This window comes from Curtobacterium sp. MCBA15_012, assembly GCF_001864935.2.
Classification (GTDB): Bacteria; Actinomycetota; Actinomycetes; order Actinomycetales; family Microbacteriaceae; genus Curtobacterium.
In genome coordinates, this window is sequence record NZ_CP126267.1 from 1,434,043 (window position 1) to 1,491,713 (window position 57,671).

The window sequence follows — 57,671 nt, forward strand, 5'->3', positions numbered from 1 at the left end:
GACCGAGGGGCAGACCGCCGCCGACGTCCTGGCGACCTACGACGAGGGCGAGCTGCGCCGCATCTTCCAGCGCTACGGCGAGGAGAAGCTCGCCGGGCGGTACGCCAAGGCGATCGTCGCCCGTCGAGCCGAGCGGCCGTTCGAGATGTCCGGTGACCTCGTCCAGGTCCTGCACGACGCCACCCCGGTGGCCGTGCAGCGCCAGGGACACCCGGCCAAGCGCGTCTTCCAGGCGCTCCGCATCGAGGTGAACGCCGAACTGGCCGTGCTCGAGCGGGCGATCCCGGCGGCGCTCGACACGATCGCGGTCGGTGGTCGGATCGTCGTCGAGTCGTACCAGTCGCTCGAGGACCGCCTGGTGAAGCGAGCGCTCGTCGCCCGCACCACCTCGAGCGCGCCGGCCGACCTGCCGGTCGAGCTCCCCGAGCACGCCCCCACCTTCTCCCTGGTCGTCAAGGGCGCGGAACTGGCCGACGAGGCCGAACGCGCCGCCAACCCCCGTGCCATCCCCGTGCGCCTGCGTGCGGCCGAGCGGATCCGGAAGTGACATGAGCACGAACCTCGCACTCGTCGACCCTGTCGTCGCCCCGTCGCGTGCCCCGCGCCCGTCCCGCCACGACCGGCCGGAACTGGTCGAGGTCGCGCCCACGAAGGCCCAGCGCCGGGCACGGCCGCGCATCGCGTACGCCGTGGTCGCGGTGGCGTCGCTCGGCATCCTGCTGCTCGCGCAGCTCGGCATCAGCATGGTGCTCAGCCAGGGCGCCTACACGCTGTCCTCGCTCGGCGCCGAGCAGACGAAGCTCTCGCGGACGCAGCAGTCGCTGTCCGAGGACCTCCGGGTGCTCGACTCGCCGCAGAACCTCGCCCGCAACGCGCAGGCCCTCGGGATGATCGCGAACTCCACGCCGGTGTACCTCGACCCGAAGACCGGGCAGGTCTACGGCACGCCGACCCCGGCCGCCCCCGACGAGGCGACCGCGAGCACGGCGAACCAGGTGCCGAACGCACTGCTCGACCCGGTGCCGCTCGCCGCGGGCAAGGGCGACACCGCCACGAGCAAGGAGAACGGCGACGCCGCACCGGCGCCGACCGACGCCGCGACGACGGGCACCACGGGCTCCGCCGCCGGGACCGCCTCCGGCGCCGGCGCCTCGAGCGGTGCCGCTGGGAAGACCGCAGGCGCCAGCGCGTCGGGCGGGGCATCGTCCGCGCCCGACGTAGAGTCCGACCCGAACCAGCTCCAGGCGCCCTCGACGCGGTGACCTGCGGCCCGGGACGCGCCGTGACGTGGACCCCGGGCACCCTGACGCACCACACGGGAAGGACCGCACCGCGTGACCAAGACGATCCGCAGCCGACGACTGCGCTACAGCGTCGTGATGATCGCCGTCATCGCCCTCGTGGCGGTCTTCGTGATCCGGCTGGTCGACATCCAGGTGGTCCAGGCCGCCGACCTCAACGAGCAGTCGAAGGCCAAGCGCAGCATCCCGGTGACCATCTACGGCACCCGTGGCGAGATCGTCGACCGCAACGGCGTCGAGCTGGCCGACAGCGTGAACCGCTACAACATCACGACCGCGCCGCGGCTCGTCAAGGACTTCCGGGGGACCCTCGGCGGCACCCGCGTCAAGGACGTCACGGTCGACGAGGCCCTGCGCGCGATCGCGAAGGCGTCCGGCGGCGACGTCGCGACCATGCAGAAGAACGTCGCGGCCGACCCGCGGTCCGACTTCGCCTACCTGGTCAAGGGGCTCGACGTGAAGCGGTACGAGGCGGTGCGCGAGCTCGAGGTGCCCTGGGTCTACCCGGAGCAGCAGTCGGCCCGCATCTACCCGACCGGCGCCACGGCCGGTGCCCTGACCGGGTTCATGGGGACCGACGGCGCCCAGGCCGGGCTCGAGTACTCCTACAACGCGTGCCTCGCGGGGCGCAACGGCTCCGAGACCTACGAGCGCGGTGAGGACGGCGTCCAGCTGCCCGGCAGCACCGTGACGAAGACGCAGGCCAAGGACGGCGGCACGCTGCAGACCACGATCGACAGTGACCTGCAGTACATGGCCCAGCAGACGATCGCGTCCGCCGCCAAGGACCTGCAGGCCGAGTCGGCGACCGCGACCGTCACGAGCGTGAAGACCGGCGAGCTGCTCGCCGTCGCCGACTACCCGACGGTGGACCCGAACGACGTCGACGCGACCAAGGACACGGGGGCGTACGGCTCCCGCGCGCTGACCGCCACGTACGAGCCGGGATCGACCATCAAGGCCGCGATCGCCGCGGCGCTCATCAACGAGGGCAAGTCGAGCCCGACCGACCGTGCGGTCGTCCCCTACTCGCGTTCGTTCCCGTGGGGCGGCAAGATCCAGGACTCGGAGTTCCACCCCACCGAGAACCTGACGCTCACCGGCATCCTGCAGAACTCGTCGAACGTCGGCATCACCGAGCTCGGTGAGCGCCTGTCGCAGCAGCAGCGCTACGAGTACATGAAGAAGTTCGGGTTGTTCGAGCCCGAGTCGGCCATCCAGTACCCGGGCCAGCCGTCCATGCAGTACGGCGCGAGCCCGGACTGGAGCAGCCAGACGAACATCAACTCGATGTTCGGCCAGGGCATCTCGACGACCGCGGTCCAGGTGGCGAGCGTGTTCCAGACGCTCGCGAACAACGGGGTCCGGATCCCGCTGCACATGGTCAAGGGCTGCCAGACGGCCGACGGCAAGACCATCGACGCGCCCGACGTGCAGGGCCAGCAGGTCGTCTCGCCCGCGGCCGCGAACCAGACCGTCAAGATGCTGCAGAGCGTCGTCACGGGCGGCACGCTCGTCGGCATGAAGCCGATCTCGGGCTACAACGTGGCCGCGAAGACCGGTACGGCCGAGGTCGCCGAGGGCTCGAAGGGCTACGGCGGTCAGCGCATCACGTCGGTGGCCGGAATGGCACCCGCCGAGGACCCCCAGTATGTTGTCACGGTGACGTTCACGAAGCCGCAGACCAACAAGTGGTCCAGCGGAGCGGCTCCGGCGTTCCGAACTCTCATGTCCCAGGTGCTCGAGAAGTACCGAGTAGCCCCCTCCACGGCCGAGGCGCAGCTGTACCCGTCCACGTGGTGAGGAAGAAGGAGCACTTGTCCGCACGGATCCCCCCGGTCCTCCGACCCGAACACCCGACCCCGAGGAGCGTGGCCGAACTCGCGAACGCGTTCGGCATGCGCGTCGTCGGCACGGTCGACGCCGTCGAGGCGACGGGCGTCACCCTGAGCGCCGCTGAGGTGCAGCCGGGTGACCTGTTCGTCGGTGTGCACGGTGCGAACCGGCACGGCGCGCAGTTCGCCGCCGAGGCCGCCGAGCGCGGTGCCGTCGCCGTCCTGACCGACGCCGAGGGCGTGGCACTGGCCGAGCCCGCGGGCCTGCCGGTGCTCGTGGTCGAGGACCCCCGTGCCGCACTCGGCGACGTCTCGGCCTGGGTCTACCGCACCCACCCGGACGAGGCCACCGACCTGCCGCAGCTGTTCGCCACGACCGGCACGAACGGCAAGACGAGCACGTCGTACATCCTCGAGGGCATCCTCAAGCAGCTCGGCCTCGTGTCCGGCCTGAGCTCGACCGCGGAGCGTCACATCGGGTCGCTCAGCGTGACGAGCCGGCTGACCACGCCCGAGGCGAGCGAGATGCACGCCCTGCTCGCCCGGATGCGCGAGTCCGAGGTCCGCGCGGTCGCCGTCGAGGTGAGCGCGCAGGCCCTCAGCCGGCACCGCGTCGACGGCATCGTCTTCGACGTCGCCGGGTTCACCAACCTGTCGCACGACCACCTCGACGACTACGCCGACATGGAGGAGTACTACCAGGCGAAGCTCCCGCTGTTCCAGCCCGAGCACGCCCGTCGCGGCGTCGTCTCGCTGGACACCGACTGGGGCCACCGCGTGGTGCAGGACTCCCGCATCCCGGTCACCACGATCACGGTGCACCCGGACGTCGAGGCCGAGTGGCACGTCGACATCGTCTCGGCGCAGGCCGCGTACACCGAGTTCCGCCTGACCGGACCCGAGGGCCGCGCGCTCACCACGCGGGTGCCGCTCATCGGCTGGCACATGGCCGCCAACGCGGCGCTCGCGATCGTCATGCTGGTCGAGGGCGGCTTCGAGCTCGGGGCGATCGCCCAGGCGCTCGAGTCGGGCCACCGCCGCTACCCGGACGAGACCGAGGACGGCCCCCGCGTCAGCGCGATCGAGTGCTACCTGCCGGGCCGCACCGAGCGCGTCTCGGGTGAGCACGGCCCGAGCGTGTACGTCGACTTCGGGCACTCGCCCGACGCCTTCGAGAACACCCTCGCGGCCGTCCGGCAGTTCACCCCCGGCCGGGTCCTCATGCTGTTCGGCGCCGACGGCGACCGCGACACGACGAAGCGCGCCGCCATGGCCCTCGTCGCCGCAGCCGGGTCGGACATCCTGGTCGTCACCGACCACCACCCGCGCTTCGAGGACGCCGCGAGCATCCGCAAGACCCTGGTCGACGCCGCACGCGAGGCGTTCCCCGACCACGAGACCTACGAGGTCAGCCCGCCCGAGGCCGCGATCCGCAAGGCCGTGAGCCTGCTCGGCGAGGGCGACTCGATCCTGTGGGCCGGACCCGGCCACCAGGACTACCGCGACATCCAGGGCGTCCGCACGCCGTACTCCGCCCGCGACGAGGCCCGCCAGGCGCTCCGCGAGGCCGGCTGGGAGCCGAACAGCGGCCCCACGGAGGAGATCCGATGATCGCCCTGACCCTCGCCGAGATCGCCGCCGCGATCGGCGGCGAGCTCGTCAGCGGTGCCCCGGAGCAGGTCGTCGACGGCAGCGTCGAGACCGACTCCCGCCTGGTCGGACCGGGCAGCGTGTTCTTCGCGCTGCTCGGCGAGGAGACCGACGGCCACCGCTTCGTCCCCGCCGCCGCGACCGCCGGTGCCGCCCTCGTCGTCACCGAGCGTGCCGTCGAGCTGCCCGAGGGCTCCGACACCGCCCAGGTCGTCGTGGCCGACGGCTACGCCGCCCTCGCCGCGCTCGCGCACGAGGTCGTCGCCCGCGTGCGCGCCTCGAGCGCCGACCGGACCGACGAGCACGGCGCCCCGGCACCGCTCCGCGTGGTCGGGATCACCGGTTCGAACGGCAAGACGAGCACGAAGAACATGCTCCGCACGATCCTCGCCACCCAGGGTGAGACGGTCGCGCCGCAGGGGTCGTTCAACAACCACGTCGGCGCGCCGATCTCGATGCTCGGGATCACGCACGACACGCGCTTCCTCGTGGTCGAGATGGGCGCGAGCGGCAAGGGCCACATCGCGAAGCTCGTGTCGATCGCCGAGCCCGACGTCGGCGTCGTCCTCAAGGTCGGACTCGCGCACGCCGGTGAGTTCGGCGGCATCGAGGCGACCCAGCGCGCCAAGTCCGAGATGGTCACCGACCTGCCGGCCACCGCGACGGCCCTGCTCAACGTCGACGACGACCGTGTCGCGTCCATGCGCGCGGTCACCGACGCCCGTGTGGTCGGCTTCGGCACGTCCGCCGGGGCGGACTACCGCATCGGCGGCATCGAGACGGACCGCAGCGGCACCCGCTTCACGCTCACCGCGCCTCCCGTCCCGTCGGAGGCCGCGGCAGACCACGCGGCGGACACGGCGCCGGTCCCCGAGACCGTCGACGTCCGCCTCGCCATCCTGGGCGAGCACCACGCGATGAACGCGTCCGCCGCCCTGACCGTCGCGCACCTGTGGGGCGTGCCGCTCGCCGAGGGTGCTGCGGCGCTCGCGTCGATGACGCGCGCCGAGCGCTGGCGCATGGAGCTGCTCCAGGGCGGCCCCGAGGGCGTGACCGTCATCAACGACGCCTACAACGCGTCGCCCGACTCGACGGCGGCTGCACTGCGGACCCTCGCGCAGGTCGTGCGACCGGGGGAGCGCTCCGTCGCCGTGCTCGGCGAGATGGCCGAGCTCGGCGAGTTCTCCGTGGAGGAGCACGACCGCATCGGTCGGCTCGTCGTGCGGCTCGGCATCGGCCAGCTCGTGGTCGTCGGCCGCGGCGCGCTGCCCATCCACCAGGCCGCCACCCTCGAGGGATCGTGGGACGGCGAGTCCGTGTACGCCGAGGACGTCGACGAGGCCGTCCGCACCCTGCAGGACATGCTGCGTCCCGGTGACGTCGTCCTGGTCAAGTCCTCGAAGTCCGCGGAACTGCGATTCCTCGGCGACCGCCTCGGAGGTGTCACCGAATGATCGCGCTCCTGATCGCCGGCGCCGTGTCGCTGGTGTTCACACTGCTGCTCACGCCGTTGTTCATCAAGCTGTTCCACCGTCTCGGGTGGGGGCAGTTCATCCGTGACGACGGCCCGCAGTCGCACCACACCAAGCGGGGCACCGCCACCATGGGCGGCATCGTCCTGATCCTCGGCGCGGTGCTCGGCTACTTCGTCGGGCACCTCGTCGGCCGTGACTCGGTCACGCTCTCCGGGCTGCTCGTGCTGTTCCTCATGGTCGGCCTCGGGTTCGTCGGGTTCATCGACGACTTCCTCAAGGTCCGCCGCCAGCGCAGCCTCGGGCTCGGTGGCTGGGCGAAGGTCCTCGGGCAGGTGATCGTCGGCGTCGTGTTCGCGACGATCGCGCTCGTGGTCCCGACCGGCAACGGCAAGCCCCCGGCGTCCACGATGATCTCCGCGATCCGGGACGTCCCGTGGCTCGACTTCATGGCGCTCGGCACCGTGATCGGCACGATCCTGTTCCTCGCGTGGATCGTCCTGCTGACCGTGTCGACCTCGAACGGCGTCAACGTCGCCGACGGGCTCGACGGCCTGGCGACCGGGTCGAGCATCCTCGCGATCGGGTCCTACGTCATCATCGGGTTCTGGCAGTCGAACCAGATCTGCGGCGGCATCCGGCTCGACGAGTCGACGCGCGCCGCCTGCTACAGCACCTCGGACCCGCTCGACCTCGCGGTCGTCGCGGCGGCCGTGTGCGGAGGCCTGATCGGCTTCCTCTGGTACAACACCTCGCCCGCGCAGATCTTCCTCGGTGACACCGGCTCGCTCGGCCTCGGCGGTGCCCTTGCCGGGCTCGCGATCCTCAGCCGCACCGAGCTCCTGCTCGTCCTCATCGGCGGTCTGTTCTTCATCGTCACCGGATCGGTCATCCTGCAGCGCGCGTACTTCAAGATCACGCACGGCAAGCGCATCTTCCGGATGAGCCCCCTGCACCACCACTTCGAGCTCAAGGGCTGGGCCGAGGTCACCGTCGTCGTCCGCTTCTGGATCATCGCGGGGCTGTGCGTCGCGGCCGGGGTCGGACTCTTCTACCTGGAATGGATCGCACGAGTTGGTTGACGCCCGTACGGAAGGTCTCGACAGCTGGTACGCCGAGGGGTGGAAGGGCCTGCAGGTCGCGGTCCTCGGGCTCGGTGCCACGGGCTTCTCGGTCGCGGACACGCTCGTCGAACTCGGCAGTGCCGTGACGGTCTACGCGCCGGACGGTCCCGCCGACACGGTCGAGCTGCTCGACGTGATCGGGGCGCGCTTCGAGCGCACCCCGCTCGACGCCGTGCCCACCGCGCTCGAGCAGCAGGCGCCGGACCTGGTCGTCGTCTCGCCGGGCCTGCCGCCGCACAACGCCACCGTCCGGTGGGCCGTCGAGCACAGCACGGTCTGGGGCGACGTCGAGCTCGCCTGGCGCGTGCGCGACAAGGTCGTCCGCGGTCCGATCGCCGCGCCGTGGGTCACCATCACGGGCACGAACGGCAAGACCACGACGACGCAGCTCACGACCGCGATGTTCCAGGCCGCCGGGCTGCGCGCGGTCGCGTGCGGGAACATCGGGGTGCCGGTGCTCGACGTCGTGCGCGACCCCGAGGGCTTCGACGTCCTGGTGGTCGAGCTGTCGAGCCACCAGCTGCACTACATGCCGACGACGGGTGACGGCGCGGTCGTCCCGCTCGCGAGCGCCTGCCTGAACATCGCCGACGACCACCTCGAGTGGCACGGCTCCGCCGAGGCCTACCGCGCGGCGAAGGCCAAGGTCTACGAGCGCTCCGTGATGGCGTGCGTCTACAACACCGCGGACGCCGCGACCCGTCGCATGGTCGAGGAGGCCGACGTGGTCGAGGGCTGCCGTGCGGTCGGCTTCACGCCCGGGGTCCCCGCAGCCGGCGACGTGGGCATCGTCGACGACGTGCTCTGCGACCGGGCCTTCACCGAGGACCGGCGGAACAGCGCGCTCGAGCTGGCGACCGTCGCCGACCTCGAGGCCGCCGGGCTCGCGAGCCCGCACATGACCATGAACGTGCTCGCCGCGGCGGCCCTGGCCCGCGCGGCCTCGGTCGAGCCGGCGCACATCCGGTCCGCGGTGCAGGGTTTCCACGCCGACCACCACCGCACCGAGCACGTCGCGACCGCGGACGGCGTCACGTGGGTCGACGACTCGAAGGCGACGAACCCGCACGCGGCCACCGCGTCGCTCGCGTCGTTCGACACCGTCGTGTGGGTCGTCGGCGGTCTGTTCAAGGGCGTCGACGTCGACGGGCTCGTCGAGCGCTTCGGCCCCGACGTCCGTGCGGTCGTCGTGATCGGCACCGACCGGACCCCCGTGCTCGAGGCATTCGCGCGACACGCGCCCGCGGTCCCGGTCCTGCAGGTCCAGGCGACGGACACTGATCAGGTCATGCCCGAGGCGGTCCGGCATGCCGCATCGGTCGCGCGACCGGGCGACACGGTCCTCCTCGCCCCGGCTGCGGCGTCGTTCGACCAGTTCGAGTCGTACGCCGACCGAGGGCGCCGATTCGCGGCGGCGGTCCACGAACACCTGGGAGGCACAGCCGATGGCGACCACGGATCTCCCGAACGGGCGTAGCGGCCGGCAGACGACGACGCCGGGCACGACCGGTCGGCCGACGGGTGCGTCCCGGCCCGCTGCCGCGGCCCGGTCCACGGGTGCCGGCTCCTCCCGGCGCCCGAACGGCGCGGTCGTCGCGGTCAAGAACGTCTTCGTCGCCGAGTCGAGCACCTTCTACACGATCCTCGGCATCACGCTCTTCCTGGTCGTCTTCGGCGTCGTGATGGTGCTGTCCTCGTCGAGCGTCGAGCAGTACGCCAAGACGCACGACTTCTTCGGGGCGGCCTCGCGCCAGGGCCTGTACGCGGTGCTCGGCGTCCCGCTCATGCTCGTCGCCAGCAGGGTCTCGGCCCGGTTGTGGCGGAAGTGGGCGATGCGCATCCTCGGCGCCGCGCTCGCCCTGCAGCTGCTCGTGTACACGCCCCTCGGCATCGAGGTGCAGGGCAACCGGAACTGGGTGGGCTTCGGCTCGTTCACCGCGCAGCCCTCCGAGGCGATCAAGCTCGCGCTGGCCCTCGGCATCGGCGCGATCATGTACGTCAAGCGCGACAAGCTCGAGGACTGGAAGGAGATCTTCGTCCCGGTCGGCATCGCCACGGTGCTGCCACTCGGCATGGTCCTGCTCGGCGGCGACCAGGGCACGGCGATGATCATGCTCATCCTGGTGCTCGGCGGCCTCTACATCGGCGGCGCCCGTGCGCGGCACCTGCTCGTGATCCTCGGCTCGATCGCGGTCGTGCTGCCGTTCGTCACGATGGCGTCGGCCTCGCGCCAGACCCGCATCAGCGCGTGGCTCTCCGGCTGCACCGACTCGAACCAGTACCAGGACCTGTGCTGGCAGCCCGTCCACGGCATGTGGGCGCTCGCCTCCGGTGGCGTCTTCGGCGTCGGGCTCGGCAACTCGAAGGCGAAGTGGTCCTGGCTGCCCGAGGCGGACAACGACTACATCTTCGCGATCATCGGCGAGGAACTCGGGCTCGTCGGCGCGGTCGTCGTGCTGGCCCTGTTCGTGGTGCTCGCGGTGAGCATGGTCAAGGTCATCCGCCAGTCGAACGACCCCTTCGTCCGGACGGTGACGGGTGCGATCGTCGCGTGGATCATCGGCCAGGCGCTCGTCAACATCGCCGTCGTGCTCGGGCTGCTCCCCGTGCTCGGCGTGCCACTCCCACTCATCTCGGCCGGTGGGTCGGCGCTCATCATGACGCTCGTCGCCATCGGCGTCGTGCTGTCGTTCGCGCGGGACCTGTCCGGCAAGGGCCGTGGCACCGGGGCGAGCGGCACCGACCGCTCCCTGCCGTCGAACGGCTTCGCACCACAGAACGGAACGCTCCGGTGAGCACCTACCTCTTCGCCGGCGGCGGCACCGCCGGGCACGTCAACCCGCTGCTCGCCGTGGCCGACCGCCTGACCGAGCGCGACCCGGACGCCCGCGTGCTCGTGCTCGGGACCGCCGAGGGCCTCGAGTCGCGGCTCGTCCCGATGCGCGGCTACGAGCTGCTCACGATCCCGCGCCTGCCGTTCCCGCGGAAGCCGAACGCCGCGGCGCTGCGCTTCCCGGGCCGGTTCGCCGCGGCCGTGCGGCAGACCGAGCGCTACATCCGCGAGCACGGGGTCGACGTGGTCCTCGGTGTCGGCGGGTACGCGGCCGCCCCCGCGTACGTCGCGGCCAAGCGCACCGGCACCCCGATCGTCGTGCACGAGCAGAACGCCAAGCCCGGCCTGGCGAACCGCCTCGCGGCCTTCCTGACGTCGCACGTCGGGCTCACCTTCTCGAACACCCGGCTCCGGCACGGCCGGGTCGTCGGCATGCCGCTCCGCCGCGAGATCGAGTCGCTGGACCGACGGGCGCGGCGCGACGAGGGCCTCGCCGAGTTCGGCCTCGACCCGGCCCGCCCGGTCCTGCTCGTCACGGGCGGGTCCTCCGGGGCGCGGAGCATCAACCAGACGGTCAACCGGTCGGCGGCGACGATCGTCGGCGCCGGGTGGCAGGTGCTGCACGTCGTCGGTGGGAAGTCGGACATCGGGCCGAGCGACCTCGACGGCTACCACGTGCTGCCGTACTGCGACCGGATGGACCTGGCGTACGCCGCGGCGGACTTCGTCGTCTCGCGCGCCGGTGCCGGGATGGTGTGCGAGCTCACCGCGGTCGGCCTGCCGAGCGTCCTGGTGCCGTACCCGGTCGGCAACGGCGAGCAGCGGCACAACGCGGCCGACGTCGTCGGGGCCGGGGGAGCGGTGCTCGTCGCGGACGGGGAATTCGACGAGGACTGGGTGACGTTCCAGCTGCTCGGCATCCTGCAGGACCGCGCACGCATCGCCGACATGGCGGTCCGCGCGGGCAGCGTCGGACACCGCGACGGTGCCGACCGGATGACCGACCTCGTCCGGGACGCCGAGCGCGCCCCGAGCACCACCAGCACCACGGAGGAACGATGACCATCAAGCCGGACCTGACCCAGCCGATCCCGGACGACCTCGGCACGGTCCACTTCGTGGGCATCGGTGGCTCCGGCATGAGCGGCATCGCACGCATGTTCCTGGCCGCCGGGCACCGCGTGACGGGCAGCGACTCCCGCGAGACCGCGACGACGGCCACGATGCGCGACCTCGGCGCCGAGGTGCACATCGGCCACGACGCGGCGAACGTCGGCGCTGCCGACACGATCGTCGTCACGAGTGCGCTCTGGCCGGACAACCCCGAGCTGCTCGAGGCGCAGCGTCGCGGCCTGCCGGTGCTGCACCGGTCGCAGGCCCTCGCCGCGCTGATCGCCGAGCACCGCCTCGTCGCCGTCGCGGGTGCGCACGGCAAGACCACCTCGACGGGGATGATCGTGACCGCGCTCGTCGAGCTCGGCCTCGACCCGAGCTTCGTCAACGGCGGGGTCATCCAGTCGCTCGGCACGAGCTCCGCCCCGGGCAGCAGCGACCTGTTCGTGGTCGAGGCCGACGAGTCGGACGGCTCCTTCCTGCTCTACGACGTCGCGGTCGCACTCATCACGAACGTCGACGCGGACCACCTCGACCACTACGGCAGCGAGGAGGCCTTCATCGAGGCCTTCGTCACCTTCGCGGGCAAGGCGCGCGAGCGCATCGTCGTGTCGAGCGACGACGCGGGCGCGAAGCGGGTCACCGAGGGTGTCCGAGCGCTCGAGCACGCCCCCGAGGTCGTCACGTTCGGCGAGGCCGCCGACGCCGACGTCCGGATCGAGCGCATCGTCGAGGCCGCGAGCGTGGAGGTGGACCTCCGTGCCGACGGCTGGAGCCACCACCTGACGCTCCGCGTGCCGGGTCGGCACAACGCCGTGAACGCGGTCGGCGCCTTCGCGGTGCTCACCGGACTCGGGGTGGCCCCGGCCGACGCGATCCGCGGCATCGAGGCGTTCGGCGGGACCGAGCGGCGCTTCGAGCTGCACGGTGTCGAGCGCGGCGTGTCCGTGTACGACGACTACGCGCACCACCCGACCGAGGTCGCCGCGGCCCTCCGTGCCGCGCGCAACGTCGTGGGCGACGGCCGGATCATCGCGATCCACCAGCCGCACCTGTACTCCCGCACCCGCCTGATGGCCGGCGACTTCGCGAAGGTCTACGAGGAGCTCGCCGACCACACGGTCGTGCTCGACGTGTACGGCGCCCGCGAGGACCCGGAGCCCGGCGTCACCGGTGCCCTCGTGCAGGAGCGCTTCGCCGACCAGTCGCGCGTCGAGTTCCTGCCCGACTGGGACGAGGCGGCGGCCCGTGCCGCCGCGGTCGCCCGTGACGGCGACATCATCATGACGCTCAGCTGCGGCGACGTGTACCGGATCATCCCCCAGGTGCTCGAGGCGCTCGGCAAGTGAAGCGTCCCGAGGGCTTCGACGAGCGTCCGGACCACCCGGACGCCCCGGCCGACGGTGCCGACGCGCCGCGGCAGCGTCGTGGTCCCCGGATCCCGCGGCGTGCGTCCCGCGCGGTGCCGGCGGACGGCCGGGAGGCGCAGCCCGCTCCCGCGCCGTCGGCCGCGGTCCCCGAGACGGCGGGTCGACCGCCCGGTGCCGCACCCGACGCCGGGCACGACGAGCAGGCGTCGGCCGACGGCGGGTCGGTGCGGGACCGCGCCGGTGCCGCCGCGGGCGTCGCCGGCCGCCGGCTCGGCGCCGGGCTGTCCTCGGTCGCCGAACGACTCCGTGGGTACGCTCCCGACGAGGAGCACCGTCCCGCCGGGTCCGGCCGTGCCGAGCACGCCGACGACGACCGGGGCGACGGGGGACGCGACCACGTCGCGACCGTCACCGACGTGCTCGACGCGCACCGCGCCTCCCGGCCGTCCGACGACCACGAGGACCACGCGACCCCGATCGGTGCCGGTGTCCGTGCCGCCGAGACGGCGCGCGAGGCGCGCGTCGCGAAGCGTCGGCGCCGGCTGCTCGAGCGCAACGAGGTGCGCCGGTTCACCCGGCGCTCCCGGCACCGCCGCGCCGCCTGGACCACGGCGGCCGCGGTCGTCGTGGTCTTCGGCGCCTCGTTGCTCGTCGCGGTCTACTCGCCGCTGATGGCGTTGCAGACCATCGAGATCAAGGGGACGAACCGCGTCGACGAGACCGCGCTGCGCCAGGCGCTGTCCGCGCAGCTCGGCACGCCGCTCGCCCGCCTCGACCTCGGCGAGGTCAAGCGCGAGGTGGCCGGGTTCCCGCTCATCGAGAGCTACGTGACCGAGGAGGTCCCGCCGCACACGCTCGTGGTGACGGTGACCGAGCGCACGCCCGTCGTCGCGGTGCAGTCCGGCAGCGCGTTCGACCTGGTGGACCCGGCCGGCATCGTCGTGCAGTCGTCGCCCTCGCGGCCGGACGGGGTGCCGCTCGCCGACGTGTCGCGCGCGAAGCTCGGGTCGCCGGTGTTCCGCACGATGACCGAGGTGGTGCTCGCGCTGCCGTCGGCGGTGCGGTCGCAGGTGACCGACCTGCGCGCCTCGACGGCCGACGACGTGACGCTCACGCTGCGCGACGGGTCGAACGTCGTGTGGGGGAGCCCGGAGGACTCCGAGGCGAAGGCGGCGCTGCTCGCCGCGCTCGTCAAGGACCACGAGGGCCGCGCCCCGGGGACGCCGGTCGAGTACGACGTGTCCGCGCCGGACAACGGGATCGTCCGCGCGAAGCAGTGAGCCGGGCGACGGGATCGTCCGCGCGGAGCAGTGAGCCGGGTGACGGGATCGTCCGCGCGGAGCAGTGAGCCGGGCCGCACGGCCCGGGTGGCGGGGCGTGCGGCGGACCGACCGCGGATGGCTTGTCCGGGTGCCGGAATTGCGGAACCCGAATGACGACACGCGGCGTGGCGGGGCGACAGGGCTCCCGGGGCACCCGTAGCGTCGTCGGAGCACCACATCTACCAGCAAGACCCCTGAACTTCAAGTAGAGGTTGAGGGTTTCGACCGGAGGCCCGACTGACGTGACCACGAACCACAACTACCTCGCCGTCATCAAGGTCGTCGGCGTCGGCGGCGGCGGCGTGAACGCCGTGAACCGCATGATCGAGCTCGGCCTCCGCGGCGTCGAGTTCATCGCGATCAACACCGACGCCCAGGCGCTCCTGCTCAGCGACGCCGACGTGAAGCTCGACGTGGGTCGTGAGATCACGCGCGGCCTCGGTGCCGGCGCGGACCCCGAGGTCGGCCGTCGTGCCGCCGAGGACCACGCCGAGGAGATCGAGGAAGCCCTCGCGGGCGCCGACATGGTCTTCGTCACCGCAGGCGAGGGCGGCGGCACCGGTACGGGTGGTGCGCCGGTCGTCGCACGCATCGCGAAGTCGATCGGCGCGCTCACCATCGGCGTCGTCACGAAGCCGTTCAGCTTCGAGGGCAAGCGTCGCCAGTCCCAGGCCGAGAACGGCGTCGCCGGACTCAAGGACGAGGTCGACACGCTCATCGTCGTCCCGAACGACCGCCTGCTCGAGATCTCCGACCGCGGCATCTCCATGGTCGAGGCCTTCGCGACCGCCGACCAGGTGCTGCTCGCCGGCGTGCAGGGCATCACCGACCTCATCACGACCCCGGGTCTGATCAACCTCGACTTCGCCGACGTCAAGTCGGTCATGCAGGGTGCCGGTTCCGCGCTCATGGGCATCGGTTCGTCCCGCGGGGCCGACCGGGCGATCAAGGCCGCCGAGCTCGCCGTGGCCTCGCCGCTGCTCGAGGCCTCGATCGACGGTGCGCACGGTGTGCTGCTCTCGATCCAGGGTGGGTCGAACCTCGGCATCTTCGAGATCAACGACGCCGCGCGCCTGGTGCAGGAAGCGGTCCACCCCGAGGCGAACATCATCTTCGGTGCCGTCATCGACGACACCCTCGGCGACGAGGTCCGCGTGACCGTCATCGCCGCCGGCTTCGACGGCGGCGAGCCGAGCGCACAGCAGAAGGAGCGTCGCTCGAGCTGGGTCGACCCCGAGGGCGGCTCGTCCGCTCCCGCGTCCAGCGGTGCGACCGGTTCGATCGAGGACACCGCGACCAGCACGCCGTCGTGGGCCTCGCAGCAGCACGAGGCGCCGGCGCAGCGCGCCGCCGACCCGGCCTTCGACGGCGACGACGAGCTCGACGTCCCCGACTTCCTCAAGTAAGGAACGATGGCAGCCGACACGCGCCTCCCGTCCGCCTCGTCACCCGACGACGGACGGGAGGCGCGTGCTGCGTCCGGTGGTGACGACGCGCTCGCGACGCGGCTCGCGACGGTGCGCGGCAGCATCGCCGACGCGGCACGCGTCGCTGGACGCAGCGTCGACGAGCTGACGCTCGTCGTCGTCACGAAGTACCACCCGGCGTCGCTCGTCCGCGAACTGGCGGCACTCGGCGTCACCGACGTGGGGGAGAACCGCCACCAGGAGGCGCAGGCGAAGGCCGCGGAGCTCGCCGACCTCGGGCTGACCTGGCACTTCGTCGGCCAGCTCCAGTCGAAGAAGGCGCGGCAGGTCCGCCGCTACGCCGACGTCGTGCACTCGCTCGACCGGGACTCCGTCGTCGACGCCTTCGCGCCCACCGAGGCCGAGCCCGACCCGCGCGTCGTCGAGGGCTTCGTGCAGGTGAACCTCACCGACGACCCGGGCCGTGGCGGCGTGCAGCCCGACGCCGTCGAGGCCATGGTCGAGCGGGTGCTCGCGACCGGGACCGTCCGCCTGCGCGGTGTGATGGCGGTCGCGCCGCTCGAGGGGTCGCCCCGCGCCGCGTTCGCCCGGCTGCGGACGATCTCGGAGCGGGTGGCGTCGCTGGCGCCCGGCGCGACCGACATCTCCGCGGGGATGAGCGGTGACCACGCCGAGGCGATCGCCGAGGGCGCGACACACCTGCGGATCGGGACCGCAATCACGGGAAACCGACCGGTCGCGCCCTAGCCTCGTGGCAGGGCACCCACGAGCAAGCACGACCGGAGGAACCATGGCCAACCCGCTCAAGAAGACGATGGTCTACCTCGGCCTCGCCGACGAGGAACTGTACGAGGACGAGCGGCAGGAAGCTCCCGCGCAGCAGCGGCAGCACGCCGCTCCCGCCCCCGCCGCAGCCCCGTCGGTGGCGCCCGTGCAGGAGACCCCGGCACCCGCGGCCGCTCCGGCAGCGGCACCCGCGGAGCCCAAGACGCACACCCACCAGCGCGGCGCCCAGGTCACCCCGCTCCGCCGCTCGCACACGACCGCACAGAAGGCGACCCCGGTCCAGGAAATGAACGAGATCCTCACCGTCCACCCGCGCGAGTACAAGGACGCCCAGTCCATCGCCGAGAGCTTCCGCGACGGGATCCCCGTCATCATCAACCTCTCGCAGATGACCGAGACCGACGCCCGTCGCATGATCGACTTCGCGTCGGGGCTGTCCCTCGGGCTGTACGGCAAGATCGAGCGCGTGACCAACAAGGTCTTCCTGCTGTCGCCCGCCCACGTCGCGGTGAGCGGCGAGCCGGCTGAGGTAGAGTCCGACATCGAGGCGTCCTTCTTCGCCCAGTCCTGAGCCGGCCCCCGGTTCACCCGCCCCCGTGCGGCCGTCGGTCTGACGGGCGCACCCGAGCCGAGCGAGCCCCATCGTGTCACTGGTCTTCGGGATCCTGTCCTTCGCCCTCCTCCTCTACTTCTTCGTGATGTGGGGCCGGTTCGCGCTCGACATCGTGCAGGCGTACAACCGGTCGTGGCGTCCCCGGGGCGGCGTGCTCGTGCTCTCGGAGTTCGTGTACACCGTGACCGACCCGCCGATCCGGGCCGTGCGCAAGCTCCTCCCGCCGTTGCGGATGGGGCCGGTCGCACTCGACTTCGGGTGGACCATCGTCATGCTCGTCGTGATCATCCTCCGGGTGATCGTCGGCACGCTCGCCCGGTCGTTCTGACCGGATCGGTCCCGACACGCGCCACGCCGGGGCCCGGACACCGTTCCGGGCACGGTGTCGGTGTACGGTGGTCGGGATCGAGGCCCGCTCCGGCAGGCCTCCGCACCACTCGGCACGGCTGGTAGGTTCGGTCGTGACGCAAGTGGTTCCACACGTTCAGCAGTTCTATCGAGGTGACGGCAATGGCTTTGACGCCGGAAGACGTAGTCAACAAGCGGTTCCAGCCGACGAAGTTCCGTGAGGGCTACGACCAGGACGAGGTCGACGACTTCCTGGACGAGGTCGTCGTCGAGCTCCGTCGTCTGACGGCCGAGAACGACGAGCTGCGCCAGCGCCTGCAGTCGGCCGAGTCCGCGCCGAAGCTGGCGAAGGACGAGCAGTCGGCACCGGCCTCCGCTCCGGAGCCCGAGCCCACCCCGGCCCCCGTCGCCGCAGCACCGGAGCCCGCTCCGGTCGCCGCCGCCGCGCCGGCCTCGTCGACGGTCCCCGCCGACGAGGACACCGAGGGCACCACGAACCTCCTCACGCTCGCTCGTCGTCTGCACGAGGAGCACGTCCGCGAGGGCGTCGAGAAGCGTGACGCGCTCATCGCCGAGGGCACCGCGCAGGCCGCCCGCCTGGTCTCCGAGGCCGAGGCGAAGCAGCGCCAGATCATCGCGGACACCGAGAACACCAACCGCCAGCGCGTGCAGGTGCTCGAGCAGGAGCAGCGCCAGCTCGAGGGCAAGATCGACGAGCTCCGCACGTTCGAGCGCGACTACCGTGCGCAGCTCAAGAGCTACATCCAGGGGCAGCTCGCCGAGCTCGACGGTTCGGGCTCCGAGCAGTCCGGCCTCACCCCCGCGCCGGCATCGGCGCAGGGCTTCGGCAACTGACGTTGGTCCGACCAGCACCATCGGCGAAGGTCAGTGTCCGCGCTATCGCGGCACTGGCCTTCGCCGCTGTCGTCGTGGTGGCGCTCGACCAGGGCGTGAAGGCCCTCGTCGTCGCGAACCTGCCGTACGGCCAGCCCGTCGCCGTCCTCGGTGACGCCCTGCAGTTCTTCTACGTGCGGAACCCCGGCGCCGCGTTCTCGTTCGCGGTCAACATGACGTGGGTGTTCTCGATCGTGTCGACGGCCGTGGTCGTGGCGATCATCGTCTTCGCGCGGCGCATCCGGTCGATGTGGTGGGCGCTCGTCCTGGGCATGCTGCTCGGCGGCGCGCTCGGCAACCTGCTCGACCGGCTCTTCCGTGAGCCCGGCTTCGGTCGCGGGCACGTGGTCGACTTCATCTCCACGCCGTGGATGATGCCGGCGATCTACAACATCGCGGACGCGTTCATCTGCGTCAGCATGGTCGTGTTCGTGCTGCTCGTCGTGTTCGGGGTCAACCTCGACGGGACGCGCACGCCGTCGGCGAAGCAGCAGCGCGCCGACGCCGCGGCCGCCGCCTCGTCGTCCGACGACGACGTCGAGCGCGTCGCGCACCGCGTCGCGGACGACGGGACCGCCGCCCGTGACGCAGCCGTCCCGACGACCGCGGCCGACGCTGCGGACGCGGGTCGCGCCTCCCGGCCGGCCGACCGCGCCACGGACCCGCGCGGGCCGCACGACCTCCGCGACGCGCTCGGACACGACGCGACGTGAGCGTCGAGTCCCGGTCCCTGCCCGTGCCGGACGGGCTCGCGGGCGAGCGCGTCGACGCCGCCCTCGCGAAGCTGCTCGGCTTCAGCCGGTCGTTCGCGGCCGACGTCGTCGCCGCGGGCGGCGTCAGCGTCGACGGCGTGACGGTCGGCAAGTCCGACCGGCTGCACGCCGACTCCTGGCTCGAGGTGTCGTGGTCGCCCAAGGAGCCGCCGCGGATCGTCCCGGTCGAGGTGCCGGGCATGACGATCGTCCACGACGACGAGGACATCGTCGTCGTCGACAAGCCAGTCGGTGTCGCCGCGCACCCGTCGCCCGGGTGGGACGGCCCGACCGTCCCCGGGGGGCTCGCCGCCGCGGGCTTCACGATCGCGACCTCCGGCGCCGCCGAGCGCGCGGGCATCGTGCACCGGCTCGACGTCGGGACGTCCGGGCTCATGGTCGTCGCGAAGACCGAGACCGCGTACACGCACCTGAAGCGGGCGTTCAAGGAGCGGACCGTCGAGAAGGTCTACCACGCGCTCGCGCAGGGGCACCCCGACCCGAGCTCCGGCACGATCGACGCGCCCATCGGACGGCACCCGTCGAGCGACTGGAAGTTCGCGGTCACCGCGGACGGCAAGCCGAGCGTGACGCACTACGAGACCCTCGAGGCGTTCCGAGCCGCGTCGCTGCTCGAGGTGCACCTGGAGACCGGGCGCACCCACCAGATCCGCGTGCACATGGCCGCCACCCGTCACCCGCTCGTCGGGGACACCACGTACGGCGCCGACCCGGTGCTCGCCGGGGAGCTCGGGCTGACGCGGCAGTGGCTCGACGCGGTCCGGCTCGGCTTCGCGCACCCGCGCACGGGGGAGTGGGTGTCGTTCGAGGCGTCCTACCCCGAGGACCTGCAGGTCGCGCTCGACCGGATCCGAGCCGCGTCCGCCTGACGGCGACCGCCGCCGGGCCACGCGCCGCCGGGCGGGCGGCGCCGGGCGGGCGGCGCGTGGCAGCGTGGCGGCGCCGCCCTGGCCGAGCGGGCCCGATCCGTCCCACTCGGTGCGTCCGCCCGACGGTCCGCACCCGCTCGGCGAACACCGCGCGGCGTGTCCTGCGCGTTCGTTCGGTGCCGAGCCAGTCCACGCCCGGACGGGAGGCGCGTTGCGGCGCCGCCACGCGCCTCCCGTCCGGCACCGGGTCGCGTCCACCGTCGGCCCCCGAGCGGGCACGTTCCGTCTCGATCGGCGCCATCAGGCGACGTGTACCGCCCGCTCCGCGGAACGCGCTCGGCATGTCCTGTCCGCTCGGCAGGGCCGGCCCGCTCGGCGAGCCGAGCGGGCCTTCTCCGTCACGGTGGCCGGCATCGGGCGACGCGAACCGCCCGATCGGCGCAACGCCCGTGGCGTGTCCTGCCCGCTCGCGGGGCGGGCAGCGCCGGACGCCGGTCGGCGCTCGCGTCGGACACGCGCGGGAACGTCTGCGGTCACGTCGAACACGCGCGGGAACGTCGCCGGTCGCGGTTAGGCTGGTCCCGCCCCGCAGCAGACCGTCGAACCGGAGGTACCGTGTCGGACACCGACTCCTTCGTCCACCTGCACGTGCACAGCGAGTACTCGATGCTCGACGGCGCCGCGCGACTCACCGACCTCGTCGCCGAGACCGCCGCGCAGGGGATGCCGGCGGTGGCCGTCACCGACCACGGCAACATGTTCGGCGCGTTCGAGTTCTGGAAGGCCGCGAAGGCCGGCGGCGTCAAGCCGATCATCGGGACCGAGGCGTACATCACGCCGCGCACGCACCGCACCGACAAGACGCGTGTGCGCTGGGGCGACGGCGGGGGCGACGACGTCTCTGGCGCGGGTGCGTACACGCACATGACGATGTTCGCCGAGAACACCGCGGGCATGCACAACCTGTTCCGGCTGTCGTCCCGCGCCTCGATCGAGGGCTACTACTTCAAGCCCCGCATGGACATCGAGCTCCTCGACCAGTACCACGACGGCATCATCGCGACGACGGGGTGCCCCTCGGGCGAGATCCAGACCCGACTCCGTCTCGGCCAGTACGACGAAGCGCTCAAGGCCGCCGCCGACTACCGCGACATCTTCGGCAAGGACAACTACTTCGCCGAGATCATGGACCACGGCCTCGAGATCGAGCGCCGCGTGATCGAGGACGTCGTCCGCATCTCGAAGGACCTCGGCATCCCCCTCATCGGGACGAACGACCTGCACTACACCCACGCGCACGACGCGAAGTCGCACGCGGCGCTGCTCTGCGTGCAGTCCGGTTCGACGCTGAACGACCCGAACCGCTTCAAGTTCGACGCCGACGAGTTCTACCTGAAGACCCCGCAGCAGATGCGCTACGTCTTCCGCGACCACCCCGAGGCCTGCGACAACACGCTCCTCATCGCCGAGCGGTGCGAGGTCGAGTTCGACACCGCGGCGAACTACATGCCGAAGTTCCCGGTGCCCGAGGGCGAGACCGAGCACTCGTGGTTCGAGAAGGAGGTCGCGAAGGGTCTGGAGTACCGGTACCCGGAGGGCATCTCGCGCGAGGTCCAGGAGCGCGCCGACTACGAGGTCGGGATCATCAACCAGATGGGCTTCCCGGGGTACTTCCTCGTCGTCGCCGACTTCATCAACTGGTCGAAGAACAACGGCATCCGCGTCGGACCGGGCCGTGGTTCCGGTGCCGGCTCGATGGTCGCGTACGCGATGCGCATCACCGACCTCGACCCGATCCGTCACGGCCTCATCTTCGAGCGATTCCTCAACCCGGACCGCGTCTCGATGCCCGACTTCGACGTCGACTTCGACGACCGGCGCCGTGGTGAGGCGATCAAGTACGTCACCGAGAAGTACGGGTCGGAGCGCGTCGCCCAGATCGTCACGTACGGCACCATCAAGGCGAAGCAGGCGCTCAAGGACTCCTCCCGCGTGCTCGGCTTCCCCTTCGGCATGGGCGAGAAGCTCACGAAGGCGATGCCGCCGCCCGTGATGGGCAAGGACATCCCGCTGACCGGGATCTTCGACAAGGACCACCCGCGGTACAAGGAAGCCGTCGACGTCCGCACGGTCGTCGAGACCGACCCCGAGGCGAAGACGGTGTTCGACACCGCGCTCGGGCTCGAGGGGCTGAAGCGCCAGTGGGGCGTCCACGCCGCCGGCGTCATCATGTCGAGCGAGCCGCTCATCGACATCATCCCCGTGATGAAGCGCGAGCAGGACGGCCAGATCGTCACGCAGTTCGACTACCCGGCTGCAGAGTCGCTCGGCCTGATCAAGATGGACTTCCTGGGGCTCCGGAACCTCACGATCATCAGCGACGCCCTCGACAACATCAAGAGCAACCGCGGCATCGACCTCGACCTCGAGACGATGGGGCTCGAGGACGAAGAGGCCTACGCGCTCCTGCAGCGCGGCGACACCCTCGGCGTGTTCCAGCTCGACGGCGGCCCGATGCGCGGTCTGCTCCGCCTGATGAAGCCGGACAACTTCGAGGACATCTCCGCGCTCATCGCCCTGTACCGTCCGGGCCCCATGGGTGCGAACTCGCACACGAACTACGCGCTCCGCAAGAACGGCGAGCAGCCGATCACGCCGATCCACCCGGAGCTCGAGGAACCGCTCCAGGACATCATCGGCACGACCTACGGCCTGATCATCTACCAGGAGCAGGTCATGGCCATCGCGCAGAAGGTCGCGGGCTTCTCCCTCGGCCAGGCGGACATCCTCCGCCGCGCGATGGGCAAGAAGAAGAAGTCCGAGCTCGACAAGCAGTACGCGGGCTTCCAGAAGGGCATGCAGGACAACGGTTACTCGGCCGCTGCCATCAAGACGCTCTGGGACATCCTGCTGCCGTTCTCCGACTACGCGTTCAACAAGGCGCACTCCGCCGCGTACGGCGTCGTGTCGTTCTGGACCGCGTACCTCAAGGCCCACTACCCGGCCGAGTACATGGCGGCGCTGCTCACGAGCGTCGGCGACGCCCGCGACAAGCTCGCGCTGTACCTCAACGAGTGCCGACGCATGGGCATCAAGGTCATGCCCCCGGACGTCAACGAGTCGATCGGCTTCTTCGCGGCCGTCGGGGACGACATCCGCTTCGGCATGGGCGCGATCCGCAACGTCGGCTTCAACGTCGTCGACGACATCGTGCAGGCGCGCACCGAGAAGGGCGCGTTCGAGTCGTTCCACGACTTCCTGCGCAAGATCCCGATCTCGTCGGCGAACAAGCGGACCGTCGAGTCGCTCATCAAGGCCGGTGCGTTCGACGAGTTCGGCGACACCCGTCGCGCCCTGGTCGAGATCCACGAGGGCGCGGTCGAGGGCGCGGTCAAGGTCAAGCGCGACGAGGCCCACGGCAACGTCGGCTTCGACTTCGACTCCCTGTTCGCCGAGGTCGCCGAGGAGCAGCCGTCCTCGGCCCCGGTGTCGCAGGTCCCGGACCGTCCGGAGTGGTCCAAGCGCGACAAGCTGGCGTTCGAGCGCGACATGCTCGGCCTCTACGTGTCCGACCACCCGCTGGCCGGCCTCGAGATCGAGCTCGCGAAGCACCAGTCGATCACCATCGCCGACCTGCTCAGCGCCGACGACTCGATCGAGGGCGAGACCGTCACGGTGGCGGGCCTGCTCACGAGCGTGCAGCACCGCGTCGCGAAGTCGAGCGGCAACCCGTACGGCATCGTCCAGATCGAGGACTTCGGCGGCGAGATCGGGGTCATGTTCCTCGGCAAGACGTACCAGGAGTTCGGCCCGTCCCTCGTCGCCGACTCGATCGTCGTGCTGCGCGGCCGGGTGAACGTCCGCGACGACGGCAAGGCGCTGCACGCGGTGAGCATGTTCCAGCCGAACGTCGGCGACGCGATGGGCTCCGGCCCGCTGACGCTGTCGGTGCCGGAGCGTCAGGCGACCACCGAGATCGTCACGGAGCTGGCCGCGGTGCTCGGTCGGCACAGCGGCGAGACCGAGGTGCGGCTCAAGCTCGTGAAGGACTCCGTCGCGCGCACGTTCGAGCTGCCGATGCCGGTGAACCTCACGCCAGACCTGTTCGGCGAGCTGAAGAGTCTGCTCGGCCCGCGCTGCCTGGTCTAGGCACGGCGTGACCGACCCCGGAGCGCCACGGCCGTCGGCCGCGGTGCTCCGGGCGTTCGGGGCCGGTGGCCGCACGCCGGTCCGCCTCGACGGTGGGCGCGGGGAGACGTGGCGCGCCGGTGACGTCGTCCTGCGTCCGCACGGTGACGTCCGGGAGGCGCGGTGGCGGTCCGACACGCTGGCCCGGCTCCCGCACACGGCCGCGTTCCGGACGCCCCGCCCGGTCGCGGCTGCGGTCGGCGGAGGCAGGTCCGTGGGCACCGGGGCCGTCGCAGTCGGCCCCGCGGGCGTCGACCGCCGGGCCGTCGACCCGGGGCGTGTCAACCCGGGGCCTGTCGACCCGGAGCCCGTCGACCCGGGGCCCGTCGACCCGGGGCCCGTCGACCCGGGGCCCGTCGAACTGGGGCCCGTCGAACCCGGGTCGGGCGACGTGCGGTCGGCCGGTCCCTGGTTCGTCGACGGGTGGGAGGCGTGGGAGTGGCTCGACGGTGCGACGGACCCGGCGCGCGTCGAGGACGTCGTCCGCGCCGGGTCGGCGTTCGAGGCAGCCCTGGCGGGTCTCGACCGGCCCGCGTTCCTCGACCTGGTCGACGACCCGTGGAGCCGCGCCGACCGCGTGGTGTGGGGCGCCGGGCCAGCACAGCCCGACCTCCCGCGGGACCGCGCACCGCGCACCGGCCCGCCGCCGCGCACCGGCCGGCTGCTCCGCACCGATCCGCTGCTGCGCCGCCTGGCCGGAACGTTCCGGTCCGTCCGGACGCCCGAGCAGCCGGTGCACGGCGACCTGCTCGGCAACGTGCTGTTCTCGCCGGGGCAGCCGCCCGCGGTGTTCGACTGGGCGCCCTACTGGCGACCGGCGGGGTACGGTGCCGCGGTCGCCGCCGTGGACGCTGTCTGCTGGCACGGTGTCCCGCTCCGACGGCTCGGGCCGCTCGGGGAGCTCGCCGCCGCGCCCGAGTGGCCGCAGCTGCTCGTCCGTGCGCTCGCGTTCCGGGTCGTCACGCTGCACCTGCTCGGCGCCTGGGACGCCGGATCGACCGCCCGGCACGGGCCCGTCGTCGACGCGCTCCTGTCGGGTGCCGCCGGTACGCTGGACCCCTCATGATGCAGCGAATCGACCTCCGCGGCGGTCTGCCCGCCCGTGCCGAACTCCTCCGTCTCATGCCGCGCGCTGCCGGTGACGTCTCGTCCGCCGTGGCGTCCGCGCGCGAGCTCGTCGACGCGGTCCGACACCAGGGAGCCGACGCACTGCGCGACCAGGCCGAGCGGTTCGACGGGGGAGCGCCCGAGCACGTGCGGGTGCCCGCTGCCGAGATCGCCGCGGCCGTCGCGGGACTCACGCCGGAGCTCCGGGCCGCGCTCGACGAGGCCATCCGCCGGGTCCGTGCCGCGAGTGCCGCGCAGGTGCCCGCCGGGTCGGTGACGACCCTCGCCGACGGCGCCGAGGTGCACCAGCGCTGGCAGCCGATGCGCCGCGTCGGGCTCTACGTCCCCGGCGGCAAGGCCGTGTACCCGTCGAGCGTCGTGATGAACGTCGTCCCGGCCCAGGTCGCCGGCGTCGGCTCGATCGCGCTCGTGTCGCCGCCCCAGCGCGACCACGGCGGCCGGGTCCACCCGACGATCCTCGCCGCGGCGGGGCTGCTCGGCATCGACGAGGTCTACGCCATGGGCGGTGCCGGCGCGGTCGGTGCCCTCGCGTACGGCGTCGCGTCGATCGGCCTCGAGCCGGTCGACCTCGTCACCGGTCCGGGCAACAACTACGTCGCCGCGGCCAAGCGCCTCGTGCGCGGCGTCGTCGGCATCGACTCCGAGGCCGGGGCGACCGAGATCCTCGTGATCGCCGACGACACCGCCGACCCGGGCTTCGTCGCCGCCGACCTGGTGAGCCAGGCCGAGCACGACGAGCAGGCCGGCAGCGTGCTCGTGACGACGTCCGAGGCGTTCGCCGACGCCGTGGAGGCGGCCATCCCGGAACGGGTGGCTGCGCTCGGGACGGCTGCGCGCCTCCAGGCCGCCCTGGACGGACCGCAGTCGGCGGTCGTGCTCGTGGACTCGCTCGCCGACGCGGCGACCGTGAGCAACGCGTACGGGCCGGAGCACCTCGAGGTGCAGACGGCCGACGACGACGCGGTCCTCGCTGACATCGACGCGGCCGGTGCCGTCTTCGTCGGACCGAGCACGCCGGTAAGCCTCGGGGACTACCTGGCGGGGTCGAACCACGTCCTGCCGACGGGGGGTCAGGCGCGCTTCGGGTCCGGGTTGTCGGCGTCCACGTTCCTCCGCCCGCAGCAGGTGATCCGGTACTCGCCGACAGCGTTGGCAGAGGTCGCTCCGCACATCGTGGCGCTCGCGACCGAGGAGCAGCTCCCCGGTCACGCCGCCGCGGTGACGGAACGCACCGGCCGGGCCTGACGGCAGCCGGGAGCCGGTAGCCTGGGACGGCCATGTTCTGCCCCTTCTGCCGCCACCCGGACTCCCGCGTCGTCGACTCCCGCACCAGTGACGACGGGACCTCGATCCGTCGCCGTCGTCAGTGCCCGAACTGCGGACGGCGGTTCTCGACGACCGAGACCGCCTCGCTGAACGTCGTGAAGCGCAACGGCGTCACCGAGCCGTTCAGCCGCGACAAGATCGTCTCCGGTGTGCGCAAGGCGTGCCAGGGCCGGCCGGTGACCGACGGCGACCTCGCCGTGCTGGCCCAGCGGGTCGAGGAGACGGTCCGTTCCTCGGGGTCGAGCCAGATCGACGCGAACGACATCGGCCTGGCGATCCTGGCGCCGCTGCGCGAGCTCGACGAGGTGGCGTTCCTGCGCTTCGCGAGCGTGTACCAGGCGTTCGAGTCGCTCGAGGACTTCGAGGACGCCATCGGTCAGCTGCGGATCGACCACCGGGACGCTGCGCAGGCAGCCGGGACGGTCACGGCCGGGGCTGGCGCCTCGGGGTCGGGTACCGCCGGTTCGGGCTCCTCGGGGTCGGGCTCCTCCGGTTCTGGCTCTTCCGGTTCCGGCGCCTCGGGCTCGGGCGCATGAGCGGCGTCGCCGAGCGGCTCGTCCGCGCCGGGTACGCGGTCGTGTTCCGGTCGGTGTTCGCGAACATGGACCCGGAGCGGGCGCACCACATCGCCTTCGCCGTGATCCGCGCGCTCCCGAAGGTCCCGGTCCTCGGCGGCGCGGTCGAGCGGTACTCCCGCCCGGCCGCCGAGGACGGCGTCACGACCATGGGCATCCACTTCCCCTCGCGCTTCGGCCTGGCCGCCGGGTTCGACAAGGACGCGCGCGGCATCGCGGGGCTCGGGCTCCTCGGCTTCGGACACGTCGAGGTCGGGACGATCACCGCGAAGCCGCAGCCGGGCAACGAACGTCCGCGTCTGTTCCGCCTCATCGCCGACCGGGCACTGATCAACCGCATGGGCTTCAACAACCACGGTGCCGCCCGAGCCGCACGCCGCCTGGAACGTGCGCGCCGCAACCCGGGTCGCCCGGTGATCGGCGTCAACATCGGCAAGAGCCGGGTCGTCGCGGTCGAGGACGCCGTCGACGACTACCTCGAGTCCACGCGGCTGCTCGCGCCGTTCGCCGACTACCTGGCGGTCAACGTCAGTTCGCCGAACACGCCCGGACTCCGCGGACTGCAGGAGCTGGACCAGCTGCGTCCGCTGCTGTCGGCCGTGCGGGACGCCGCCGGACGGACGCCCGTGCTCGTGAAGATCGCCCCGGACCTGACCGACGAGCAGATCGACGCGATCGCCGGGCTCGCGGTCGACCTCGGGCTGTCCGGGATCATCGCGAACAACACGACGATCGCGCGGACCGGACTGCGGACCCCGGCCGCCGAGGTCGAGGCGATGGGCGCAGGCGGACTCTCCGGTGCGCCGGTCGCGGAGCGGTCCCTCGAGGTCCTGCGCCGCGTCCGTGCTGCCGTGCCCGACGACTTCTGCGTCGTGGCCGTCGGGGGAGTGACCTCGGAGCAGGACGTCCAGGACCGCATCGACGCGGGTGCGACGCTCGTGCAGGGCTACACCGCGTTCCTCTACGAGGGGCCGACCTGGGCAACGCGGATCAACCGGCTGCGGCGGCGGCGTCTGCGGCGCGCAGCGCGCTGACCTCGCCGGCCGAGCAGTGACGTTGGTGCTGTCGCGCCGGCGTTGACGCGGCGCCTGTTGCGTCGGCGGTCGACGCGGTGCCTGTTGCGTCGGCGGTTGATGCGGCGGTGTCGTGGCGGCGCACAACGGAAGGCACCTCGCGCCGCGGTTCGCCGTGGTGCGACGTGCTTTCCGTTGTGCGGGGGCAGGTCGTGCCTCGGCGACGCCGCGGTACCGCCGCGGCGGCGGCCGCCGGGCCGGTGGGACGCCGGAGGGGAGGCGCGGCTCCCGTTGGCACTGTGCCTCCCGTACCCCCGTCCTCCCGTCCTCCGCCCAACCATGAGCACGTCGCGCCACGCTTCGCCGTGGCGCGACGTGCTTCCGCTTGTGCGAGGGCACGTTGCGCCGCGCCTGGTCTGCGCTTGGCCGCCCGTGGTGCGCGCGCCGGACTGAGGAAGCGTCGGACGGAGGTGTAGCTCCCGCTGGCACCGTGCCTCCCGTCCTCCGCACCACCGCGGGCACGTCGCGCCGCGGTTCGCCGCGGTGCGACGTGCTTTCCCTTGTGCGCGCGCAGGTCGCGCCCCTGTCTGGTCCGCGCTTGGCCGCCCGAGGTGCGCGGGCCGGACTGAGGAAGCGTCGGACGGGAGGCGCGGCTCCCGCTGGCACCGTGCCTCCCGTCCGGCGGGCGGGCGCCCCGGACGGCGCGCACGGATGCTGACGCCGAGTGGGCTGTTCCTGTCGTTCCGGGCGCGCGAGCGTGACGGATCGTGCTCCCTCGGCGCTCCGCACGCGGCGCGTCCTGCCCGCTCGCGACTCCGCGCGAGGCCGCGCCCGCGCCCGCGTGCGGCCCGCGCGCCGCGCCGCCACCAGGAACGACGAAGCGCCACCCGGCGAGCCGGGTGGCGCTTCGAGGGACTGGAGCGGGCCCTACAGCGTCGGGTACTGCCCGCGCCGGACCTGCGGCTTCGGCAGGCGCAGGAAGCGCAGCTGCCACGCCCGGGTCAGGATGTAGAGGAAGGTCCCGCGCTGCGTGCTCCCGAACTTCGCGGAGAGCTTCTTGCGGAGCGACAACCAGAGGATCACGCAGTCGAGCACGAACAGCGCGACGAACGCCCACACCATGAGCAGCGAGTACGAGGCCAGGGGAGTCTGCGCGGCGGCGAACCCGACGACCAGGAACAGGACGAGGACGGGCATCATGACCTCGCCCACGTTCCAGCGGGCGTCGATCCAGTCGCGCACGAACCGGCGCTGCTCGCCCTTGTCCTTGGCCGGGAGGTAGCGTTCCTCGCCGTTCGCCATGCCCACGCGGGCCTTCTCGCGCTCCGTGGTCAGACGGGCGCGAGCGGCCTTCTTGTCCTGCGGGCTGTTGCCCACGAGCGGACGGCGGTTGGCGGCCTCGCGCTCGCGACGCGACGGCGTCGGACGACCCTTGCCCTGCTCGAGGAGTTCTTCCTCGGAGGGGTTCACGGTCGTGTTGGTCTTGGGGGCTGCCTTCGCCACGGTGCGTTCCTGACTGCGGTTGCGTGCTGGATCGTCCTCTAGATTACGGGACATGACCGACACCGACCAGCACAGCCCCGCGACCGACCCCGCGCTCCTCGACGCCCTGCGCGAACACGTGCAGGGCGCGCTGCCGACGACGATCGCGGACCTGTCCGCCCTGGTCCGGTTGCCGTCGGTGTCGTGGTCGGCCTTCGACCCGGCGAACGTGCAGGCCAGTGCCGAGGCCGTCGCCGACCTCGCGCGGTCGACCGGTGTCTTCGCCGACGACGCCGTGCGCATCGTCCGGTCCGCGGTCGAGGGTGACACCCCGACCACCGACGCCCCGACCACCGACGCCCCGGCCGCCGGCACCGCGGTCAGCGACACCCCGTCCGGCGACGCCGCGGCCACGGACGCCGCGCCCTCCGACACCGCGGCCGCCGCCGGGGTCGAGCTCGGCCAGCCCGCCGTCCTCGCGGTCCGCCCGGCGCGCAACGGCAAGCCGACGGTGATGCTCTACGCCCACCACGACGTGCAGCCCCAGGGCGACGACGCGCTGTGGGAGACCCCGCCCTTCGAGCCGACGCTCCGCGGCGACCGCCTGTACGGCCGCGGTGCCTCGGACGACAAGGCGGGCGTGATGACGCACATCGCCTCGCTCCGCGCCCTGCACGCCCAGTTCGGCGACGACCTCGACCTCGGTGTCGTGCTCTTCGTCGAGGGTGAGGAGGAGTTCGGCTCCCGCTCGTTCCGCACGTTCCTGCGTGAGCAGAAGGAGCACCTCGCCGCCGACGTCATCGTCGTCGCGGACAGCGACAACTGGTCGGTCGACGTCCCGTCCATCACGGTCTCGCTCCGCGGCAACGTCACGTTCAAGGCGACGCTGACGACCCTCGAGCACGCCAGCCACAGCGGCATGTTCGGCGGCGCGGCACCGGACGCGATGATCCCGATGGCCCGCCTGCTCGCGTCGCTCCACGACGACGACGGGTCGGTGGCCGTCGAGGGCCTCACCGCGTACGAGGCCGACGTCCCCGAGCGCTCCGAGGCCGAGCTCGCGACCGACGCCGCGCTGCTGCCCGGGGTCCGGCCGGTCGGCACCGGCCCGGTGCTGTCGCGCATGTGGTTCCAGCCGTCGCTGACGGTGACCGGCATGGACGTCCCGAGCGTCGCGAACGCCTCGAACACGCTGCTGCCCTCGGTCGCGGCCCGCATCTCGGTGCGCGTCGCGCCCGGGCAGTCGGCCACCGACGCGTACGCCGCCGTCGAGCGGCACCTGCGTGCGAACGTGCCGTTCGGTGCGCAGCTCGAGATCACCGAGGTCGACACCGGCGACGGTTTCCTGGTCGACACCGCCGGCTGGGCCGTCCAGGAGGCGCGCACCGCCATGCACGAGGGCTGGGGTGCCCCCGCCGTCGAGCAGGGCATCGGCGGCTCCATCCCGTTCGTCTCCGACCTGGCCGCCGAGTTCCCCGAGGCGCAGATCCTCGTCACGGGCGTCGAGGACCCCGACACCCGCGCACACAGCCCGAACGAGTCGCAGCACCTCGGCGTGCTGCACCGTGCGATCGCCGCCGAGGCGATCCTGCTCGCGCGGCTCGCGACGCGCGCCTGACGGCGAGACCCGGACGGGAGGCGCGGTGCCGGTCGGCACCGCGCCTCCCGTCGCGTCGACGGTCCCCTGGGGCGAGCGCGGTCGCCTGCTGTGAGCGCGGTCGCCCACAGCGCGCGCGGTCACCCGTGGAGCGCGGTCTCCTGTGGAGCACCGCCCACTCCGTCGGCGGCAGTGCTTACAATCAACGACAGGCGCGGTGATCGACACCGCCCGGAGGGAGACGCGCGGATGAGCGACACCATCACCGACAACGCACCGTCGACGGACGCCCGTACCCACGGCGTCGCACTGAGCGACACCGCGGCGGCGAAGGTGGCGAGCCTGCTCGAACAGGAGGGCCGCGACGACCTGCGCCTGCGCCTGGCGGTCCAGCCCGGCGGATGCTCCGGCCTCATCTACCAGCTCTACTTCGACGAGCGTCTGATGGACGGCGACGCCACGGCCGAGTTCGGCAGCGGCGTCGAGGTCGTCGTCGACAAGATGAGCGTCCCGTACCTGGACGGCGCGACGATCGACTTCGAGGACACGATCCAGAAGCAGGGCTTCACGATCGACAACCCGAACGCGCAGGGCAGCTGCGCCTGCGGCGACAGCTTCCACTAGGAGCGAGCGCTCCGCCACGGGGGAGCGCACGGCGTCCGTTGCACGGACCCGACCGACACGCGAGCGGGGAGCGGCCGATCTGGCCGCTCCCCGCTCGTCGTCCGTCCGACTCCTCGTCGTCGGCGGACCCGCACGACCGGGGGAAAGGCTCGTCCTCCGCCCCGCTCGAGGGCGGGAACCGACGCGTGGACCGACCCGAACCGGGGGTCGTGTGCGCGAGTGTCGGTGAGCTGCGAGTAAGCTAGGAGTGTTCCAACCAAGCTGGGAGCCAGCAATGTGCGGCCTTCGTGCCGCCGGCTCCCTGCCACGTCTTCCGAGAGGTAACAGTGCGTTCGAATCGCCGTATACGTTGGGCGGCCGTCCCGGTGGCCGTCGGTCTGGTCATCGCACTGGCTGGCTGCACGCAGCAGCAGATGAACGGATGGCTCCCCGGCACGGAGCAGACGAAGGACGTCACGAACCACACGAGCCGCATCGTCGGCCTGTGGACCACCAGCTGGATCGTCCTCCTCGCGGTGGGTCTCATCGTCTGGGGCCTCATCATCTGGGCCGCGATCGTCTACCGCCGCCGCAAGGGCCAGACCGGCCTCCCGGTGCAGATGCGGTACAACATGCCGCTCGAGATCTTCTACACGATCGTGCCGCTCATCCTGGTGCTGGGCTTCTTCGCCTTCACCGCCAAGGACCAGTCGGCCATCGAGAAGCCCTTCGAGAACCCGGACGCCACCGTGCACGTGTACGGCAAGCGCTGGGCGTGGGACTTCAACTACATCGACCAGTCCAACCCCGAGGACAGCGTCTACTACCAGGGCATCCAGGCGCAGGAAGAAGAGAACGGCAAGGGCGCGATCGACGAGTCGCAGCTGCCGACGCTCTACCTGCCGGTCGACAAGAAGGTCAAGATCGAGCTGTCGTCCCGCGACGTCGACCACTCCTTCTGGGTCATCGACTTCCTCTACAAGAAGGACATGCTCCCGGGCAAGACGAACTACGAGTACTTCGTCCCGCAGAAGATCGGCACGTACCAGGGCAAGTGCGCCGAGCTCTGCGGTGAGTACCACTCGCTGATGCTCTTCCAGGTCAAGGTCGTGTCGGACTCCGACTACAAGGCCTACCTCGAGACGCTCCGCGACCAGGGCAAGGTCGGTCTGCTCGGCAACGAGTACGACACCAACACGAACGAACCGAACAACCAGGCGCCGGCAGAGGCGTCCAGCGCGAAGAAGTAGGGGCTCGTCAGATGACAACGTCACTCGTCGGCCAGCCGACCAGGCCCTCGACGCCGGACTTCCAGGCGTCGAAGGTCGGTCGGAAGGGCAACATCATCGTCCGGTGGATCACCTCCACCGACCACAAGACCATCGGGTACATGTACCTGATCGCCTCGTTCGTCTTCTTCCTGCTCGCAGGTGTGATGGCGCTCGTGATCCGAGCACAGCTCTTCGAGCCCGGCCTGCAGGTCGTCGCCACGAAGGAGCAGTACAACCAGCTGTTCACCATGCACGGCACGATCATGCTGCTGATGTTCGCGACGCCGCTGTTCTCGGGCTTCGCGAACGCGATCATGCCGCTGCAGATCGGTGCTCCGGACGTCGCGTTCCCGCGTCTGAACGGGTTCGCCTTCTGGCTCTACCTGTTCGGCTCGCTGATCGCCGTCGGTGGCTTCCTCACCCCGCAGGGTGCCGCGTCCTTCGGCTGGTTCGCCTACGCGCCACTGAGTGACACGACGTTCACGCCGGGTCTCGGTGGGACGCTCTGGGTCTTCGGCCTGGGCATGACCGGCTTCTCGACGATCCTCGGCGCGGTGAACTTCATCACGACGATCATCACGATGCGTGCCCCCGGCATGACGATGTTCCGCATGTCGATCTTCACGTGGAACACCCTCGTGACGTCGCTGCTCGTGCTGATGGCCTTCCCGGTCCTCGCCGCGGCGCTGTTCGGCCTCGGCCTCGACCGTGTGTTCGACGCGCAGATCTACAACCCGGCCAACGGCGGTGCCCTGCTCTGGCAGCACCTGTTCTGGTTCTTCGGGCACCCCGAGGTCTACATCATCGCGCTGCCGTTCTTCGGCATCGTCTCCGAGGTCTTCCCGGTCTTCAGCCGCAAGCCGATCTTCGGGTACAAGACCCTCGTCTACGCGACCATCTCCATCGCGGCCCTCTCGGTCACGGTGTGGGCGCACCACATGTACGTCACCGGTGGCGTCCTGCTCCCGTGGTTCTCGCTCATGACGATGCTCATCGCGGTCCCGACCGGCGTGAAGATCTTCAACTGGGTCGGCACCATGTGGCGCGGTTCGGTCACGTTCGAGACGCCGCTGCTCTGGGCCCTCGGCTTCCTCATCACCTTCACGTTCGGTGGTCTCACCGGTGTGATCCTGGCGTCGCCGCCGCTCGACTTCCACGTGTCCGACTCGTACTTCGTCGTCGCGCACTTCCACTACGTGGTCTTCGGCACCGTCGTGTTCGCGATGTTCTCCGGGTTCTACTTCTGGTGGCCGAAGTGGACCGGCAAGATGCTCAACGAGCGTCTCGGCAAGATCCACTTCTGGCTGCTGTTCATCGGCTTCCACACCACGTTCCTCATCCAGCACTGGCTGGGCGTCATCGGCATGCCGCGTCGCTACGCGACCTACCTGCCGAACGACGGCTTCACCTGGATGAACCAGCTGTCGACGATCGGCTCGATGATCCTCGCGATCTCGTTCCTGCCGTTCATCTTCAACGTCTACGTGACCGCTCGGAACGCTCCGAAGGTCGCGGTGAACGACCCCTGGGGCTACGGCCGCTCGCTCGAGTGGGCGACCAGCTGCCCGCCGCCCCGCCACAACTTCACGTCGATCCCGCGGATCCGTTCCGAGTCCCCGGCCTTCGACCTGAACCACCCGGAAGCGGGTGTGCCGATCGGTGTGGGTCCTGCGAAGGACGCACCGGACGCTCCGACCTACGACGCCGCGAAGGGCGAGGTGAAGTAAGCCGATGCGCGCCAACACCAACCTGTTCTGGATCCTCTTCGGGTTCTTCATCCTCGCGGACGCCGCGTACACGATCTGGGCACTGATCTACTACGGTCGCCCGGAGTGGGTCGGCACCGTCGCGATCGGCCTCACCGGGATCATGTCCGCGTTCATCGCGTTCTACCTCGGCAAGGTCATGTCCTCGCAGGGCGGCGTGCTGCCCGAGGACCGTCCGGACGCCAACATCGAGGACGGCGACGCCGAGCTCGGGCACTTCAGCCCGTGGTCGTGGTGGCCGATCCTGCTCGCCGGTTCCACTGCCTTGTGCTTCCTCGGTCTCGCGGCCGGTCTGTGGATCGTCCCGATCGGGCTCGCCATGGTCACCGTGACCCTCGTGGGCTGGGTCTACGAGTACTACCGCGGCAACTTCGGACACTGATCTCCACGCTGCAGCGCACCTGACACCCTCGGGCGGCACCTCATCCGGTGCCGCCCGACGTGTGTCCGGAGCAGGTCGAGCACCCCTCATCGTCCCGGCACCCGTACCCCACCCCGACCGAACACTCGGTCCGGACCGGGTATCCCGGGAATCAACCGGCCCGCACGCGGCTTGAGCCCGAGCGGACCCTCCCACCAGCGAAAGGAGTCACCTCCGGTGACCGACAAGCGCACCCTCATCATCTTCGGCGCGACGGGCGACCTCGCCTCCCGCCTGCTGCTGCCGGGCCTCGGCACGTTCCTGCAGAGCGGTCGAGCGGTTCCCGTCCAGCTGATCGGCACCGGCCGCAGCGCCCGCAGCGAGGAGCAGTGGAAGGACGTCGTCACGAAGTCCTTCGCCTCGCAGGACGTGCACGGCGCCGAGGTCGACGCGACCCTCGAGTCGACCCGCTTCATCCAGGGCGACCCCACCGACCCCGAGCACCTCAAGGCGCTCCTCGACGCCGCGGAGTCGGAGCCGATCCTCTACTTCGCGCTCCCGCCGCAGATCGCGTCCGACATCTGCGAGGCCCTGCAGCAGGTGGAGCTCCCCGAGGGCACCACCCTCGCGTTCGAGAAGCCGTTCGGCACCGACGTCGCCAGCGCCCGGGCCCTCAACGAGACGGTCCTCAAGCTCGTCCCCGAGGAGCGCGTGCACCGCACCGACCACTTCCTCGGTCGCACGACGGTCCTCAACATCATCGGTCTGCGTTTCGCGAACCGACTGTTCGAGCCGATCTGGAACGCGGACAACATCGAGAAGGTCGACGTCTTCTACGACGAGACCCTCGGCCTCGAGAACCGCGCGCAGTACTACGACGAGGCCGGTGCGATGGTCGACATGATCCAGTCGCACCTGCTGCAGATCCTCGGGCTCGTGACGATGGACGCCCCCGCGGCCATCGACTCGGTCGAGTTCCGCTCCTCGCTCGCCCGCGTGCTGCGCTCGACGCGCCTCAAGGGTGACGACGCGACGATCGCGTCCCGTCGTGCCGTCTACACGGCCGGCACGATCGACGGCAAGGAACTGCCGTCGTACCAGGACGAGGACGGCGTCGACAAGTCGCGCGAGACCGAGACCCTGGCCGAGATCGAGGTCGAGGTGGACACCGCGCGTTGGAAGGGCGTGCCGTTCACCCTCCGTTCCGGCAAGGCGCTCGGCGCCAGCCGCAAGGAGGTCCTCATCACCTTCAAGCCGGTGCCGCGTCTGCCCTCGGGCCTGTCCGGTCGCCCGAAGGCCGACACGCTCCGCATCGTCCTCAACCCGGACGAGATCGAGCTGTCGGTGTCGGCCAACGGCGGCGGCAACCCGTTCGAGATGGGCCAGGTCACCCTGTCGTCCTCGTTCGACGACGGTGAGCTGACGCCCTACGGCGAGGTCCTCAACGGCATCTTCCACGACGACCCGCTGCTCTCGATCCGCGGCGACGTGGCCGAGCGCTGCTGGGAGATCGTCGAGCCCGTCGTCGCCGCCTGGAAGGCCGGCGACGTCCCGCTCGAGGAGTACCGCGCCGGTTCGCGCGGTCCGGCCGAGTGGGTCTCGTCGTCCTGACGGACGTCACCCCCTGACGGACGGGAGGCGCGGTGCCGGCTGGCACCGCGCCTCCCGTCCGTCACGGGGTCAGGACGGTGAGCCGGCGCGCGTCCCCTCGCCGGTCCAGGACCGCGTGCCGCCGTCGTGGACGGCGAGGCGCGTGCGGTGGCCGGAGGCCTCGCCGCGTGCGCGGGCGATCGCGTCGGCCGCGGACACGAGGGTCAGGTGCGACAGCACCTGCGGGGTGTTGCCGATCTGGTGTCCGGTGGCGACGTCGACCTCCTCGGACAGCATGCCGACGTCGTTCGCGTAGCCGACGAGCACGTCCATGAGGCGTTCGGCGTCGTCGACGCGACCCGATGCGGCGTACTGCTCCACGAGCCAGAACGAGCACGCCAGGAAGGGGTGCTCGCTGCCGGACAGCCCGTCGAAGCCGGCGCTCGTGCGGTAGCGCAGCACGAGTCCGTCGTCGCCGACGCGGAGGTCCTGTTCGATCGCCGCCACGGTGCCGGTCATGCGGGGGTCGTCGGCCCGGCAGTACCCGACCTGCGGGAGGACGAGCAGGCTCGCGTCGACCTCGTCGGTGTCGTAGTGCTGGCGGTAGGCGCCGCGCTCCGCGTTCCAGCCGTGCTCCTCGATCTCGGCGCGGACCTGGTCGCGCAGGGTGCGCCAGCGGTCGACGGGGCCCTCGAGCCCGAACTCCTCGACGGCGGCGACGCCCCGGTCGAACGCGGCCCAGATCATCGCGCGCGAGTGGGTGAAGTGCCGGCGGGGTCCGCGCATCTCCCAGATGCCGTTGTCCGGTTCCTGCCAGTGGTCCTCGACGTAGCCGAGCAGCGCGCGCTGGAGGGCCCAGGAGTCGGCGTTCTCCTCGACGCCGAGCTCGCGGGCGTCGTGGAGCGCTGCGAGCACCTCGCCGAAGACGTCCCCCTGGTACTGCGTCGACGCGCCGTTGCCGACCCGGACCGGCGTGGAGCCGAGGTAGCCGGGCAGCTCGTCGAGCGTCCGCTCCGGCAGTTCGCGCTCCCCGGCCACCCCGTACATGATCTGCACGTCGGCGGGGTCGCCGGCGATCGCGCGGAGCAGCCAGCCGCGCCAGTGCGTCGCTTCGTCGCGGTAGCCGTGCGCGATGAGGGACGCGAGAGCGAGCGAGGCGTCGCGGAGCCAGACGTAGCGGTAGTCCCAGTTGCGTTCGCCGCCGGGGTCCTCCGGCAGGCTCGTGGTCGCCGCGGCGACGACCCCGCCCGTCTCGCCGTGGGTCATCGCGCGCAGCAGGAGGAGCGACCGGCGCGACGCCTCCGCGTACGGGCCCTCGGTGTGCGCGGTCGCCGACCAGTCCCGCCACCACCGGGTGGTGTGCGCGAGGGCCGCGTCCACGTCGAGCGGCTCCGGCGGCTCGCGGTGCGACGGGCACCAGGTGAGCACGGTGTCGACGACGTCCCCGTCGTGGACGGTCGTCGTCGCGGTGTGGCGGTGGTCCTCCGCGTGGAAGCGCACGCCGCGGACGACGACCGATCCCGGACCGGCGGTGGCGAGCAGCGACGGGTCGTCGTCGTCGCCGATCTGCCGGACCCAGGGGAGCGCACGGGCGTAGTCGAACCGGATGCGCAGGGTCTGCTGGACTTCGACGGACCCCTGCAGGCCCCGGACCCGTCGGACGATCGCCGCCCGGTGCGCGCCGACCGGCATGAAGTCGGTGACCTCGACGACGCCGGTGTCGGTCGTCCACACCGTCGACAGGACGAGCGTGTCCGGCAGGTGCCGTCGGACGGCGGTGGCGCCGGGGGCGGCCGGGCGGAGCGTCCAGTGGCCGTGGTCCTCGTCGCCGAGGAGCGACGCGAAGGTCGACGGGCTGTCGAACCGCGGCAGGCACGCCCAGTCGATCGTGCCGTCGCGGCCGACCAGCGCGGCCGTGCCCGTGTCGCCGATCAGGGCGTGGTCCTCGATGCGGTTCGGCGGCGGCGTCGCGTGGCTCATGGTGGCGATCCAACCACCGGTGGCCGTGGACGACGGTCGGGGGACTGAGGGTGTGCTCAGCGCCGTGGGAGCGGTTCGGAGCGGGGACGGGCCAGGGCCGGGCGGCCCGGCTCCGGAGCCGCGCGGCGGCTCGGCACGGTGTGGCTCGGAGCGGTCCCGCTCGGAGCCGTGCTGGTCAGAGCGGTGCGGAGGAGTCCGCCTCGGTGATGCCGACGCGGGAGAGCTCCGACCAGAGGCCGGCGCCGTCGGGGGCGTACACCCACGGCGACGAGGAGTCACGCGTGCGCTCCTGGCCCCGCGACCGACCACCGGCGAGGACGGCCTCGCTGGTGGAGAGCTGCCGGATCGCGACCCCGGCGACGTTCTCCGGGTGCTCCCGCGCGAACTCGCCGTACAGGGCCTCGTCGTGCTGCCCGTCGTCGCCGACGAGCAGCCACTGCACGTCGGGGAAGTCCGCCGCGAGGCGCCGCAGGTTCTCCTGCTTGTGCAGCTGGCCGCTCCGGAAGAACCGGTCGTGGGTGGGGCCCCAGTCGGTCAGCAGCAGGGTGCCGGTCGGGTACATGTTGCGCGTCAGGAAGCGCTGGAGGGTCGGTGCGACGTTCCACGCCCCCGTGGACAGGTAGACCGTCGGGGCGCCCGGGTGCTGGGCGAGCACGCGCTCGTACAGCACGGACATGCCCGGGACGGGGCGGCGGGCGTGCTCGGTGAGGACGAAGGAGTTCCACGCCGCCAGCATCGGGCGGGGGAGCGAGGTCACCATCACGGTGTCGTCGATGTCGGACAGCAGCCCGAAGCGGGTGTCCGGGTCGACGATGAAGACGTCCGCCTCGACGTCACGCATCCCACCGGCCGAAAGGCGCACGGTCTGCCACCCCGGTTCGAGGGTGATCGGCACCTTGACGTCCACGACACCGCCGCGGTCGGACTGCACCACGTGGGTCGTCCCGCCCGCGGTGACCGTGACCTCGGCGTCGTCGACCGCGACGCTCGTGAAGCTCTTCCACCCGCGCACGCCGTAGAACGAGGCGTCGGAGGCCAGGCCGCGGCGGGTGAGCAGCACGCGGCAGAGCACCCGGATCCACCCCGGAGCGCCGTAGCCGGTGTACGGCACGACGGTCGGGACGAGGCCCCGGCGTCGCGCGCGGTGCTCCCGGAACTCCTGGACGGCATCCTCGATGCGGGCCGCACGGTGCAGGATCGGCTCGGCCAGCGACAGCTCGTGGGGCTTCGGGTCGGGCATCTGCCCACTATCCCACGCCGGGCCGTGCGGCGTCGGACCACGCTCGGGAGGGCCGCGCGACCCGGCTCTCCTGTGGTGAGTCGCAGCGACGTTCCAGCCGTGCTCTGCGAGCATTGCCCCGTCACGCAAGACGACAGCGTCCGGAAGGACGCCCACCTGATCGCGCCCACGTGGTGCAAGAGGAGAACACGTGCTCGTCACCGAGGTATCGAACGCACTGCCGGGGGGATCATCACTGCTCAGGAACGAGCCGGTCCAAGCCCGCAGTTCGGCGCGCCTCGCGGGCCTCCTCGACGCCGCTGCGGCGGTGATCGACGAGATCGGCTTCGAGCGCCTGACCACCGCGATGGTCGCCGAACGTGCCGGTGCGTCCATCGGCACGGTCTACCGCTACTTCCCGGACCGCATCGCCGTGGTCGAGGCGCTCGCGATCCGCAGCACGCAGCGGCTGGCCGAACGGTTCCTGACGGCGCTCGACGAGAGCGACGCCGAGACCTGGCAGGACGCCTGCGACGCGCTGATCGACGCCAACGTCGCGATGTACCGCACCGAGCCGGGCTTCCGCGCGATCCGCTTCGGCGACGCCGCGGACACCGGCACCGGAGACCCCGAGGACCGCATGGGCGCGCTGGGGGCGGCCGTCGCACAGGTCCTGCACGACCGGTTCGGCTTCCCGACCGGTGAACGGGTCGAGCGCACCTGGGTCGTGCTCGCCGAGTCCGCGCACGCCGTCATCGCCCGTGCGACCGCGGACCGCAGCAATCCCGACACCGCCCTCATCGACGAGTACCGCACGATGAGCCGCGCACACCTCGAAGCGGTGGTCGCCGCCGCCTGACGGCCACGACCCGCCCGGGTCGTCGATGCCCGTACTCCCACGGAGTGCGGGCATCGTCGCGTCCGCGGCCGTCCGCGGCTGTCCGCGGCTGTCCGCGGCCGTCCGCGGCCGTCCGGCGCCGTCCGCCGCCCGGTCCGGTGCCCGACGGTCGCTGGGTGCGCGTCCAGATCGTCCGTTGTCCGCATGCCGTCATGGATCGTCACCACGGAACACCGCCCGGGGCACACGGGTAGGGTCACTCGGAGTCGGGCTACCTCCGAACCGAAGGGCACCCACCATGATCGAGTTCCGCTCCGTGCGCAAGACGTACCCGGACGGCACCACCGCGGTCGACGACTTCAGCCTCGTCATCCCGTCCCGCACCACGACCGTCTTCGTCGGGTCGAGCGGCTGCGGCAAGACCACCCTGCTCCGCATGATCAACCGCATGGTCGACCCCTCGTCGGGCACCGTGGAGATCGACGGCGAGGACGTCGCGGGCGTCGACCCCGTGCAGCTCCGCCGCCGCATCGGCTACGTGATGCAGAGCGCCGGTCTGCTGCCGCACCGGAAGGTCGTCGACAACATCGCGACCGTGCCCCTGCTCACGGGCGTGTCCAAGGCCGAGGCGCGTGCGCGTGCCCTCGAGCTGATGGACACCGTCGGGCTCGACCGGGCGTTCGCCGACCGGTACCCCTCGCAGCTCTCGGGTGGGCAGCAGCAGCGCGTCGGCGTGGCACGAGGCCTCGCGGTGGACCCGAACGTCCTGCTCATGGACGAGCCGTTCGGCGCCGTGGACCCGCTGGTGCGCAACGACCTGCAGGACGAGCTCATCCGACTGCAGCGCGAGCTCGGCAAGACCGTGGTGTTCGTCACGCACGACATCGACGAGGCGTTCAAGCTCGGCGACCAGGTCGTCATCCTCAAGAAGGGCGGCGAGATCGCGCAGCTCGGCACGCCGGCCGAGATCCTGTCGGAGCCGGCCGACGACTTCGTCGCGAACTTCATCGGCGCCGGACGCGGCCGACGGGCCCTCCGGGTCGAGCAGACGCCCACCGGGCCGATCGTCGTCGACGGGGACGGGCGCGCCGCGGGCGTGCTGACCGGCCCCGTGCAGGTGGTGGACGCTGCGGCATCGGTGCCGCACGCAGCAGAGGCCGGGGCGCGTGACACCGCCGCGGGTGCTCCGGCGCAGGGTGGGAGCGACCGGTGAACTGGGTCACGGGGAACCTCGACACCATCACGTCGAACCTGGTCGCCCACATCTGGTTGTCGGTCCCGCCGATCGTCCTGAGCTTCCTGTTGTCGGTCCCGATCGGGCTGCTCATCAGTCGGCTCCGTCGCCGCCCGAACCGGGCCGCGCGGGCGACCGGATCGGCCTTCGTCGTCGTCACGAGCCTGCTCTACACGATCCCGGCGCTGCCGCTGTTCCTGGTGCTCCCGGCGATCATCGGCACGAGCTACCTCGACCCGGTGAACGTGGTCATCGCGATGACGATCTTCGGCGTCGCGCTGATGGCCCGGTCCGCGGCCGACGCCGTCGACGCCGTCGACGCGGACGTCGTCGGAGCCGCCGAGGCGCTCGGGTACTCCGCGTCGCAGCGGTTCTTCAAGGTGGAGCTGCCGCTCGCCGGGCCGGTCCTGCTCGCGGGCATCCGCGTCGTGTCCGTCTCGACGATCAGCCTCGTGACGGTCGGTGCGCTCATCGGCATCCCGAACCTCGGCTTCCTGCTGACGGACGGCCTGAAGCGCGCCATCAGCGTGGAGATCCTGACCGGCATCGTGCTCACGATCGTCCTGGCCCTGGTCTTCGACGTCCTGCTGGTGGCGCTCGGCCGGTTGCTCATGCCCTGGACACGGGGCAACGGACGCGCGGCGCGTTCCGCCCGTCGTGCCGGCACCGACGGCGTCCGCCGGAGCGAGGTGGCAGCGTGAACCTCTTCGCCCAGGGCATCGCCTGGATCTTCGACCCCGCGAACCACGTCGGACCGGACGCCATCGGTGTCCGGCTCTGGGAGCACGTCTGGATCACGCTGCTCGCGGTCGGCATCGCCGTCGTGATCGCGGTCCCGATCGGTCTGCTCATCGGCCACACCGGCAAGGGCCGCTCGATCGCGGTCGGTGTCTCCGGCGGCATCCGGGCACTCCCGACGCTCGGGCTGCTCACGCTGCTCGCGCTCTGGATCGGGCTCGGCGTCCAGGCTCCGCTCATCGCCCTCGTCGTCCTGGCGATCCCGTCCGTCCTCGCCGGCGCCTACTCCGGCGTGGAGGCCATCGACCGGGTCACGATCGACGCCGCACGCGCCCAGGGCATGACCGCCTGGCAGCTGCTCGTCCGTGTCGAGGTCCCGCTCGCGCTCCCGCTGATCGTCGGGGGCATCCGCGCCGCTGTGCTGCAGGTCGTCGCGACCGCGACCCTCGTGGCCTACATCAACGCCGGAGGGCTGGGCGGCTACGCCTTCTCCGGCATCGCCAACTCGGACTACGCGGAGGTGCTCGGCGGCTCGATCATCGTGATCGCGCTCGCGATCGCCTTCGAGGTCCTCTTCGCCGCGCTCCAGCGGCTCGCCGTCCCCGCGGGTGTCTCCGCCGGGTCCGCGGGCCGGGCGCGTCGGAACACCCGTCGCTCGGCACCACGAGCAGCAACCCCTGTGGAAGGAACCCACCCGTGATCACAGCACCCACCAAGCGGCTCGCCGCGGCCGTCGCCGTCGCCTCCGCCGTCGCCCTCACCCTCGCGGGCTGCTCCTCGAGCGACCCGCTGTCGTCCGGCTCGGGCTCGGGGGACTCGAAGACGATCGTCGTCGGCTCGCAGGCGTACCCCTCGAACGAGATCATCGCCGAGCTGTACGCGCAGGAGCTCGAGCACGAGGGCTTCACCGTCACCAAGAAGCTCAACATCGGTCAGCGCAAGGCGTACTGGCCCGAGATCGAGAAGGGGAGCATCTCGGTGTTCCCCGAGTACAACGGCAACCTGCTGAACTTCCTGCTGCAGGAGGACGGCAAGTCGACCACCACCGAGACGACGACCGACGGCATCAACTCGGCCCTCTCGTCGGCGCTGCCCTCCGGGGTCAAGGCGCTGCCGTCCGCGGACGCGTCGGACGCCGACACGTACACCGTGACGCAGGAGACGGCGGACAAGTACGGCCTGAAGTCGATCGCCGACCTGTCGAAGATCGGCGGGACGATCTCGATCGCCGCCAACCCCGAGTTCGCGACGGCCGCCTACGGCCCGAAGGGACTGAAGGAGAAGTACGGCATCGACGGCACGGTGAACCAGCAGAACGACTCGGGCGGCCCGCTCACGATCAAGGCGATCCAGGACGGCGACGCCCAGGTCGCCGACATCTACTCCGCGAGCGCCTCGATCAAGACCGAGAAGCTCGTGACCCTCGAGGACCCGAAGCACCTCGTTCCCGCGAACAACGTCACGCCCATCGTGTCGAAGGACCTCGACTCGAAGGCCGCCGACGCGATCGAGAAGGTGAACAAGCTGCTCACCACCGACGTGCTGATCGAGCTGAACCGACAGAACTCGGTCGATCAGAAGTCGGCGTCGTCGGTCGCGAAGGCGTTCCTGCAGGACAAGGGCCTGCTGTAACGACCCGGTACGGAAAGAACGACAGGCGTCGGGCTTCGAGCCCGGCGCCTGTCGTCGTTCCAGCACCCGGACAATGCACGCTCGTTCCGCACGCTTGTGCCGATCACGCCCCCTGCACGTTCGTGCAGAGCGCCCCTCTACAACTTGTCGAAGCAGGTGTCCGAGCAGTAGCGTGGAGGTGTCCCAACGGAGTGTGACAGCAGAAGTTCCCCCTTCCACAGGAAGCAACTGACGTGCACGAACAGCGCGCGGCGGCCCGGCAAGGACACGCCGCATGAACGACCTCCTCGATCCCCTCGTCCTGTCGCGGTGGCAGTTCGGTCTCACGACCATCTACCACTTCCTCTTCGTCCCGCTGACGATCGGCATGGCCCTCGTCGTGGCCGTGTTCCAGTCCGCGTGGGTCCGCACCGGCCGGCCGCACTACCTGCAGCTGACGCGGTTCTTCGGACGGATCTTCCTCATCAACTTCGCGATGGGGGTGGTGACCGGCATCGTGCAGGAGTTCCAGTTCGGCATGAACTGGTCGAACTACTCCCGCTTCGTGGGCGACGTGTTCGGCGCCCCGCTCGCGCTCGAGGGCATCCTCGCCTTCTTCTTCGAGGCGGCCTTCATCGGGGTGTGGATCTTCGGCTGGGACCGCCTGCCGAAGGCGCTGCACCTGGCGAGCATCTGGTGCGTCAGCGTGGGCACGATGCTGTCGGCGTACTTCATCCTCGCGGCGAACGCGTTCATGCAGCACCCGGTCGGCTTCGCGATCAACCACGCCAAGGGCCGGGCCGAGCTCACCGACATCTGGGCCGTGCTGACCAACAAGGTCGCCCTCGCGGCCTTCCCGCACACGCTCTTCGGCGCGTTCATGGTGGCCGCGTCGGTCATCGTGGCGGTCGCTGCCTACCACCTGGCGCGGAACCAGCACCTCGAGACGATGCTGCCGGCCCTGAAGTTCGGCATGTGGACCATGCTCGCGTCCGGGGCGCTCACCGTCCTGTCCGGCGACCAGCTCGGCCTGACGATGGTCGACACGCAGCCGATGAAGATGGCCGCGGCCGAGGCGCTCTACAACACCTCGACCGGCAAGGACGCGTCGTTCTCGATCTTCACGCTCGGGACGCCGGACGGGGTGCACGAGCTCTTCTCGATCCGCATCCCGTACCTGCTGTCGTTCCTGTCGACGCACACCTTCACGGGGACCGTCGAGGGCATCAACGACCTGCAGGCGCAGTACTCCACGGTCTACGGCCCGGGCGACTACAAGCCGATCATCTGGGTGACCTACTGGTCCTTCCGCTGGATGATCGCCCTGGGGGTCGGTGCGGTGCTGGTGTCGGTCGTCGGGCTCTGGCTGACCCGCGGCGGTCGGCTGCCCGTCAAGCGCTGGATCTGGCGCGTGGCGACCTGGTCGGTCCCGCTGCCCATGGCCGCGATGATCATGGGCTGGGTCTTCACCGAGATGGGCCGGCAGCCGTGGCTGGTCTTCGGGCTGCTCCGGACGGCGGACGGCGTCTCGCCGAACGTCACCGGGCTCGAGGTCCTCATCTCGCTCGTGGTCTTCACGCTCATCTACGGCGCGCTCGCGGTCGTCGAGTTCCGACTGATCAAGAAGGTCGCGCAGGAGGGCCCAGCCGCCCCGGCGGAGGTCGACGAGGAGACCGGCGAGGTCAAGCACGAAGTGACGGTCTACTAGTGATGGGAACCGTGTAGCCATGGACCTGCCAGTGCTCTGGTTCGCGATCGTCGGCGTGTTCTTCGTCGGGTACTTCGTCCTCGACGGGTTCGACTTCGGCGTCGGGATGTCCCTGCCGTTCCTCGGCCGCGACGACACCGACCGCCGCGTCCTCATCAACACCATCGGCCCGGTGTGGGACCTCAACGAGACATGGGTCATCGTCGCCGGGGCCTGCCTCTTCGCAGCCTTCCCGGAGTGGTACGCCACGATGTTCTCGGGGTTCTACCTGGCGCTGCTGCTCATCCTCGCGGCGCTCATCGCCCGCGGCGTCTCGTTCGAGTACCGCCACCAGGAGAAGCACCTCGCCTGGAAGCGCCGCTTCGACCTCATGATCGTGGTCGGCAGTGCGGTGCCGGCGTTCCTGTGGGGCGTCGCCTTCGGCAACGTCGTCCGCGGCATCCCGATGGATGCCGGGCACAACTACACCGGGACGCTGTTCGACCTGCTGAACCCCTTCGCGCTCCTCGCCGGCCTGGCGACGCTCACGGTGTTCTTCACCCACGGCGTCGTGTTCGTCACGCTGAAGACCGAGGGCGAGATCCGGGAGCGGGCGAAGCGCCTGGCGACGCGTGCGGGCATCGTCACGATCCTCGTCGCGGCGGCGTTCCTGGTCGCGATGGCCGTCGTCCGCGCGACCCCGGCCAGTCTCGTCCTGTCCGTCGTCGCCGCCGTCGCACTCGTCCTCGCGGTGCTCTGCTCCGCGTGGGGCAAGGAAGGACGTGCGTTCGCGCTCATGGCCCTCACGATCGCGGCCGTCGTCCTGGCGATGTTCACGGCGGTCTTCCCCGACGTGATGCCCGCGTCGAACGACCCCGCGAACAGCCTCACGGTCGCGAACGCCAGCAGCGGGACCTACACGCTCACGGTGATGAGCTGGGTCGCACTCGTCTTCCTGCCGCTCGTGCTCGCCTACCAGGCGTGGACGTACTGGGTGTTCCGCAAGCGGGTCTCCCGCACACACGTCGCGCAGGCCGCGCACTAGGACGGACACGACGATGAAGCCCCTCGACCCGCGGCTCCTCCGGCTGTCCCGCACGGCGCGCGGCTTCCTCGTCGCGTCGGCCGCGACCGGGCTCGTCCGCACGGCGGCGACGATCGGCATCGCATGGGGGATCGCCGCCGCGGTCACCCTCGGGGTCGGCGCCGTCCGTGCCGGCGTGGTCCCCGCGGCACTGACCCCGACGCTCGCGCTGCTCGGTGCGGCCTTCGTCGTGCGGGCCGCAGCGGCGTGGGCGACCGACGACCTCGCGGCACGCGCCGGCGCCCGGGTGAAGAGCGAACTCCGCACCACGGTGCTCGAACGGGCGGCGGCGCGCGGACCGGCGTGGCTCGCCGGGCGCTCGACGGCGGGCTTCGCCACCACGCTCGGACCGGGGCTCGACGCGCTCGACGCGTACTTCGGCCGGTACCTGCCCCAGCTCGCGCTCACGGCGGTCGCGACGCCCGTGCTGCTCCTCGCGATCGGGGCCGCCGACCTGACGAGCGGCCTCGTGATCCTCCTCGCGATGCCGGTCATCCCGGTGTTCATGGTCCTCATCGGCCTGGCGACCCAGACGTTGCAGCGTCGGCAGTCGGACGCGCTCGCGCGGCTCGGTGCGACGTACACCGAGGCCGTCGAGGGACTCGCGACCCTCAAGGTCTTCGGGCGGGCGCGACGCCAGGTCGGGCGCATCGGCACCGTGACCGACGAGTACCGCCGCGGCACGATGGGCGTCCTGCGGCTCTCCTTCGTCAGCGGCTTCGCCCTCGAGCTCGCCGCCAGCCTGTCGATCGCCCTCGTCGCCGTCTCGATCGGCGTGCGCCTGGTCGACGGGTCGCTCGGGCTCGGCGCCGCGATGTTCGTCCTCGTCCTCGCCCCGGAGGCGTTCGCCCCGATCCGACAGGTCGGCGCGGACTTCCACGCCGCCCAGGACGGCGTCGAGGCGTCCGGCGCCGTCCTCGACGTGCTCGACGACCGCGCCCCTTCCACCACGACCACCGACACCGACACCGACACTCACGCGGTCACCGCCACGGGCACGACCGACCCCGTCGGCACCGACCTGGTGCTCGACGGCCTCACCGTCCGCCGTCCCGACGTCGTGGTCGGCCCGCTGCACCTGCGTGCCGCATCCGGCACGGTCGTCGCCCTCGCCGGCCCGAGCGGCGCGGGCAAGTCCACCCTCCTCGCCGCGATCCGCGGCGTCCTGCCGCACGAGGGCACCGTGCAGGTCCCCGGACCCGGCGGCACGCCGCGCGCCGCGCGGACCACCTGGGCCGACCAGCGCCCGCGTCTCGTGCGCGGGTCCGTCGGCGAGAACGTCGCCCTGCACACCGAGCCCGTCGACGCGGACGTGCGCCGCGCCCTGGCCGCCGTGGGGCTGGGACTCGACCCGCGCCTCCCGGTCGGTTCCGGCGGCACCGGCCTGTCCGGAGGACAGGCGCAGCGCGTCGCGGTCGCCCGCGCCCTGTACCGCGCCGACCGCACCCACACCCCGCTCGTCCTGCTCGACGAGCCGACCTCGGCGCTCGACGCCGAGGCGGAGCAGCAGGTCGTGCGCGCCGTGCGCGCGCTCGCCGACGGCGGCGCGGTCGTCGTCGTGGCCAGCCACCGCCCAGCCCTGCTCGCCGCGGCCGACGTCCGCGTCGACGTGCGACCCGACGGCTCGACGGCGGTCACCCGGCTCGCGCAGGTCGGCGCATGACCGCCACGACACGGCGGGCCGGCCGGGAGGCGCGACCCACCTCCGTCCTGCGGCTCGCCCTGCCACGCGGGGCGGGTTGGACGCGCGCGCTGGTCGCCGGGACCCTCAGCGCGCTGTGCGCGGTCGCCTTGCTCGCGGCGAGCGGGTACCTCATCACCCGGGCGGCGGAGCACCCGCCGATCCTGTACCTGACGCTCGTCATGGTCGGCGTCCGCGCGTTCGCCCTCGGTCGGGCCGCGCTGCGGTACGTCGACCGGCTCGCCGGGCACGACGCGTCCTTCCGCCAGCTCGCGGTCGTCCGGACCGAGACCTACCGCCGGCTCGCGTCCGTGGCACCGGCCGGTCTCGGCCAGACCGGGCGCGGTGACCTGACCACGCGGCTCGTCACCGACACCGACCGCCTGCAGGACCTGCCCATCCGGGTGGTCGGCCCGCTGGTGTCCGCGGGCGTCGTGGCGCTCGCCTCGGTCGTCGCGGTCGCGCTCGTCTCGGTGCCCGCCGCGCTCGTGCTCGTCACCGCGCTCGTCGTCGCGGCCCTGGTCGGGTCGATAGTGACGCTCGCGGTCGCCCGCCGGTCGGACCGGGAGACCGCCGCGGAGCGCGGGCACGTCGCCGACCTCGTGCTCGACACCGTCCGCACCCTCGACGTCTTCACCGCCTACGGCACCCTCGACGACCGCCTCGCACACGTGGCCGCGCTCGACGCCCGGGTCACCCGTGCGGTCCGACGCCGAGCCGCGGTCGAGTCCCTGGTCGGGGCGCTCGTCGGCCTGGTCGGCGGCGGTGCGGTGGTGGGGATCATCGCGGTCGGTGCCCCGGCCGTGGTGTCCGGTGCCCTCGACGGCCCGCTCTGGGCCCTCGCCGTGTTCGTCCCGCTCGCCCTGTTCGAGGTCGTCGGGGGTGTCCCGCTCGCGGTCCTCACGTACCGCCGGGTCCGTGCCGCGGCCGAGCGCGTCGAGCAGGTCGTGCCCGCCGAGCTGCCAGCCGGCATCGTGCCCGAGCCGGACGAGCCCGCAGACGCCCGGGACCTCGTCGTCGACGGGCCCGTCACGGTCCGGGTGCGCGACCTCACCGTGCGCTGGCCCGGAACGTCCACGCCCGCGGTCGACGGGGTGTCGTTCGACCTGCTCCCCGGCGAGGTCGTCGTGCTCGAGGGGCCGAGCGGCGCGGGCAAGTCGACCCTCGTCGACGCGCTCGTCCGGTTCGTCGACCACGAGGGCTCGTACACGCTCGACGGCGTCGAGACGCGGACGATGCACCCCGACGCGGTCCGGGCCCGGGTCGGGCTGATCGAGCAGGACCCGTTCGTCTTCGACCAGACCGTCCGGCAGAACCTCCTGTTCGCCCGGGACACCGCGAGCGACGCCGAGCTGCTCGCGGTGCTCGACCGGGTGGGACTCGGGGCGTGGGCCGCGCGTCGTGGTGGTCTGGACGCGCCCGTGGGGGAGCGCGGTGGGCTCGTGTCCGGCGGACAGGCGCACCGGCTCGCCCTCGCGCGGGCGCTGCTGCACGCGTTCCCCGTGCTCGTGCTCGACGAGCCGACGGCCGACGTCGACCCGGACCTCGGCGACGCGGTCCTGCGCGACCTCGTCGGGGTCGCCCGTTCCGCCGGGCGCTCCGTGCTCGTGGTGTCGCACGTGCCGGTCGCGGCCGACCTCGTCGACCGGACGCTCCGGATGCGTGCGGGGCGGCTCGTCACGGCGTGAGTGGATGGTTCGTGTCGGCCTGATCGTCCGGCCCGCGCGTGCGCGGTGGTGACCGGGCCGCCTGCCGGACGCGGGCGGGCCGACGGGGCCGGACCGAGCCTCCAGGCCCCGCGAGACCGGACGGCGGGTCACCGGAGCGACCCGTCGAGCGTGAGCGGGCCACCTGCCGGACGCAGGTGGTCCGACGGGGCCGGACCGGGCCTCCAGGCCTTGTACGCTGGGTGACCGTGACCACCGAGCACCCCACCGAGCCCGCAGCCGTCGACCCGGACGCCTACGACTTCCGCCGAATCCAGGAGAAGTGGCAGCCCCGGTGGGAGGAGCTCGGGCTCTTCACGACCGACCTCGACGACACGCGACCCCGCAAGTACATCCTCGAGATGTTCCCGTACCCGTCCGGCGACCTGCACATGGGGCACGCCGAGAACTGGGCGCTCGGCGACTTCGTGGCGCGCTACTGGCGGCAGCAGGGCTTCAACGTCCTGCACCCGATCGGGTGGGACTCCTTCGGTCTGCCCGCCGAGAACGCCGCGATCAAGCGCGGCGTCGACCCGGCGGAGTGGACCTACGCGAACATCGAGCAGCAGAAGGCGTCCTTCAAGCGGTACGCGCCGTCCTTCGACTGGACGACCGAGATCCACACCTCGGACCCCGAGTACTACAAGTGGAACCAGTGGCTGTTCCTGAAGATGTACGAGAAGGGCCTGGCGTACCGGAAGGACAGCTGGGTCAACTGGGACCCGGTGGACCAGACCGTGCTCGCGAACGAGCAGGTGCTGCCCGACGGCACGTCCGACCGCTCGGGTGCCGTCGTCGTCAAGAAGAAGCTGACGCAGTGGTACTTCGCCATCACGAAGTACGCCGACCGGCTGCTCGACGACCTCAACCAGCTCGAGGGTCGCTGGCCGGCGAAGGTCATCGCGCAGCAGCGCAACTGGATCGGCCGGTCCGTCGGCGCCGACGTCGACTTCGTGATCGAGGGCCGCGACGAGCCCGTCACGGTGTTCACGACGCGTCCGGACACGATCCACGGCGTGACCTTCCTGGTCGTGGCACCGGACTCCGACCTCGCTGCGTCGCTCGTCGAGTCCGCTCCCGACGACGTCCGGGCCGCGTTCGACGACTACCTGACGGCGACCCAGAAGACCTCCGAGATCGACCGGCAGAACGCCGACCGCCCGAAGACCGGCGTGCCGCTCGGCCGCTTCGCGATCCACCCGCTGACGGGGGAGCGCCTGCCGATCTGGGCCGCCGACTACGTGCTGGCCGACTACGGCCACGGCGCGGTCATGGCCGTCCCGGCGCACGACCAGCGCGACCTCGACTTCGCACGGGCCTTCGACCTGCCCGTCCGCGTCGTGGTCGACACCAACGCCGCGGTGACGGGTGCGATCCCGGTCATCCCCGAGGGTGCGACGCTCGAGGACCTGCCCGCCCTCGACCCGGCGTCCACCGGCGAGGCGCTGACCGGTCAGGGCCGCATGATCAACTCCGGGCCGCTCGACGGCATGTCGAAGCAGCACGCGATCACCGCGGCGATCGCGCTCCTCGAGGAGCGCGGCACCGGTCGCGCCGCGAAGACCTACCGCCTGCGCGACTGGCTCATCTCGCGCCAGCGTTTCTGGGGCACCCCGATCCCGATCATCCACGGCGCGGACGGCAGCGAGCACCCGGTGCCGCTCGACCAGCTGCCCGTGCGCCTGCCGTCCACCGAGGGGCTCGACCTCAAGCCGAAGGGCACCTCGCCGCTCGGTGGGGCCACCGACTGGGTGAACGTCCCGAACCCCGTCGACGGCACGCCCGCGACGCGCGACACCGACACGATGGACACGTTCGTCGACTCGTCGTGGTACTTCCTGCGCTTCCTGTCGGCGAACGACGACACCCAGGCGTTCGACCCGGAGGCGGCACGCCGCTGGGCCCCGGTCGACCAGTACATCGGCGGCATCGAGCACGCGATCCTGCACCTGCTGTACGCGCGCTTCGTCACGAAGGTCCTGTTCGACCTCGGGTACCTCGACTTCACCGAGCCGTTCTCGGCGCTGCTCAACCAGGGCATGGTGCTGTCCGGCGGCTCGAAGATGTCGAAGTCGAAGGGCGGTGTGTCGCTCGGCGACGAGCTCGACGCGAACGGTGTCGACGCGATCCGCCTCGTCATGGGCTTCGCCGGACCGCCCGAGGACGACATCAACTGGGAGGACGTGTCGCCGTCGGCGTCCGCGCGCTTCCTGGCGCGCGCGTACCGTCTGGCGCTCGACGTGACCTCGTCGCCCGACGCCGTGTGGGCGGACGGGGACCGCGCCCTGCGCCAGGTGACGCACCGCTTCCTCGCCGACGCCCCCGGCATGATGGAGGCGTTCAAGTTCAACGTCGTGATCGCCCGTCTGATGGACCTGGTGAACGTCACCCGCAAGGCCATCGACAGCGGCCCCGGTGCCGGCGACCCCGCCGTGCGCGAGGCCGTCGAGACGGTCGCGCTGGCACTCGCCGTCTTCGCCCCGTACACGGGCGAGGAGATGTGGGAGAAGCTGGGCTACGAGGCCACCGTCGCCACGTACGGCTGGCGGAAGGCCGACCCGACGCTGCTCGTGCAGGACACCCTGACCGCGGTGGTCCAGGTGAACGGCAAGGTGCGCGACTCGTTCGAGGTGTCGAAGTCGATCGAGCCGGACGAGCTCGAGCTGCTCGCGCGGTCGTCGGCGAACGTGCAGCGGTACATCGGTGACCGGGAGATCGTGAAGGTCATCGTGCGGGCGCCGAAGCTCGTGAACATCGCGATCAAGGGCTGATCGGCCGGGGCTGACCGTCCCGTCTGGCTGGTCGTCGCGAGGGTCCGGGCGTGTGCCCGGGCCCTCGGGTCGTTCTTGTCACGCGTGTCGTTCGTGTGGCGCGTGTCGTGCGTGTCGTTGGTGTCGCTCGTGTCGTGGGTGTCGCTCGCGTCGTTCCTGCACAGGGGCGGTTGTGCGTCGCTCGTCCACAGGTGGGCCGGCTGAGCCCGTCGAGGACCTCCGGAGTTCGTAGCGTGCCGGCATGAGCACGCCGACACCGGACGACCCGACGCCGAGCGCTTCCTGGTGGCACCGGTGGGCGCTCTCGCCCCGCGCCGCCGTGCTCACCGGCGCGGTGGTCGTCGCGGTGGCGCTCGTCGTCGTCGGCGTGGGCGCGATCGGTGGCCCGTCGAGCGAGGACGTGACCGTCACCGGGGCGGGGACGGCCCTGTCCGGTGCGGGCGGCGGAGCGCCAGCCGGCCGACCCGCTGCTGCCGACGGGGAGCCCGGGGCAGGCCGATCGTCGCCGCCGTCGCCGTCGCCGCCGTCGCCGTCGCCGCCGTCGGGTGCGCCGTCGAGTGTCGCCGTGTACGTGCTCGGTGCGGTCGGACACGCCGGCGTCGTGCAGGTGCCCGCGGGCTCCCGCATCGAGACGGTGCTCGAGCGCGCGGGGGGACCCGCAGCCGACGCCGACCTGACCCGGCTCAACCTCGCGCGGCTCGCCGTCGACGGCGAACGGTTGTACGTCCCACGGGTCGGCGAGGACGTCGTGCCCGAGGCCCTGGCGCCGGACACGGGCGGTGGGGTAGGCAGCGGGACGGGTGGTGCGGGCGCGGGTGCTGCTGGTGGCGGGGCTGCTGGCACCTCCGGGCCGGACGCGGTCGTCGACCTCAACACCGCCGACCAGGCCGCACTCGAGACCCTGCCCGGGATCGGCCCGTCCCTCGCCGCACGGATCATCGCCTGGCGGACCGAGCACGGCCGGTTCTCGTCCGTCGAGGACCTCCTGGACGTCAGCGGGATCGGCGACGGACGGTTCGCGGAGCTGCGCGACCGGGTGCGGGTGTGAGCGCCGCCGGAGTGGACCCACGAGCCGCTGCGGGCGTCGACCTGCGGCCGGCTCTGGCCGATCTGCGGTCCGCCGGGCCGGTCGCCGTCGCCTGGGTGCTGGCCGCGCTGCTCGTGGGTGCGCCCGGGGCGGCGACGACCACCGCGGTCGCGTCCGCCGTGGGCCTGCTGCTCGCGCTGGTGGTGCTCGTGCGCCCGTCACCAGGAGCGGTGCCGGCCGCGTCCCGAGCGGCTGCCGTCCGTGTGGTCGCCGCGGTGCTGCTCACCACGGCGGGGTGCTGTTCCCTCGTGTCGCTCGCGGTCGTGACGGCGGAGCACCGCCGGTCGCCGGAGGAGCTCCTCCGCACGGTCGGCAGGACCGTGACCGTCGACCTCGTGCTCACCCGTGACCTCGGTCCCGGGGACCGCTCCGTCTCCGCGACCCTGCGGCGCGCCACCGACGCCCGCTCGGCCTCTGCGGGTGGGACACGGTCGACGCTCGACGTCCCGGTCCGGGTCGTGCCCGCGGACCGGACCGTCGCAGCCGCCGGGACCCGGCTCGTCGGGCGGGGGACCGTCGAACGCGACGAGCCCGGCTCACCGACGGCCGCCGTCGTCTTCCTCCGCGGACGCCCCGAGGTCGAGCCACCGTCCGGGCTCCTCGCGGCGACCGACCGGGCACGCCGGGCCTTCGTCGCCGTGACCGAGGACCTGCCCGAGCCGGGCGCCGCGCTCCTCCGCGGTCTGGCGATCGGGGACCGCAGCGGGCTCGACGCGGGGACCGAGGCGGCGATGGAGACGTCGGCACTGACGCACCTCACGGCGGTGTCCGGATCGAACTGCGCCGTCGTGGTCGGGCTCGTGGTCGTCGTCGGTCGTGCACTCGGGGTGCCGCGCGTCGTGCGTGCCGTGTCGGCGGTGGTGCTGCTCGTCGGGTTCGTCGTCCTGGTCAGGCCCGACCCGTCGATCCTCCGAGCGACCGTGATGGCCGTCGTCGTCCTGGTCGTCCGCCTCGCCGGGCGCCCGGTGCGGGGCGTCCCGCTCATCGCGCTGGCCGCGGGCGGGATGCTCGTGGTCGACCCCTGGTACGCGCGGTCCGTCGCGTTCGTGCTCTCGGTGCTCGCGACCGCCGGGATCGTCGTCCTCGCGCCGCCCCTGACCGTGCTCCTCGGCAGGCGCCTGTGGGGACCGGTCGCGGCGGCCGTGGCCGTGCCCGTCGCCGCCCAGGCCGCGTGCTGGCCCGTCACGGTCGTGCTCGCGCCGACCTTCCCGACCTACGCGGTCCCGGCGAACCTGCTCACCGAGCCGCTCGCGCCGCTCGTGACGGTCCTCGGGCTCGCGGCCTGCCTCGTCGCACCGGTGTGGCCCGCCGGTGCCGGCGCGCTGGCGGTCGTCGCGTGGGCGCCTGCCGCGGCGATCGGTGCGATCGCGCACGGTGCGTCCTCGCTGCCGGGATCGTCCCTCGCTTGGCCGTCCGGCATCGTCGGGGTCGCCGCGGCCGCGGTCGTCAGTGCGGCCGTGGCCGTCGCGGTCCTCACCCGACCGGCCGTCCGGTCCCGGGTGCTCGTCGCAGGAGCGGTCGTGTTCCTGGTCGGGATCGGTGCGGTCGTGGTCCCACGGTGGGTCGTGCGGGGGAGCGTGCCCGGGGACTGGGCGGTGGCCGCGTGCGACGTCGGGCAGGGCGACGCCGTGCTCGTGCGCGACGGACGTCCGGGTGACCCCGTCGCCCTCGTCGACACCGGTGACGACGAGGAGCGCCTGCGCACCAGCCTCGACCTGCTCGGGGTGCGACGGATCGACCTGCTCGTGCTGACCCACTTCGACCGCGACCACGTGGGCGCCGTGTCCGCGGTCGCGCACCGCAGCGACCGTGCACTCGTCGGCCCGACCGGTCGTGCGGCGGACGAGCGCGTGGTCGACGACCTCCGGGACGCCGGGGTCGACGTGCGCGCCGCGGACGACACGACGGCCGGGGAGCTCGGGCGGCTGCGGTGGTCGGTCCGGTGGCCGACAGCGGGTTCGACCACCGCGGGCAACGACGCGAGCGTGGTCCTGCAGACGGGGGCCGGGAGCGACTGCGCCACCTGTGTCCCCGGGGTCTTCCTCGGCGACCTCGGCGAGGACGCGCAGCGTCGGCTCCGTCCGCACGTGCCCGGACACCCCGACGTGGTCAAGGTGGCGCACCACGGTTCCTCCGACCAGGACCCGGGCCTGTACCGGCAGCTCGCGGCCGCTGTCGGGCTCATCGGCGTCGGCGCCGACAACACGTACGGGCACCCGACGCGCGCGGCACTCGACGACCTGCGCGCGGCCGGGACCGAGGCGTTCCGCACCGACACCCAGGGCACGGTCGTGGTGTCGCGAGCGCCCGGGGGAGCACTGCGGGTGTGGACGGAGCGCAGGGCCGAGGAGCGGCCGTCGGCATCACCCTCGACGACGACGTCGGTGCTGCCGGCTGCTCCGGTCTCGTCCGCGCGGCTGCCCGACCGGGAGCCGGGGCAGTGGCCGGCGGGAGCGCCGGCAGGGTCGGCGGCGGGCCGTAGGATCGTCGCGGGCCGAGGACGCTCGCGCCCGCGACGGAAGGACCGCATGCCCGCCAAGAAGCCCTCGCGCGCCGCCGCAGCGATCGACCAGGTCCCGTGGTCGGGCATCCGACCCGCGCCGGTCGTGCTCGTCACCGGCCCCGAGTCCTTCCTCGCCGAGCGCGCGAGCAGCGTCCTCCGCGACCTGCTGGTCGGCGAGGACCCGGCGCTCGAGGTCCACGACCTCGAGGCAGACCAGTACGCGCCCGGTCTCCTGTCGACCCTCGCGAGCCCGTCGCTCTTCGGCGAACCCCGACTCGTGCGGGTGACGAACGTCGAGAAGTGCACCGACGCCTTCATCACCGAGACGATCAGCTACCTGCAGGCGCCTGCTGACGACGTCACGCTCGTGCTTCGGCACGGTGGCGGTGTCCGCGGCAAGAAGCTCCTCGACACCATCCGCAGCGGGGTCGGTGGCGGCATCGAGGTGCAGTGCGACGAACTCAAGCGCGAGACCGACAAGATCGACTTCGTCAACGCCGAGTTCCGAGCGGCCCGTCGCAAGATCGCGCCCTCGGCGGTGCGTACCCTCGTCGCCGCCTTCGCAGACGACCTCGCGGAGCTCGCCGCGGCCTGCCGCCAGCTGCTGGCCGACGAGGCGCAGGAGATCACCGACCGGGTCGTCGACAAGTACTACGGCGGCCGCGTCGAGACGAACGCGTTCAAGGTGGCCGACCTCGCACTCGCCGGGCGCTCGGCGCTCGCGATCGTGGAGCTCCGGCACGCGCTGGCGACGGGTGAGGCCCCCGTCCCGATCGTCGCCGCCTTCGCGAGCAAGATGCGCACGATGGCGAAGGTCAGCTCGTTCCGCGGGTCGAGCGGCCAGGCGGCGTCGGCGCTCGGCATGGCGCCGTGGCAGGTGCAGCGTGCGCAACGGGACGTCG

The 57,671-nt window shown here is 71.8% G+C and carries 43 protein-coding genes and 2 pseudogenes (2 of these 45 only partly in view); 42 read left to right on the forward strand and 3 right to left on the reverse strand.

The annotated features are described in order from the left end of the window. From rsmH to QOL15_RS06735, 23 genes and pseudogenes are all read left to right on the forward strand, one after another. Positions 1-547, forward strand: partial view of a 16S rRNA (cytosine(1402)-N(4))-methyltransferase RsmH gene (gene rsmH / locus QOL15_RS06625; RefSeq protein WP_065960933.1) — the 3' portion only. 410 nt of this gene lie to the left of the window's left edge; only the last 547 of its 957 coding nucleotides appear in the window; its start codon lies beyond the left edge, outside the window; the stop codon is at positions 545-547. A 1-nt stretch (position 548) separates the two neighbouring features. Then, on the forward strand, positions 549-1,262 hold the full coding sequence (locus QOL15_RS06630; RefSeq protein ID WP_071247388.1) for a hypothetical protein: 714 nt from the start codon (positions 549-551) through the stop codon (positions 1,260-1,262). 72 nt (positions 1,263-1,334) lie between these two features. Further along, the gene (locus QOL15_RS06635) at positions 1,335-3,104 is read left to right on the forward strand and encodes a penicillin-binding protein 2 (protein WP_083230083.1); all 1,770 of its coding nucleotides are present in this window, start codon (positions 1,335-1,337) and stop codon (positions 3,102-3,104) included. 14 nt (positions 3,105-3,118) lie between these two features. Then, positions 3,119-4,747: a Mur ligase family protein gene (locus tag QOL15_RS06640; protein WP_071247492.1), complete on the forward strand. Its 1,629-nt coding sequence runs from the start codon at positions 3,119-3,121 to the stop codon at positions 4,745-4,747. Beyond that, positions 4,744-6,240, forward strand: coding sequence for a UDP-N-acetylmuramoyl-tripeptide--D-alanyl-D-alanine ligase (murF, locus tag QOL15_RS06645; protein WP_071247386.1), 1,497 nt, complete (start codon positions 4,744-4,746; stop codon positions 6,238-6,240). Before QOL15_RS06640 ends, murF begins: the two co-directional genes overlap by 4 nt. Beyond that, a complete protein-coding gene (gene mraY / locus QOL15_RS06650; RefSeq protein WP_071247384.1) occupies positions 6,237-7,340 on the forward strand; it encodes a phospho-N-acetylmuramoyl-pentapeptide-transferase in 1,104 nt (367 codons plus the stop codon). Before murF ends, mraY begins: the two co-directional genes overlap by 4 nt. Beyond that, on the forward strand, positions 7,333-8,859 hold the full coding sequence (gene murD / locus QOL15_RS06655) for a UDP-N-acetylmuramoyl-L-alanine--D-glutamate ligase (RefSeq protein WP_071247382.1): 1,527 nt from the start codon (positions 7,333-7,335) through the stop codon (positions 8,857-8,859). Before mraY ends, murD begins: the two co-directional genes overlap by 8 nt. After that, entirely contained in the window at positions 8,828-10,177 is a 1,350-nt protein-coding gene (ftsW, locus tag QOL15_RS06660; protein ID WP_083393991.1) for a putative lipid II flippase FtsW, read from the forward strand. Before murD ends, ftsW begins: the two co-directional genes overlap by 32 nt. Then, on the forward strand, positions 10,174-11,277 hold the full coding sequence (locus tag QOL15_RS06665; RefSeq protein ID WP_071247380.1) for a glycosyltransferase: 1,104 nt from the start codon (positions 10,174-10,176) through the stop codon (positions 11,275-11,277). Before ftsW ends, QOL15_RS06665 begins: the two co-directional genes overlap by 4 nt. Further along, on the forward strand, positions 11,274-12,677 hold the full coding sequence (murC, locus tag QOL15_RS06670; RefSeq protein ID WP_071247378.1) for a UDP-N-acetylmuramate--L-alanine ligase: 1,404 nt from the start codon (positions 11,274-11,276) through the stop codon (positions 12,675-12,677). The genes QOL15_RS06665 and murC overlap by 4 nt, the downstream gene beginning before the upstream one ends. Next, entirely contained in the window at positions 12,674-13,978 is a 1,305-nt protein-coding gene (locus tag QOL15_RS06675; protein WP_139197485.1) for an FtsQ-type POTRA domain-containing protein, read from the forward strand. Before murC ends, QOL15_RS06675 begins: the two co-directional genes overlap by 4 nt. 284 nt (positions 13,979-14,262) lie before the next feature. Next, positions 14,263-15,426, forward strand: a complete 1,164-nt coding sequence (gene ftsZ / locus QOL15_RS06680) for a cell division protein FtsZ (RefSeq protein WP_065960866.1) — start codon at positions 14,263-14,265, stop codon at positions 15,424-15,426. A gap of 6 nt (positions 15,427-15,432) precedes the next feature. Further along, entirely contained in the window at positions 15,433-16,194 is a 762-nt protein-coding gene (locus QOL15_RS06685) for a YggS family pyridoxal phosphate-dependent enzyme (protein WP_083393990.1), read from the forward strand. Positions 16,195-16,237: 43 nt separating this feature from the next. Continuing rightward, the gene (locus QOL15_RS06690; RefSeq protein WP_071247376.1) at positions 16,238-16,804 is read left to right on the forward strand and encodes a cell division protein SepF; all 567 of its coding nucleotides are present in this window, start codon (positions 16,238-16,240) and stop codon (positions 16,802-16,804) included. Between the two features lie 73 nt (positions 16,805-16,877). Continuing rightward, complete coding sequence (locus tag QOL15_RS06695) at positions 16,878-17,174, forward strand: YggT family protein (protein ID WP_253181573.1); 297 nt, start codon at positions 16,878-16,880, stop codon at positions 17,172-17,174. Between the two features lie 182 nt (positions 17,175-17,356). Further along, positions 17,357-18,049 (forward strand): DivIVA domain-containing protein, encoded by a 693-nt coding sequence (locus QOL15_RS06700; RefSeq protein WP_071247374.1) that lies wholly within the window; start codon positions 17,357-17,359, stop codon positions 18,047-18,049. A 2-nt stretch (positions 18,050-18,051) separates the two neighbouring features. Then, positions 18,052-18,801, forward strand: a complete 750-nt coding sequence (lspA, locus tag QOL15_RS06705; protein ID WP_254784116.1) for a signal peptidase II — start codon at positions 18,052-18,054, stop codon at positions 18,799-18,801. Beyond that, entirely contained in the window at positions 18,798-19,730 is a 933-nt protein-coding gene (locus QOL15_RS06710) for an RluA family pseudouridine synthase (RefSeq protein WP_065960878.1), read from the forward strand. Before lspA ends, QOL15_RS06710 begins: the two co-directional genes overlap by 4 nt. A gap of 666 nt (positions 19,731-20,396) precedes the next feature. Next, positions 20,397-23,879, forward strand: a complete 3,483-nt coding sequence (gene dnaE / locus QOL15_RS06715; protein WP_071247486.1) for a DNA polymerase III subunit alpha — start codon at positions 20,397-20,399, stop codon at positions 23,877-23,879. 7 nt (positions 23,880-23,886) lie between these two features. Further along, complete coding sequence (locus tag QOL15_RS06720) at positions 23,887-24,984, forward strand: hypothetical protein (protein WP_175473839.1); 1,098 nt, start codon at positions 23,887-23,889, stop codon at positions 24,982-24,984. Continuing rightward, the gene (gene hisD, locus QOL15_RS06725; protein WP_071247373.1) at positions 24,981-26,291 is read left to right on the forward strand and encodes a histidinol dehydrogenase; all 1,311 of its coding nucleotides are present in this window, start codon (positions 24,981-24,983) and stop codon (positions 26,289-26,291) included. Before QOL15_RS06720 ends, hisD begins: the two co-directional genes overlap by 4 nt. Positions 26,292-26,323: 32 nt before the next feature. Next, positions 26,324-26,767 (forward strand): annotated as a pseudogene (gene nrdR / locus QOL15_RS06730) (transcriptional regulator NrdR); the annotation flags it as partial. Positions 26,768-26,904: 137 nt separating this feature from the next. Continuing rightward, positions 26,905-27,981 (forward strand): quinone-dependent dihydroorotate dehydrogenase, encoded by a 1,077-nt coding sequence (locus tag QOL15_RS06735; RefSeq protein WP_065960885.1) that lies wholly within the window; start codon positions 26,905-26,907, stop codon positions 27,979-27,981. 906 nt (positions 27,982-28,887) lie between these two features. Here the strand turns inward: QOL15_RS06735 and QOL15_RS06740 are convergent. Further along, positions 28,888-29,463: a DUF3043 domain-containing protein gene (locus tag QOL15_RS06740; RefSeq protein WP_071247371.1), complete on the reverse strand. Its 576-nt coding sequence runs from the start codon at positions 29,461-29,463 to the stop codon at positions 28,888-28,890. 52 nt (positions 29,464-29,515) lie between these two features. Here QOL15_RS06740 and QOL15_RS06745 point away from each other — a divergent pair, with 52 nt between their 5' ends. From QOL15_RS06745 to QOL15_RS06770, 6 genes are all read left to right on the forward strand, one after another. Continuing rightward, positions 29,516-31,060 carry a dipeptidase gene (locus QOL15_RS06745; protein WP_139197483.1) on the forward strand — a complete coding sequence of 515 codons (1,545 nt, stop codon included), beginning with the start codon at positions 29,516-29,518 and terminating at the stop codon, positions 31,058-31,060. A 228-nt stretch (positions 31,061-31,288) separates the two neighbouring features. Next, a complete protein-coding gene (locus QOL15_RS06750; RefSeq protein ID WP_065960895.1) occupies positions 31,289-31,663 on the forward strand; it encodes an iron-sulfur cluster assembly accessory protein in 375 nt (124 codons plus the stop codon). Between the two features lie 326 nt (positions 31,664-31,989). Further along, the gene (gene coxB / locus QOL15_RS06755) at positions 31,990-32,892 is read left to right on the forward strand and encodes a cytochrome c oxidase subunit II (RefSeq protein ID WP_065960903.1); all 903 of its coding nucleotides are present in this window, start codon (positions 31,990-31,992) and stop codon (positions 32,890-32,892) included. Between the two features lie 11 nt (positions 32,893-32,903). Further along, positions 32,904-34,640 carry a cytochrome c oxidase subunit I gene (gene ctaD / locus QOL15_RS06760; protein ID WP_065960904.1) on the forward strand — a complete coding sequence of 579 codons (1,737 nt, stop codon included), beginning with the start codon at positions 32,904-32,906 and terminating at the stop codon, positions 34,638-34,640. A gap of 4 nt (positions 34,641-34,644) precedes the next feature. Continuing rightward, positions 34,645-35,061 carry a cytochrome c oxidase subunit 4 gene (locus tag QOL15_RS06765; protein ID WP_065960907.1) on the forward strand — a complete coding sequence of 139 codons (417 nt, stop codon included), beginning with the start codon at positions 34,645-34,647 and terminating at the stop codon, positions 35,059-35,061. Between the two features lie 216 nt (positions 35,062-35,277). Next, entirely contained in the window at positions 35,278-36,651 is a 1,374-nt protein-coding gene (locus QOL15_RS06770) for a glucose-6-phosphate dehydrogenase (RefSeq protein WP_065960909.1), read from the forward strand. Between the two features lie 69 nt (positions 36,652-36,720). Here the strand turns inward: QOL15_RS06770 and QOL15_RS06775 are convergent, their stop codons facing one another. Continuing rightward, a complete protein-coding gene (locus tag QOL15_RS06775) occupies positions 36,721-38,610 on the reverse strand; it encodes a glycoside hydrolase family 15 protein (RefSeq protein ID WP_083393987.1) in 1,890 nt (629 codons plus the stop codon). A 175-nt stretch (positions 38,611-38,785) separates the two neighbouring features. After that, positions 38,786-39,850 (reverse strand): App1 family protein, encoded by a 1,065-nt coding sequence (locus QOL15_RS06780; RefSeq protein ID WP_065960911.1) that lies wholly within the window; start codon positions 39,848-39,850, stop codon positions 38,786-38,788. A 190-nt stretch (positions 39,851-40,040) separates the two neighbouring features. On the opposite strand from QOL15_RS06780, the gene QOL15_RS06785 reads away from it, so the two are divergent. The 13 genes and pseudogenes from QOL15_RS06785 to holA form a co-directional block, all read left to right on the forward strand. Further along, positions 40,041-40,688 carry a TetR/AcrR family transcriptional regulator gene (locus QOL15_RS06785; protein WP_071247370.1) on the forward strand — a complete coding sequence of 216 codons (648 nt, stop codon included), beginning with the start codon at positions 40,041-40,043 and terminating at the stop codon, positions 40,686-40,688. Between the two features lie 277 nt (positions 40,689-40,965). Then, positions 40,966-41,880: an ABC transporter ATP-binding protein gene (locus tag QOL15_RS06790; RefSeq protein ID WP_065960916.1), complete on the forward strand. Its 915-nt coding sequence runs from the start codon at positions 40,966-40,968 to the stop codon at positions 41,878-41,880. Next, on the forward strand, positions 41,877-42,602 hold the full coding sequence (locus QOL15_RS06795; protein ID WP_071247369.1) for an ABC transporter permease: 726 nt from the start codon (positions 41,877-41,879) through the stop codon (positions 42,600-42,602). Before QOL15_RS06790 ends, QOL15_RS06795 begins: the two co-directional genes overlap by 4 nt. After that, positions 42,599-43,339 (forward strand): ABC transporter permease, encoded by a 741-nt coding sequence (locus QOL15_RS06800; RefSeq protein ID WP_065960921.1) that lies wholly within the window; start codon positions 42,599-42,601, stop codon positions 43,337-43,339. Before QOL15_RS06795 ends, QOL15_RS06800 begins: the two co-directional genes overlap by 4 nt. Next, a complete protein-coding gene (locus QOL15_RS06805; protein ID WP_065960922.1) occupies positions 43,336-44,271 on the forward strand; it encodes an ABC transporter substrate-binding protein in 936 nt (311 codons plus the stop codon). The genes QOL15_RS06800 and QOL15_RS06805 overlap by 4 nt, the downstream gene beginning before the upstream one ends. A 274-nt stretch (positions 44,272-44,545) precedes the next feature. Then, positions 44,546-45,958, forward strand: coding sequence for a cytochrome ubiquinol oxidase subunit I (locus QOL15_RS06810; protein ID WP_071247368.1), 1,413 nt, complete (start codon positions 44,546-44,548; stop codon positions 45,956-45,958). Positions 45,959-45,977: 19 nt separating this feature from the next. After that, on the forward strand, positions 45,978-46,982 hold the full coding sequence (cydB, locus tag QOL15_RS06815; RefSeq protein WP_065960925.1) for a cytochrome d ubiquinol oxidase subunit II: 1,005 nt from the start codon (positions 45,978-45,980) through the stop codon (positions 46,980-46,982). A gap of 13 nt (positions 46,983-46,995) precedes the next feature. After that, on the forward strand, positions 46,996-48,684 hold the full coding sequence (gene cydD, locus QOL15_RS06820; RefSeq protein WP_071247366.1) for a thiol reductant ABC exporter subunit CydD: 1,689 nt from the start codon (positions 46,996-46,998) through the stop codon (positions 48,682-48,684). After that, positions 48,681-50,390 carry a thiol reductant ABC exporter subunit CydC gene (gene cydC / locus QOL15_RS06825; protein ID WP_071247364.1) on the forward strand — a complete coding sequence of 570 codons (1,710 nt, stop codon included), beginning with the start codon at positions 48,681-48,683 and terminating at the stop codon, positions 50,388-50,390. Before cydD ends, cydC begins: the two co-directional genes overlap by 4 nt. A 227-nt stretch (positions 50,391-50,617) precedes the next feature. Beyond that, complete coding sequence (gene leuS, locus QOL15_RS06830; RefSeq protein WP_065960948.1) at positions 50,618-53,179, forward strand: leucine--tRNA ligase; 2,562 nt, start codon at positions 50,618-50,620, stop codon at positions 53,177-53,179. Between the two features lie 241 nt (positions 53,180-53,420). Next, positions 53,421-54,227, forward strand: a complete 807-nt coding sequence (locus QOL15_RS06835; RefSeq protein WP_071247362.1) for a ComEA family DNA-binding protein — start codon at positions 53,421-53,423, stop codon at positions 54,225-54,227. A gap of 677 nt (positions 54,228-54,904) precedes the next feature. Beyond that, positions 54,905-56,062, forward strand: a pseudogene (locus QOL15_RS06840) (ComEC/Rec2 family competence protein); the annotation flags it as partial. Between the two features lie 732 nt (positions 56,063-56,794). After that, positions 56,795-57,671, forward strand: partial view of a DNA polymerase III subunit delta gene (gene holA, locus QOL15_RS06845; protein WP_071247473.1) — the 5' portion only. Its footprint extends 143 nt past the window's final position; 877 of the gene's 1,020 nt are visible here — the first part of the coding sequence; the start codon lies at positions 56,795-56,797; its stop codon lies beyond the right edge, outside the window.

Bases quoted from the DNA above. Each gene is read 5' to 3' on its own strand.
- QOL15_RS06685 (WP_083393990.1), top strand. From the start codon at position 15,433: ATGGCAGCCGACACGCGCCTCCCGTCCGCCTCGTCACCCGACGACGGA.
- QOL15_RS06835 (WP_071247362.1), top strand. From the start codon at position 53,421: ATGAGCACGCCGACACCGGACGACCCGACGCCGAGCGCTTCCTGGTGG.
- QOL15_RS06745 (WP_139197483.1), top strand. From the start codon at position 29,516: ATGACCGACACCGACCAGCACAGCCCCGCGACCGACCCCGCGCTCCTC.
- QOL15_RS06700 (WP_071247374.1), top strand. From the start codon at position 17,357: ATGGCTTTGACGCCGGAAGACGTAGTCAACAAGCGGTTCCAGCCGACG.
- QOL15_RS06780 (WP_065960911.1), bottom strand. From the start codon at position 39,850: ATGCCCGACCCGAAGCCCCACGAGCTGTCGCTGGCCGAGCCGATCCTG.
- mraY (WP_071247384.1), top strand. From the start codon at position 6,237: ATGATCGCGCTCCTGATCGCCGGCGCCGTGTCGCTGGTGTTCACACTG.
- hisD (WP_071247373.1), top strand. From the start codon at position 24,981: ATGATGCAGCGAATCGACCTCCGCGGCGGTCTGCCCGCCCGTGCCGAA.
- ctaD (WP_065960904.1), top strand. From the start codon at position 32,904: ATGACAACGTCACTCGTCGGCCAGCCGACCAGGCCCTCGACGCCGGAC.
- QOL15_RS06775 (WP_083393987.1), bottom strand. From the start codon at position 38,610: ATGAGCCACGCGACGCCGCCGCCGAACCGCATCGAGGACCACGCCCTG.
- QOL15_RS06690 (WP_071247376.1), top strand. From the start codon at position 16,238: ATGGCCAACCCGCTCAAGAAGACGATGGTCTACCTCGGCCTCGCCGAC.
- murC (WP_071247378.1), top strand. From the start codon at position 11,274: ATGACCATCAAGCCGGACCTGACCCAGCCGATCCCGGACGACCTCGGC.
- cydD (WP_071247366.1), top strand. From the start codon at position 46,996: ATGAAGCCCCTCGACCCGCGGCTCCTCCGGCTGTCCCGCACGGCGCGC.
- cydC (WP_071247364.1), top strand. From the start codon at position 48,681: ATGACCGCCACGACACGGCGGGCCGGCCGGGAGGCGCGACCCACCTCC.
- QOL15_RS06810 (WP_071247368.1), top strand. From the start codon at position 44,546: ATGAACGACCTCCTCGATCCCCTCGTCCTGTCGCGGTGGCAGTTCGGT.
- QOL15_RS06790 (WP_065960916.1), top strand. From the start codon at position 40,966: ATGATCGAGTTCCGCTCCGTGCGCAAGACGTACCCGGACGGCACCACC.
- cydB (WP_065960925.1), top strand. From the start codon at position 45,978: ATGGACCTGCCAGTGCTCTGGTTCGCGATCGTCGGCGTGTTCTTCGTC.
- dnaE (WP_071247486.1), top strand. From the start codon at position 20,397: ATGCTCGACGGCGCCGCGCGACTCACCGACCTCGTCGCCGAGACCGCC.
- QOL15_RS06735 (WP_065960885.1), top strand. From the start codon at position 26,905: ATGAGCGGCGTCGCCGAGCGGCTCGTCCGCGCCGGGTACGCGGTCGTG.
- QOL15_RS06630 (WP_071247388.1), top strand. From the start codon at position 549: ATGAGCACGAACCTCGCACTCGTCGACCCTGTCGTCGCCCCGTCGCGT.
- QOL15_RS06750 (WP_065960895.1), top strand. From the start codon at position 31,289: ATGAGCGACACCATCACCGACAACGCACCGTCGACGGACGCCCGTACC.
- QOL15_RS06765 (WP_065960907.1), top strand. From the start codon at position 34,645: ATGCGCGCCAACACCAACCTGTTCTGGATCCTCTTCGGGTTCTTCATC.
- ftsW (WP_083393991.1), top strand. From the start codon at position 8,828: ATGGCGACCACGGATCTCCCGAACGGGCGTAGCGGCCGGCAGACGACG.
- murF (WP_071247386.1), top strand. From the start codon at position 4,744: ATGATCGCCCTGACCCTCGCCGAGATCGCCGCCGCGATCGGCGGCGAG.